55 protein-coding genes, 1 rRNA gene and 1 riboswitch (1 of these 57 only partly in view) are annotated in these 55704 nt (G+C 71.8%); of the genes, 19 read left to right on the top strand and 37 right to left on the bottom strand.

What is annotated here, in order from left to right; genetic code table 11:
• From ACZ6B8_RS21705 to ACZ6B8_RS21695, 3 genes are all read right to left on the bottom strand, one after another.
• Positions 1–396, bottom strand: the beginning of a protein-coding gene (locus tag ACZ6B8_RS21705) for an NHLP family bacteriocin export ABC transporter peptidase/permease/ATPase subunit (RefSeq protein ID WP_471608221.1). It extends 1890 nt beyond the left edge of the window; the window shows 396 of its 2286 coding nt (coding positions 1–396); its start codon is at positions 394–396; the stop codon falls past the left edge of the window.
• Positions 393–1199, bottom strand: a complete 807-nt coding sequence (locus ACZ6B8_RS21700; protein ID WP_471608220.1) for a hypothetical protein — start codon at positions 1197–1199, stop codon at positions 393–395. Before ACZ6B8_RS21700 ends, ACZ6B8_RS21705 begins: the two co-directional genes overlap by 4 nt.
• A gap of 94 nt (positions 1200–1293) precedes the next feature.
• Positions 1294–1521 (bottom strand): type A2 lantipeptide, encoded by a 228-nt coding sequence (locus tag ACZ6B8_RS21695; RefSeq protein ID WP_471082488.1) that lies wholly within the window; start codon positions 1519–1521, stop codon positions 1294–1296.
• Between the two features lie 478 nt (positions 1522–1999).
• Between ACZ6B8_RS21695 and ACZ6B8_RS21690 the strand changes: the two genes are divergently transcribed.
• Together ACZ6B8_RS21690 and lnt are read left to right on the top strand one after the other, a co-directional pair.
• Complete coding sequence (locus tag ACZ6B8_RS21690) at positions 2000–2515, top strand: nuclear transport factor 2 family protein (RefSeq protein WP_471082491.1); 516 nt, start codon at positions 2000–2002, stop codon at positions 2513–2515.
• 117 nt (positions 2516–2632) lie between these two features.
• A complete protein-coding gene (gene lnt, locus ACZ6B8_RS21685; RefSeq protein WP_471608219.1) occupies positions 2633–4438 on the top strand; it encodes an apolipoprotein N-acyltransferase in 1806 nt (601 codons plus the stop codon).
• On the opposite strand, the gene ACZ6B8_RS21680 is transcribed toward lnt, so the two are convergent.
• Positions 4356–5267, bottom strand: a complete 912-nt coding sequence (locus tag ACZ6B8_RS21680; RefSeq protein WP_471608592.1) for a Gfo/Idh/MocA family protein — start codon at positions 5265–5267, stop codon at positions 4356–4358. The two genes, lnt and ACZ6B8_RS21680, sit on opposite strands and share 83 nt — an antisense overlap.
• A gap of 453 nt (positions 5268–5720) precedes the next feature.
• Here ACZ6B8_RS21680 and ACZ6B8_RS21675 point away from each other — a divergent pair, with 453 nt between their 5' ends.
• From ACZ6B8_RS21675 to ACZ6B8_RS21665, 3 genes are all read left to right on the top strand, one after another.
• Positions 5721–6467: an FG-GAP repeat domain-containing protein gene (locus ACZ6B8_RS21675; protein WP_471608218.1), complete on the top strand. Its 747-nt coding sequence runs from the start codon at positions 5721–5723 to the stop codon at positions 6465–6467.
• A 334-nt stretch (positions 6468–6801) separates the two neighbouring features.
• Positions 6802–7407, top strand: a complete 606-nt coding sequence (locus tag ACZ6B8_RS21670) for a helix-turn-helix transcriptional regulator (RefSeq protein ID WP_471082702.1) — start codon at positions 6802–6804, stop codon at positions 7405–7407.
• Positions 7408–7439: 32 nt separating this feature from the next.
• Positions 7440–8288 carry an AAA family ATPase gene (locus tag ACZ6B8_RS21665; protein ID WP_471608217.1) on the top strand — a complete coding sequence of 283 codons (849 nt, stop codon included), beginning with the start codon at positions 7440–7442 and terminating at the stop codon, positions 8286–8288.
• Here ACZ6B8_RS21665 and ACZ6B8_RS21660 read toward each other — a convergent pair.
• From ACZ6B8_RS21660 to ACZ6B8_RS21650, 3 genes are all read right to left on the bottom strand, one after another.
• Entirely contained in the window at positions 8278–9669 is a 1392-nt protein-coding gene (locus ACZ6B8_RS21660) for a hydrolase (protein WP_471608216.1), read from the bottom strand. The two genes, ACZ6B8_RS21665 and ACZ6B8_RS21660, sit on opposite strands and share 11 nt — an antisense overlap.
• A gap of 96 nt (positions 9670–9765) precedes the next feature.
• Complete coding sequence (locus ACZ6B8_RS21655) at positions 9766–10323, bottom strand: GNAT family N-acetyltransferase (protein ID WP_471608215.1); 558 nt, start codon at positions 10321–10323, stop codon at positions 9766–9768.
• 75 nt (positions 10324–10398) lie between these two features.
• Positions 10399–11613: an FAD-dependent monooxygenase gene (locus ACZ6B8_RS21650; RefSeq protein ID WP_471608214.1), complete on the bottom strand. Its 1215-nt coding sequence runs from the start codon at positions 11611–11613 to the stop codon at positions 10399–10401.
• A 212-nt stretch (positions 11614–11825) separates the two neighbouring features.
• Between ACZ6B8_RS21650 and ACZ6B8_RS21645 the strand changes: the two genes are divergently transcribed.
• Positions 11826–12419, top strand: a complete 594-nt coding sequence (locus tag ACZ6B8_RS21645; protein ID WP_471608213.1) for a TetR/AcrR family transcriptional regulator — start codon at positions 11826–11828, stop codon at positions 12417–12419.
• Positions 12420–12481: 62 nt separating this feature from the next.
• Here ACZ6B8_RS21645 and ACZ6B8_RS21640 read toward each other — a convergent pair whose 3' ends face one another.
• Positions 12482–12883, bottom strand: a complete 402-nt coding sequence (locus tag ACZ6B8_RS21640; protein ID WP_471608212.1) for a RidA family protein — start codon at positions 12881–12883, stop codon at positions 12482–12484.
• Positions 12884–13138: 255 nt separating this feature from the next.
• On the opposite strand from ACZ6B8_RS21640, the gene ACZ6B8_RS21635 reads away from it, so the two are divergent.
• Entirely contained in the window at positions 13139–13615 is a 477-nt protein-coding gene (locus ACZ6B8_RS21635) for a hypothetical protein (RefSeq protein ID WP_471082519.1), read from the top strand.
• 58 nt (positions 13616–13673) lie between these two features.
• On the opposite strand, the gene ACZ6B8_RS21630 is transcribed toward ACZ6B8_RS21635, so the two are convergent.
• From ACZ6B8_RS21630 to ACZ6B8_RS21600, 7 genes are all read right to left on the bottom strand, one after another.
• Positions 13674–14162: a hypothetical protein gene (locus tag ACZ6B8_RS21630; RefSeq protein WP_471082522.1), complete on the bottom strand. Its 489-nt coding sequence runs from the start codon at positions 14160–14162 to the stop codon at positions 13674–13676.
• 220 nt (positions 14163–14382) lie between these two features.
• Positions 14383–15066 (bottom strand): uracil-DNA glycosylase, encoded by a 684-nt coding sequence (gene ung, locus ACZ6B8_RS21625; protein ID WP_471082525.1) that lies wholly within the window; start codon positions 15064–15066, stop codon positions 14383–14385.
• 114 nt (positions 15067–15180) lie between these two features.
• Entirely contained in the window at positions 15181–16788 is a 1608-nt protein-coding gene (locus ACZ6B8_RS21620; protein ID WP_471608211.1) for an ABC transporter substrate-binding protein, read from the bottom strand.
• Positions 16789–16925: 137 nt separating this feature from the next.
• Positions 16926–17681, bottom strand: a complete 756-nt coding sequence (locus tag ACZ6B8_RS21615; RefSeq protein WP_471608210.1) for an SDR family oxidoreductase — start codon at positions 17679–17681, stop codon at positions 16926–16928.
• Positions 17682–17706: 25 nt separating this feature from the next.
• Positions 17707–18468 (bottom strand): 3-oxoacyl-ACP reductase FabG, encoded by a 762-nt coding sequence (gene fabG / locus ACZ6B8_RS21610; protein WP_471608209.1) that lies wholly within the window; start codon positions 18466–18468, stop codon positions 17707–17709.
• A 148-nt stretch (positions 18469–18616) separates the two neighbouring features.
• Positions 18617–19015, bottom strand: coding sequence for a DUF3037 domain-containing protein (locus ACZ6B8_RS21605; protein WP_471082537.1), 399 nt, complete (start codon positions 19013–19015; stop codon positions 18617–18619).
• Positions 19012–19836, bottom strand: coding sequence for a HipA family kinase (locus ACZ6B8_RS21600; RefSeq protein WP_471608208.1), 825 nt, complete (start codon positions 19834–19836; stop codon positions 19012–19014). The genes ACZ6B8_RS21605 and ACZ6B8_RS21600 overlap by 4 nt, the downstream gene beginning before the upstream one ends.
• 64 nt (positions 19837–19900) lie before the next feature.
• Between ACZ6B8_RS21600 and ACZ6B8_RS21595 the strand changes: the two genes are divergently transcribed.
• Entirely contained in the window at positions 19901–22126 is a 2226-nt protein-coding gene (locus tag ACZ6B8_RS21595; protein WP_471608207.1) for a S9 family peptidase, read from the top strand.
• A 32-nt stretch (positions 22127–22158) separates the two neighbouring features.
• Complete coding sequence (locus tag ACZ6B8_RS21590; protein WP_471608206.1) at positions 22159–22614, top strand: Rieske (2Fe-2S) protein; 456 nt, start codon at positions 22159–22161, stop codon at positions 22612–22614.
• Here ACZ6B8_RS21590 and ACZ6B8_RS21585 read toward each other — a convergent pair.
• A complete protein-coding gene (locus tag ACZ6B8_RS21585) occupies positions 22611–23255 on the bottom strand; it encodes a cysteine hydrolase family protein (RefSeq protein WP_471082550.1) in 645 nt (214 codons plus the stop codon). The two genes, ACZ6B8_RS21590 and ACZ6B8_RS21585, sit on opposite strands and share 4 nt — an antisense overlap.
• Positions 23256–23377: 122 nt before the next feature.
• Between ACZ6B8_RS21585 and ACZ6B8_RS21580 the strand changes: the two genes are divergently transcribed.
• The gene (locus ACZ6B8_RS21580) at positions 23378–23863 is read left to right on the top strand and encodes a pyridoxamine 5'-phosphate oxidase family protein (protein WP_471082553.1); all 486 of its coding nucleotides are present in this window, start codon (positions 23378–23380) and stop codon (positions 23861–23863) included.
• A gap of 57 nt (positions 23864–23920) precedes the next feature.
• Here the strand turns inward: ACZ6B8_RS21580 and ACZ6B8_RS21575 are convergent, their stop codons facing one another.
• On the bottom strand, positions 23921–24823 hold the full coding sequence (locus tag ACZ6B8_RS21575; RefSeq protein WP_471082556.1) for a LysR family transcriptional regulator: 903 nt from the start codon (positions 24821–24823) through the stop codon (positions 23921–23923).
• A gap of 74 nt (positions 24824–24897) precedes the next feature.
• On the opposite strand from ACZ6B8_RS21575, the gene ACZ6B8_RS21570 reads away from it, so the two are divergent.
• A complete protein-coding gene (locus tag ACZ6B8_RS21570; RefSeq protein WP_471608205.1) occupies positions 24898–25935 on the top strand; it encodes a DMT family transporter in 1038 nt (345 codons plus the stop codon).
• Here the strand turns inward: ACZ6B8_RS21570 and ACZ6B8_RS21565 are convergent.
• Positions 25926–27257 carry an aminotransferase class I/II-fold pyridoxal phosphate-dependent enzyme gene (locus ACZ6B8_RS21565; protein ID WP_471608204.1) on the bottom strand — a complete coding sequence of 444 codons (1332 nt, stop codon included), beginning with the start codon at positions 27255–27257 and terminating at the stop codon, positions 25926–25928. The genes ACZ6B8_RS21570 and ACZ6B8_RS21565 overlap by 10 nt on opposite strands.
• Positions 27258–27365: 108 nt before the next feature.
• Here ACZ6B8_RS21565 and ACZ6B8_RS21560 point away from each other — a divergent pair, with 108 nt between their 5' ends.
• On the top strand, positions 27366–28082 hold the full coding sequence (locus ACZ6B8_RS21560) for a pyridoxamine 5'-phosphate oxidase family protein (protein WP_471608203.1): 717 nt from the start codon (positions 27366–27368) through the stop codon (positions 28080–28082).
• A gap of 79 nt (positions 28083–28161) precedes the next feature.
• On the opposite strand, the gene ACZ6B8_RS21555 is transcribed toward ACZ6B8_RS21560, so the two are convergent.
• The 3 genes from ACZ6B8_RS21555 to ACZ6B8_RS21545 form a co-directional block, all read right to left on the bottom strand.
• The gene (locus ACZ6B8_RS21555; RefSeq protein WP_471082567.1) at positions 28162–29127 is read right to left on the bottom strand and encodes a DMT family transporter; all 966 of its coding nucleotides are present in this window, start codon (positions 29125–29127) and stop codon (positions 28162–28164) included.
• 271 nt (positions 29128–29398) lie between these two features.
• Positions 29399–30409: an EamA family transporter gene (locus ACZ6B8_RS21550; RefSeq protein ID WP_471608202.1), complete on the bottom strand. Its 1011-nt coding sequence runs from the start codon at positions 30407–30409 to the stop codon at positions 29399–29401.
• Between the two features lie 303 nt (positions 30410–30712).
• Positions 30713–31303 (bottom strand): peptidase, encoded by a 591-nt coding sequence (locus ACZ6B8_RS21545; RefSeq protein ID WP_471608201.1) that lies wholly within the window; start codon positions 31301–31303, stop codon positions 30713–30715.
• 210 nt (positions 31304–31513) lie between these two features.
• Here ACZ6B8_RS21545 and ACZ6B8_RS21540 point away from each other — a divergent pair, with 210 nt between their 5' ends.
• A complete protein-coding gene (locus ACZ6B8_RS21540; RefSeq protein ID WP_471082576.1) occupies positions 31514–31702 on the top strand; it encodes a hypothetical protein in 189 nt (62 codons plus the stop codon).
• A 108-nt stretch (positions 31703–31810) separates the two neighbouring features.
• On the opposite strand, the gene ACZ6B8_RS21535 is transcribed toward ACZ6B8_RS21540, so the two are convergent.
• The gene (locus ACZ6B8_RS21535; RefSeq protein ID WP_471608200.1) at positions 31811–32665 is read right to left on the bottom strand and encodes a putative protein N(5)-glutamine methyltransferase; all 855 of its coding nucleotides are present in this window, start codon (positions 32663–32665) and stop codon (positions 31811–31813) included.
• A 342-nt stretch (positions 32666–33007) separates the two neighbouring features.
• Between ACZ6B8_RS21535 and ACZ6B8_RS21530 the strand changes: the two genes are divergently transcribed.
• Positions 33008–33436, top strand: coding sequence for a type II toxin-antitoxin system Rv0910 family toxin (locus tag ACZ6B8_RS21530; protein WP_471608199.1), 429 nt, complete (start codon positions 33008–33010; stop codon positions 33434–33436).
• A 114-nt stretch (positions 33437–33550) separates the two neighbouring features.
• On the opposite strand, the gene ACZ6B8_RS21525 is transcribed toward ACZ6B8_RS21530, so the two are convergent.
• The gene (locus tag ACZ6B8_RS21525; RefSeq protein ID WP_471608198.1) at positions 33551–34222 is read right to left on the bottom strand and encodes a PadR family transcriptional regulator; all 672 of its coding nucleotides are present in this window, start codon (positions 34220–34222) and stop codon (positions 33551–33553) included.
• A 302-nt stretch (positions 34223–34524) separates the two neighbouring features.
• On the opposite strand from ACZ6B8_RS21525, the gene ACZ6B8_RS21520 reads away from it, so the two are divergent.
• Positions 34525–35364 (top strand): PhzF family phenazine biosynthesis protein, encoded by an 840-nt coding sequence (locus tag ACZ6B8_RS21520; protein ID WP_471082588.1) that lies wholly within the window; start codon positions 34525–34527, stop codon positions 35362–35364.
• Between the two features lie 142 nt (positions 35365–35506).
• On the opposite strand, the gene ACZ6B8_RS21515 is transcribed toward ACZ6B8_RS21520, so the two are convergent.
• A complete protein-coding gene (locus ACZ6B8_RS21515) occupies positions 35507–36310 on the bottom strand; it encodes a CPBP family intramembrane glutamic endopeptidase (protein WP_471082591.1) in 804 nt (267 codons plus the stop codon).
• A gap of 167 nt (positions 36311–36477) precedes the next feature.
• On the opposite strand from ACZ6B8_RS21515, the gene ACZ6B8_RS21510 reads away from it, so the two are divergent.
• On the top strand, positions 36478–38253 hold the full coding sequence (locus ACZ6B8_RS21510; RefSeq protein ID WP_471608197.1) for a substrate-binding domain-containing protein: 1776 nt from the start codon (positions 36478–36480) through the stop codon (positions 38251–38253).
• 38 nt (positions 38254–38291) lie between these two features.
• Here the strand turns inward: ACZ6B8_RS21510 and ACZ6B8_RS21505 are convergent, their stop codons facing one another.
• Positions 38292–39815 (bottom strand): glutamate-cysteine ligase family protein, encoded by a 1524-nt coding sequence (locus ACZ6B8_RS21505; protein WP_471608196.1) that lies wholly within the window; start codon positions 39813–39815, stop codon positions 38292–38294.
• Positions 39816–40300: 485 nt separating this feature from the next.
• On the opposite strand from ACZ6B8_RS21505, the gene ACZ6B8_RS21500 reads away from it, so the two are divergent.
• Together ACZ6B8_RS21500 and ACZ6B8_RS21495 are read left to right on the top strand one after the other, a co-directional pair.
• On the top strand, positions 40301–40885 hold the full coding sequence (locus ACZ6B8_RS21500; RefSeq protein ID WP_471608195.1) for a hypothetical protein: 585 nt from the start codon (positions 40301–40303) through the stop codon (positions 40883–40885).
• A gap of 319 nt (positions 40886–41204) precedes the next feature.
• Complete coding sequence (locus ACZ6B8_RS21495; RefSeq protein WP_358580562.1) at positions 41205–41411, top strand: DUF5999 family protein; 207 nt, start codon at positions 41205–41207, stop codon at positions 41409–41411.
• Positions 41412–41543: 132 nt separating this feature from the next.
• Here the strand turns inward: ACZ6B8_RS21495 and gcvP are convergent, their stop codons facing one another.
• Positions 41544–44432: an aminomethyl-transferring glycine dehydrogenase gene (gene gcvP / locus ACZ6B8_RS21490; protein WP_471608194.1), complete on the bottom strand. Its 2889-nt coding sequence runs from the start codon at positions 44430–44432 to the stop codon at positions 41544–41546.
• A gap of 188 nt (positions 44433–44620) precedes the next feature.
• A riboswitch (glycine riboswitch) is annotated at positions 44621–44721 on the bottom strand.
• 144 nt (positions 44722–44865) lie between these two features.
• Here gcvP and ACZ6B8_RS21485 point away from each other — a divergent pair.
• The gene (locus ACZ6B8_RS21485; RefSeq protein WP_471082608.1) at positions 44866–45246 is read left to right on the top strand and encodes a PRC-barrel domain-containing protein; all 381 of its coding nucleotides are present in this window, start codon (positions 44866–44868) and stop codon (positions 45244–45246) included.
• Between the two features lie 55 nt (positions 45247–45301).
• On the opposite strand, the gene ACZ6B8_RS21480 is transcribed toward ACZ6B8_RS21485, so the two are convergent.
• From ACZ6B8_RS21480 to rrf, 11 genes are all read right to left on the bottom strand, one after another.
• Complete coding sequence (locus tag ACZ6B8_RS21480) at positions 45302–46855, bottom strand: DNA polymerase IV (RefSeq protein WP_471082611.1); 1554 nt, start codon at positions 46853–46855, stop codon at positions 45302–45304.
• A 58-nt stretch (positions 46856–46913) separates the two neighbouring features.
• Positions 46914–47528 (bottom strand): MerR family transcriptional regulator, encoded by a 615-nt coding sequence (locus ACZ6B8_RS21475; RefSeq protein ID WP_471082613.1) that lies wholly within the window; start codon positions 47526–47528, stop codon positions 46914–46916.
• A gap of 169 nt (positions 47529–47697) precedes the next feature.
• Positions 47698–48171, bottom strand: a complete 474-nt coding sequence (locus tag ACZ6B8_RS21470; protein WP_063795355.1) for a bifunctional nuclease family protein — start codon at positions 48169–48171, stop codon at positions 47698–47700.
• Positions 48172–48246: 75 nt separating this feature from the next.
• Positions 48247–48990 (bottom strand): transcriptional regulator FtsR, encoded by a 744-nt coding sequence (gene ftsR, locus ACZ6B8_RS21465; protein ID WP_471082616.1) that lies wholly within the window; start codon positions 48988–48990, stop codon positions 48247–48249.
• Positions 48991–49036: 46 nt separating this feature from the next.
• Positions 49037–49999, bottom strand: a complete 963-nt coding sequence (locus ACZ6B8_RS21460; protein WP_471082705.1) for an FHA domain-containing protein — start codon at positions 49997–49999, stop codon at positions 49037–49039.
• An 82-nt stretch (positions 50000–50081) separates the two neighbouring features.
• A complete protein-coding gene (locus ACZ6B8_RS21455) occupies positions 50082–50924 on the bottom strand; it encodes a DUF881 domain-containing protein (RefSeq protein WP_471608193.1) in 843 nt (280 codons plus the stop codon).
• A gap of 5 nt (positions 50925–50929) precedes the next feature.
• Positions 50930–51262 carry a small basic family protein gene (locus ACZ6B8_RS21450; RefSeq protein ID WP_003988855.1) on the bottom strand — a complete coding sequence of 111 codons (333 nt, stop codon included), beginning with the start codon at positions 51260–51262 and terminating at the stop codon, positions 50930–50932.
• Entirely contained in the window at positions 51259–52158 is a 900-nt protein-coding gene (locus ACZ6B8_RS21445; protein WP_471082622.1) for a DUF881 domain-containing protein, read from the bottom strand. The genes ACZ6B8_RS21450 and ACZ6B8_RS21445 overlap by 4 nt, the downstream gene beginning before the upstream one ends.
• A gap of 88 nt (positions 52159–52246) precedes the next feature.
• Positions 52247–54742: a sugar phosphate nucleotidyltransferase gene (locus ACZ6B8_RS21440; RefSeq protein WP_471082625.1), complete on the bottom strand. Its 2496-nt coding sequence runs from the start codon at positions 54740–54742 to the stop codon at positions 52247–52249.
• A gap of 112 nt (positions 54743–54854) precedes the next feature.
• Entirely contained in the window at positions 54855–55463 is a 609-nt protein-coding gene (locus tag ACZ6B8_RS21435) for a CDP-alcohol phosphatidyltransferase family protein (protein WP_471082628.1), read from the bottom strand.
• A gap of 154 nt (positions 55464–55617) precedes the next feature.
• Positions 55618–55704, bottom strand: a 5S ribosomal RNA gene (rrf, locus tag ACZ6B8_RS21430); the annotation flags it as partial.

The following is a 55704-nucleotide window of genomic DNA, read 5'->3' as shown; positions in this document are numbered from 1 at the left end:
CTCCCAGAAGAGGATCGCGGGCGCCTCGACCTCGGCGAGCACGGCGGGCTCCATCTGCATGCCCTTGGCCGTGAGGCCGTAACTGCGGGCCGCCTTCAGGACGTTGCTGGCCCGTGAGCCGTCGCGCGACACGCCACAGGCGATGCGCAGCTCCTCCAGCGGGACGTGGCGTCCGTGGTGGGCGAGGACCATGGCCAGGGCGGCGGCGCCGCACTCCACGGCCTCCATCTGCAAAACCGTGGGGGTACGGACGGTGCCGGGGCGCCTGCCCTTGGCGGCGGGGCGGGGCGCCGACCTGCGGCGGCCGCGCCGCGGCGGTTCGGGGCGGTGCCTGCGGCGGCCGCCGGGCGGCGGCAGTTGCTGCTGGTGGGCCGGGGAGGGGTGCGGTGCGCTCACGGGAGCAGCCAATCGATCGGGTGCTGCTCGGCGAGGTGGAGGGCGCCGGTGGCCGGCGTCATGGAGCCGGGCGTGAAGGGCGGTCCGCCGGCGGTGGACCAGGCGTAACCGGACTTGTTCGCCGCGGACCTCTCCAGTCGTACGAGCACGGCCACGGGTGGCCCGTCCTTGGTGAACTGCCCGGCCAGGTCCTTGTCGCCGAGGAAGCCGGTGATCTTCTGCCGGGTCTGCGCGGCCCGGCCGACGGCCTTCACGCGCCCGCGCAGGGTGCCGAACTCCTGGCTGGGCACGGACTGGACGGTGAGGTCGACCGGGGCGCCGACGGGGATGCCCGCCGCGCTGTCGGCGGGTACGTAGAGCATGGCGAGGAGCGGGTCGTCGGCGCCCGCGACGCGTTCCAGGGTCGCGACGTCGGCGCCGGTGGTGACCACGGTGCCGATCCTGGCGACGAGTGCGGTGACCCGGCCCGCGGCGAGGGCGCGCACGACCTTGTCGCCGCGCTCCGTACGGACCTTGAGGACGGGGGCGCCCGCGGACAGCCGCTTGCCCTCGTCGGCGAGGACCGCGGTCACCTGTCCGGTGACGGGGCTCTGCAGGACGTAACTGCCCTGTCCGTGGGTGAGGATGCCGGGTGCCCGGAGTGTCGAGGCGACCGATCCGGTCACGGCCCAGACGCCCGCGGCGGCCATGACCACGAGGGTGACGGCGAGGACGAGCAGGCCCTGGGGGCGGGCGTAGCGCACCGGCAGGTCGAGTTCCTCGGGCGACTGCAGCTTGGACAGGGCCTGTTGGCGGAACTGCACGGAACGCTTCCCTTACTGTGCCTGTGGCGTCCGTGAGCCCCGGAACCTGAGGTTCCGGGGCTCACGAATCATGGCGTCTCGGTGAGCGGGAGGCTCAGAGACCGGCGGTCAGGCCGGAGGCCAGGCCGGTGACGGCGCCGGTGTTGAGGCCGGTGACACCCTCGACCGTGTCGACGACGCCGCCGACGACGCCCGAGACGGGGGCGATGGAGTCGACGGTGCTGGTGACGTTGCTCGTGACGCCGGCGACGAGGCCACCGGAGACGTTGTCGAGGTCAGCGTCGGAAATCTCGAGGGTCTCGACCTGGGGGGTGTGGTTCATGGTGTGAGCTGCCCTTCTCATGAATGTTGCAAAGGTGTTTCCAACTCCGCGGAACGTGGGATGCGAATTCCGCGTCGGCCAGGATCAAAGCACGTTCGCAGCTCGTACATCCAATCGATGTCACGCCGCCCGGTCACGGTTGCGGTCTTGAATCACCGCTGCGTGCAGGGGATTTCACCGCGTGGCGGCAGCTCCTTCACAAGATTCACAGAAGGAAATCAAGGAAGCGGAGTGACTCCCTCCAACAAATCGGACACTCCGCCGTCAAAGAGCCGACCCGATGGTTCGTGCATCGAAATTCCGGGGTCTCGTGGGCGGAATTCCGTGACCGGGGTGCACATTCGATGTGCAGGTTCATTGAAGGCGTGCTCAATCGTGACCGAAGGGGACAGGGAGGGACACGCCGTATTCCCGTCGCGGCGGTTCCGGACCCTGCACGCCCCTTGGCTCGGCTCCGCCCGTGCCCAACACTGAGCCGATGACGCAGCGCGTGGAACTCGCCGCCGTGATGGACCGGTTGGCCATCGATGCCCTCATCACCGAGTACGCGGTGACCGTCGACGACGGCGACTGGGACGCCTACCGGCGGCTCTTCGCCCCCGGCGGCACCGCCGACTACCGCTCCGCGGGCGGCATCGAGGGAGGCGCCGAGGAGATATCCGCCTGGCTGGCGGAGACGATGCGGATGTTCCCCATGCGCCAGCACCTGATCACCAACCGCAGGCTGGAGTTCGGCACGCTGGAGCAGGACACCGGCGACACGGCACGGGTCCAGGCCGACTACGTGAACCCCATGCGGCTGGCCGAGCGGCCCGGTGCGGCTCCCGACTCGAAAGAGCCCTCCACGGCACCGGACTTCGTCTGCGGCGGCCGCTACGCCTTCACGCTCCTCCGTACGCACACGGGCTGGCGGCTGCGCCGGGTGGTCGTCTCGGAGAAGTGGCGCCAGTTGGCCGGTGAGCGGCGCCGCCGGGAACCGGCCTCCGGCGCGTGACTCCCCCTCATCCCGCTGCCGCTCCCACCCACTGTCCTAGATCGTCCGGGGCGCGCACACTGGAGGCACGGTCGGCCGTGCGGCACGACCGGTGTTCGGGGACCGAGGGAGCGCTGCATGGATCTGTACGGCGACGACCGCTGGGAGCGGCACAGGCGGCGCGCCGCGCGGGCGCTCGCGTCGGGCCGGCGGCGGGCCGTCGTCGCCGTGGCGGCCGGCGCGCTGCCCGCCCTGGCCTTCCCCGCACCCTCGTTGTGGTGGTTCGGATACGTGGCGCTGGTGCCCTGGATGCTGCTGGCCGCGTCGGCCCCGACCGGTCGGCTCGCCGCCCGCGACGGCTGGCTCGGCGGCCTCGGGTTCATGGTGGCCGTGCACCACTGGCTGCTGCCGAGCCTGCACGTGTTCACGGTCGTCATCGCCGCGCTGCTCGGCCTGTTGTGGGCGCCCTGGGGGTGGCTCGTACGACGGTTCCTGGGCGGTGCCCCGACGTCCGGGCGGCGTGCCGCCGCCGCGCTCGTGGTGCTGCCGTCGGCCTGGCTGATGGTCGAGTTGGTCAGGTCCTGGCAGGGGCTCGGCGGGCCGTGGGGTCTGCTCGGGTCCAGCCAGTGGCAGGTGACGCCCGCGCTGCGGCTCGCGTCGGTGGGCGGGGTGTGGCTGGTCAGCGCGGCGGTCGTGGTCGTGAACACCGGGGTCGCGCTGCTGGTCGTCGCCGTGCGCGCCTCGGCGTCCCGTACGGCGCTGCGGACGCCGACGTCACTCCTGACCGTGTCCGTCTCGCCGTGGCTCGCGGGGCCCGGGACCGCCCCGGTCCACCCACGCTCGGCCGTGCCGGGCCCACGTCCGGCCGCCCTGTCCGGGTCCGGCCCGGCCGGGGCCCGCGGCTTCTCGCCCCTGTCTCCCGGCGCCACCGCCGCCGTCCCCGCCGTCGCGGGCATCCTCGCCGTCGCGGCCGCCGCCACGGCCGCATGGGCGTGGGCGCCGCGCCCCGAGGCCGCCGGACGCACCCGGATCGCCGTCGTACAGCCGGGCGTCGTCGACGGCGTCAAGAGCCCCGAGCGGCGGCTGGCCCGTGAGGAGGAGCTGACCCGCACGCTGGCGGGCCGGGACCTCGACCTCGTCGTCTGGGGCGAGAGCAGCGTCGGCTTCGACCTGGCCGACCGGCCGGACGTGGCCCGCCGGATCGCCGCGCTCTCCCGGGAGGTCGGCGCGGACATCCTGGTGAACGTCGACGCGCGCCGCTCCGACCGGCCCGGCATATACAAGAGTTCCGTCCTGGTGGGACCGGACGGGCCGACCGGCGACCGCTACGACAAGATGCGACTCGTGCCCTTCGGCGAGTACATACCGGCGCGCTCCCTGCTCGGCTGGGCGACGTCGGTGGGCAAGGCGGCGGGCGAGGACCGCAGGCGCGGGGACCGGCGGGTGGTGATGGACGTCGGACGCGATCTGCGGATCGGACCACTGGTCTGCTTCGAGTCGGCGTTCCCCGACATGAGCCGCCGCCTCACCCGCGACGGCGCCCAGGTGCTCCTCGCGCAGTCGGCCACCTCGTCCTTCCAGCACAGCTGGGCGCCCCCGCAGCACGCCTCGCTCGCGGCCGTGCGAGCCGCCGAGTCGGGACGCCCGATGGTGCACGCCACGCTCACCGGGGTCTCCGCCGTCTACGGCCCGGACGGCTCCCGGGTCGGCTCCTGGCTCGGTACGTCGGCGAGCGCCGCGGCGGTGTACGACGTACCGCTGGCCACCGGCACCACGGCGTACGTCCGATGGGGCGACTGGCCGGTGCACGGCGCGCTCCTGGTGCTCGTGGCGCTGTGCGCGGCCGAGGGCGCACGGGCCCTCAGGCTCCGGCGGCCTGCTCCTGGGCTGCTCGGACCACCCGTTCGCACAGTTCATGGGTCGCCAGTGCGTCCCGGGCGCTGAGCACCTCGCCGGCGCGCACCGCGTCGAGGAAGGCGAGGACGACCTGCTCGATGCCGCGCTGGCGGGCCACCGGCACCCAGTCGCCGCGCCGCCGCACGCTGGGCTGGCCCTTGTGGTCGACGACGTCGGCGAGGTTGAACACCTGCCGCTTGGCATCTTGGCCGGAGACCTCGAGGATCTCCTCGGTCGAGCCGCTGAGCCGGTTCATCATGCCGACCGCGGTGAATCCGTCGCCGGCGAGCTGCAGCACGACGTGTTCCATGAGGCCCTCGACGACGCGGGCGCGCACGCCGACGTGGTCGACCGGCCCCGGCGCGAGGAAGCGCAGCGTGTCGACGACGTGGATGAAGTCGTCCAGGACCAGGGTGCGCGGGTCCTCGGGCAGGCCGACGCGGTTCTTCTGCAGGAGGATCAGCTCGCGCGGGTGCTCGACGCACTGGGCGACGCCGGGCGCGTGGCGCCGGTTGAAGCCGACGGCCAGGCTGACGCCGCGCTCTTCCGCGAGGTCCACGAGACGCTCGGAGTCGGCGAGTTCGTACGCGAGGGGCTTGTCGACGTAGGTCGGGACGCCCGCCTCCAGGAGCCGGGTGACGATCTCCGGGTGCACGGTGGTCGGCGCGTGCACGAAGGCGGCGTCGAGGCCCTGGGCGAGCAGCGCGTCCAGGTCGGTGTGGCAGCGGGAGTCCGGGATGTGGTGGGCGGCGGCGACCCGGGCGAGGGTGGCGGGTGTCCGCGTCTGCAGGTGCAGCTCGACCCCGGGCTGCGTGGTGAGCACGGGCAGGTAGGCCTTCCGCGCGATGTCGCCGAGTCCGATGCAGCCGACCTTCAGGGCCGGCTTTCCGCTGCTGTCCACCGGTTTGACCTCGTCATTCGTCGTGTGCGCGGGGCTATGGTCTTCTCACGCAACTCTCCCATGCGCGGCGCGGGCCGCGCCGCGGGGGCATGACGTGGGCCGTGGCCGCGCTGTGCGGGCGTCGAGCGTCGGCCCTGCGCGCACTTCCGTGGGCCTTCCGGCAACCCCCGAGACCCGTTGCGCTCGCGTTCCGCGTTCCAGTCCAGCGTTCCAGGCACCTGATGTTTCCCCTGGTCAGAGGCCGTTCCCGCGTTCCAGCGTCCCCAAGTCGCCGACTTTCCTGGCCGTCGGGACGGTTTGGCCCACAAGCTCGATCCGTGCCCATCGGGAACCTCTCCGCGCCCCACCGCGAGATCACCACCGCATGGGGCGAGCCGGCTGAGCCCGGCCTCGGGCACGGCTCAGCAGCAACGACATTGGAGTTCGCAGATGCTTCGCAAGCGCTCACGTCTGATCGCCGCACCGGTCGCGGCGGTCGCCCTGACCCTGACGGTCGCCGGCTACCAGGCCAGCGCGGCCGGATCGGCAGACTCGAACGGTGCCGGATCCGCCGCCGCGTCGGCCCGGGCGAGCGGCCCGTGTCTGACCGACGCCACGACGCTGCTCGGCGACCTCGACGGTGACGGCAACCCGGACAGGATCGCGAACCCGGGGCACACCGGCACCAGGATGACCGTCCAGTGGGGCACCGCGAGCGGCACCTTCGGCGCCAAGCAGTCCGTCGGCAAGCTGCTCGGCGCCAAGCGGGGCGAGGTCGCCACCGCCGCCGTCGCCGACTTCCGGCACAACGGCACCCTGGACATGGTCGTCGACATCGTCGAGCCGTCCGGTGTGGACGACCCCAACACCGCGCGCGTCGCCGACTACCGTCCCGGGCCGCTCAAGCGCGCGAACCTCGGCTCGGCCCACGCCCGCCACCTGGACATCGGCGACGCCGGCGAGGTCAAGGAGCTGCGGATCGCCGACTACGACGGCGACGCCTACCCCGACCTCGCGCTCCTCAGCAACGCCGGTGACGGCGTGTGGGAGCGCGGCGTGCGCCTGTCCGCGCAGGGCAGCGGCCCCGGGAGCTACGACCAGGACGCCCAGCAGAAGTACGGCGAGACGGGTACCCCGGCCGAGCCGCCGGCCATGCCCGCCGACGGCTGGAAGCACTTCTTCACGTCCTGCTCCTGACGTTCTGCTCCTCACGTCCTGCTCCTGACCGCGGGGCCGCGTGCACCGCACGGCCCCGTACACCGCGAGGCCCCGTGAACCGCGCGGCCGTCCGAACCGCAGGACCACCTGATCCGCCGGGCGCCGCCCACCCCCGTTTCGGGGCGGCGCCCGGCCCGGGCCACGGCGCGAAGCCGCACCGGCGGGCACCGCCGCCCGCCACGGGGCCCGCCGCCGTCACAGAAGTAAGGAAGATCCCTTGCCCAGCTCGTCCCCGGCCGTCCTGACCGCCCCCCTCTCCGCGACAGCCGCTCTCCCCGCCCCCGTCGCACCGCCCGTCCCGAGGACGAACCGGGTGCGGGTCTCCGTCAGCGCCCCCGATCCGATCAGCCGCGAGGGCGTCCTCAGCCAGCTTCGCCGACACCCCGAGGTCGAGTTGTGCGAGGACTCGGGTGCCGCCACGGTGGCCCTGATCATCGAGGACACGCTCGACGACGCCGCGCTGACCCGGCTGCGCCGCACCGTGCGCAGCGAGGGAGCCCGGGCCGTCCTCATCGCGGGTTCGGTCCGCGAGCACGAACTCCTGGACGTCATCGAGTGCGGGGTCGGAGCCATCGTCTGGCGCCGCGAAGCCACCGCCCAGCGTCTGGTGCACGCCGTGCTCACCGCCGCGAAGGGTGGCGGGGAACTGCCCGCCGACCTGCTGGGCCAGCTCATCGGCCAGGTGCGGCGGCTGCACCGGGGCGGCGACGAGCAGCCGGGCTTCTTCCTGAGCTTCACCAAGCGCGAGGTGGACGTCGTCCGCCTGGTGGCCGAGGGGTTCGACACCTCGGAGATCGCGACGAAGCTCTCGTACTCCGAACGCACCGTCAAGAACGTGATGCACGGCCTCACCACCCGCCTCCACCTGCGCAACCGGGCACACGTCGTGGCGTACGCGCTGCGCGAGGGCTACATCTGAGATGCCCCGTTCCTGACGACGGGCGCCGAACCATGAGCGTCTCCTTCCTCGACGAGGACCCCTGCGACCCCTTCCCCGCGGCCGGCCGGCCGCGGGGCGCCGGCGTTGCCGGGCAGAGCCCCTTCGCGCCCGGCCGGGGGCACGCCCGCCGGATCCTGCCCTCGGTGGACTGGCAGGACCTGGTCCTGCCCGCCGCGCCCCTCACCCGACTGCACGACCTCACCCTGCGGGCCCGCCTCGGCGCCCGCGGGGTCCTCGGGCTGTTCGCGGGCGGGCCCGGCACCGGCAAGACCCTGTCCGCCGAGGTGATCGCCGCCGACCTCGGCGTGGAGTTGTACGTGGTCCGTCCGGAGAACCGCCACGGGGAGAGCCTCCGAGGGGCGGGCCTCGAACGGATCCTCGCTGAGGCCGAGCGCACGGGCGCGGTGCTTTTCTTCCATGACGTCGGCCGCCACGCCGTCGACCTCCGCGCTGCGGACTCCCACGGCACCGGCGCCGCAGCAGGCTCCCTGCTCCTGCGGCGACTTGCGTCGTTCGGCGGGGTCGCCCTGCTGTCCACCACGAGCCGTGCCGCCTCGGGCGACGCCGCGGTCCGCCGCATCGGCCACATGGTCGACTTCCCCTTCCCGGAAGAACAGCACCGCCTCGCGCTGTGGCGGCACGGCCTCGCCCACGTACCGCACGGGGAGGACCTCGATCTCGCCTCGCTCGCCCGGGAGTTCGAGCTGGCCGGCGGCGCGATCCATCGGGCGGTGGCCATCGCCGCGGGCCGCGCGGCCGGCCGCAACGAGCCGGTCGGAGCGGACGATCTGCTGGCGGGTGCCCGCAGCGAGTACGACAGGGCCGGCCGCCGCCCGGAGCGGCGCGCGGTCAGACGGTGAGGCGCACCGCCTCCAGCGGCAGGTTCAGCTCCATGGGGGAACCGTGGTAGGTGAACTGGCCGGGGTCGGTGCACACCTCCCCCAGCCACTGCTTGTCCTGAACGTACGTGTCACCGCACACGGCACCGTCGAAGACCTTGTAGGTGAACCCCTCCAGGGCGGGGTCGGCCTCTTCGGTGCTGCCGAAGTACATGTCCTTGCCGTCGTCCGCGTTCGACCACGGGATCTCCTTGCGCCAGCCCTCCCCCACGAAGGCGCCGGTGCCGGTGACGCCCTGGGTGTTGGTCACCGCGATGTTGAGGGACTTGATGGGCGTGCCCTGACCGGCCGCGCCCGCCTCCTCCCCGTCGCAGACGGGGTCCTGCCAGCTGTCGCCGACGTAGGCGCGGTAGCAGATGTGGCGGCCCTCGCTGCCCTCGGAGAGCTCGCGCACGGCGTCGGCGGCGGTCTTCTCCTCGGGCTGCTGCTCCTCGCCGCCGCCTCCGCCGCCGTCGCCGTTCGCGTCGCCCCCGCCGCCCCCTTCGGGCTCCGCGGGCGGCGCTTCCGACTTCTCCGGGGCGGGCGGCGCCTTCTCCTTGGGCGGGGGCGGGCTGTCCGGCTTGAGCTTTCCGCCCTGTTCCAGCTTCTCCCGCGCCTGGGTCTGCATCCGCGGCTGGTTGGACATCCAGATCGTCACGAAAGCGATCGTCAGCGCGAGGAGCACGCCGACGACGGCGGTCAGCCACCCCGGCAGCACCCCGCGCTGGACGAACGTGCCGTCCACGGGGAGCGGTTCGCTGCCCGAGCGCCGCACGGCCACCGAGTAGGGGTGCTCCTGCCTGGAGCCGAACCAGGTGATCTGCCGGGGCCGCAGCGTCGCCTTCACGAACGCGGCCCGGCCCGGCTCGATCCGGACGTTGCCGGGCGTCAGGTCGTACGAGATCCGGTCGCCGGTGTCGCTGCCACTGAGCGACGCGGTGACCTGGGTGTTGCCGAGGTTGTCCACGGCCAGCTGCGGCCGCCCGCGGAACCACCCCTTCACCGTCGGCGGCACCAGCTCGGCGCGCACCTCGGTGAAGGGGGTGACGGTGAGGCTGCCCTCCGCCACGACGACGGCGCTGCGGTGTTCCGCCGGTGTGATCCGTACCGCGTACGGGTGGGGGCCCGCGACCGCGTCCGGTGTGCGCGGCGGCGCGAAGGTCACCTCCACCGTGCCGGTGGTCCCCGGATAGAGCCGCAGCAGGGGCGGCTCCACTCCGGCCCACGGGGCGAGATCCCCGACCGGTTCGAAGCGGTACTCGTCGACGATGTCACCGGTGTTGCGCACCCGCAGCTGCACGGTGGCGCTGCTGCCGGGGTCGACGGTCGAGGAGGCAGGTTCCAGGGAGGTCCAAAGGCTCACGCCTCGACCGTAGGAGGCCCCGCTCGGCCCGTCAGGAGGCCGTGGGGCAGACCCCGTTGCCCGGAGGGGCGGACCTGCTGCCCACAGGAGCAACGGCTACGCGTGGTTCGGTTGCCACTCCCGCCTGAGCAGCCCGAACACCCACGAGTCCGACACCTCGCCGTTCACGACGCAGTCCTCCCGCAACGTCCCTTCACGCACGAATCCGATCTTCTCCAGCACCCGGGCGGATGCCGCGTTGCGCGTATCGGTCTCGGCCTGGACCCGGTTCAGGTCCAGTGTGTCGAAGGCCCACCTCAGCAGGGCGTGCGCGGCCTCCGTCGCGTAGCCGTGACCCCACACCGTCTCGTCGAAGACGTAGCCCAGTGACGCGCTGCGGTACTCCGGGTCCCATTCGGTCAGACCGCACCAGCCGACGAACGCACCGTCACAGGCACGGTCGACGGCCACCCGCGCCCCGGAGCCTTCGTCCGCCATCTTCCGGGACATCGTGAGGAAACGCTCGGCACGGGCCCGGTCGGTCCATGGCGGGGAGTCCCAGTAGCGCATCACATGGGCGCTGCTGTGCAGCGCGTAGAGGTGGCTCGCGTCGGCGTCGGTGACGGGACGCAGTCGCAGGCGGTCCGTGTGCAGCACGGGGGTGGCCAGAGTCATGCGCGCCATCTTGTGTCCTCAGGGGGCGGCCGGACCACCGAATATCCGACTCTCCGGGGCGCGGGGACACCCCCCTCACACGCGGCCGCCATCTGAGGCGTCCGGCGCGTGCGAGGTGCAAGGGGCCTGCGGGGGACGCCAGTTCGTGATGGTGGAGAAGCTGCGCAGCACGGCGTCCGGGGCGATCCTCGCCGCCGTCGCGACGAAGGCGTTGCGTGCGGCGATCACCGGGGCCGCGGTGAGGTGCGTGACGCGGGCGGCACGCGCCGCCCGGCGGACGATGTCCGTGGTGCGCGGTACCCGTGCCGCGCTGTACGCCGCGAGCCCCGCGCCGAGGTCGGCGCCCGGGGCCGCGTGGTGGGCGAGGACGACGGCGTCCTCGATCGCCTGGTTGCCGCCCTGGCCGAGGCTCGGCGTCATGGCGTGCGCGGCGTCGCCGAGCAGGGCGACGCGGCCTCGGTGGTGCGCGGCGAGGGGCGTCGTGAGGTGACGGACGTCGTTGCGCAGGATGTCCTCGTCCCGCACGGCGGCGAGCAGCCGGGGGATCGGGTCGTGCCAGTCGCCGAACCGCCGCTCCAGTTCGGCCCTCTCGCTGTCGGGCGCCCTGCCGCCCGCGGGCAGCCGCGCGGTGCAGTACGCGTACACCCGGCCGTCCTTGAGCGGCTGGGTGCCCCACACGCCGCCGCGGCCCCACGTCTCGTGCGGCGCGAAGGGCTCGGCGGGGGCCGGCACGACGAACCGCCACGCGGTGAAGCCCGCGTACACGGGGCGCGGGTGGGCGGGGAAGAGGGCCGCGCGCACCGCGGAGTCGATGCCGTCGGCGCCCACCACGAGATCCGCCTCGATGTCGCCGTCATCGGTGCCGACCACGGCGCGCCGGGTGGCGGTGCCGGGGTCCGCGAGGCGGGCCCGGACGCCGGTGCGCAGCGCCTTCTCCGGCAGCGCGGAGACCAGCAGGTCGACGAGGGTGGCCCGGTGCAGCATCACCAGCGTGCCGCCGTGCGCCGCCTCGGCGCGGTCGGCGCGCGTGTGGACCAGCCAGCGGCCGTTCTGGGCCCGCATGCCGCCGTCGCCCTGCCAGGCGGCCAGGGCGCGCACCCGGTCGCCGAGGCCGAGGACGTCGAGGGCGCGCTGGCCGTTGGGCGCGAGCCCGATGCCGGAGCCCACCGGCTCCAGGGAGGCGGCGCGTTCGAGGACGGTGACGGACCATCCGGACGCGTGCAGGCCGATGGCCGCGGCGAGCCCGCCGATGCCGCCGCCGATGACGACCGCGTGGGGCTGCTGGTTCATGGCTCCTCCTCCAGGACGCCGCACACGGCCTCCGCGTGCGTTCCGCTCGCACCGGGTGCGTTCCGCTCGCGCCGGAGGCGCACGCAGCATCCGGCGTCGCCCGGCACCCTCAACGCGCTGCGCGAGCAGAGCACCGGGCCGGCCAACTACATCTGTAGTGAGCGATGAAACAACCGTACTACATCCGTAGTGAAGGAGGTAGGGTTCCTGCCATGTCCGCACGCAGCACGGGAGCCCCCCGCACCGAACTCATCGCCGACGCCGCCCTCGCCCTGCTCGCGGAGCGCGGCATGCGCGGCCTCACCCACCGCGCCGTCGACGAGGCGGCGGGGCTGCCGCAGGGCTCCACGTCCAACCACGCGCGCACCCGGCTCGCCCTCCTGGAGGCGGCGGTACGGCGTCTGGCCGAACGCGAGGCGGAGGTGCTGAACCCCGCCGAGATGCCGGCCCCGGCGGCCGGCCGCGACCAACTGGCCGCCGGCCTGGCCCTCGCCCTGCACCGCTATCTGACCGGCGACCACCGCCGCCTTCTCGTGGCGCGCTACGAACTGGCACTGGAGGCGACCCGCAGGCCGGAGTTGCGCGCCTACTACGACGCGGCGGGCGCCCAGTTCAGGCAGCCTCTGGAGGCCCTGCTGCGGGCAGCGGGCTCAGCCACCCCCGAGCTGCACACGCTCTCACTGGTCGCGTGGTGCGACGGCTTGATGTTCTCGTGCGTGGCCGGGTCGTACCACTCCACGGTGCCGACGCGGGAGGAGCTCCAGCGGGGCGTGGGCGAGCTGCTCCGGGGCATGCTGGACGCCTGAGCCCCACCGCGCTGGGCCCGTACAAGGCGGTGGTCGCTGTGGCACCTGCGAGGAGGAGAACCTCAAGCGGGCAGTTTCGTGTCGATGACGAAGCTGATTTCGATGACCTGGCCGGGCAGGGTCAGTTCAGTGACGCCCAAGACCGTGCTGGCCGGGCGGTGGTCGCCGAAGTACCCCAGGTTGCCCTCCGCCGCCGCCGCGGCATTCTGCCGCAGGTTCACGACGTACAGGGTCTGCGAGACGATCTGGTTCCGGGTGGCGCCGTAGTGGTCCAGGACCTTGTCCATGTTGGCGTAGGTCTGTTCGAGCTGGGCGGCGAAGTCGCCCGCGTGGAGGAACTCGCCTGCCTCATCGAACGAGAGCTGTCCGGAGACGTGGATCAGCTCGCCGGACTTGATCGCCTGTGAGTATCCGAAGTCGCTCTCGGCCGGCACGTCGTAGGTGAAGCCATCAAAGGCGGCCATGGTGCTCACCCTCCCGGTTCGCTCTCTTGTAGTTACTCGGGAACTTTAGGAGAGTGAAGGCTGACCTGGAAGAACGCACTTCTCGGTAACTGAGGAACCTGATGGTGACCAAGTCACTCCTCAAGGGCCTGCCCGAGGAGGCCGACCTGCGGCGCGCCGGCCCGGGTCCACTCCGTCCTCCCCGCCCTCACCCGTGCGGGGCAACCTCACGTTCTTCGTACGCCAACGCAGGCCGGACACAGCAGAGTTGCGCGGGTGCATCGATCGACCACCACCGCGCTCCTCGTCTCCGTCGCCGTCACGGCCACCGTCTCGGCCGCCGTCTCCGGGTGTGTGAGCGTCGAGCGCCCGACGGGATCGGGGGCCACCGCCTCACCGCCCGCGCCCCGCGCCGACGGACGCAGCCGCCCGCGTGTGGTGCAGGCCCCGGCCCGCGAGGCCCTGGAGCGTATGGACCCGCCCCGGAGCCCCGCCCACCGCACCGCCACCCCCGAGGCCGCACCGGCGGCCCAGGCCCCCACCTCCGACCACCACCCGCCACCCCCGGCGCCGGTACCCGCCCCGGTGCGCAAGCCCCCGGCGCCCCGGCCGGACGCGGGCGCCACCCGCCCCGCACCGAGTACGGCCCCCGCCGTATCGGGCGCCGACGTGTGCGCGCTCGGCGAGGCATACGGGAACTGGCACCCCGACAGCCCGCAGGCCGTCATCTGCCGGAAGGCATACGGGCATTGAGCCGAGCGGCCATCGGCGGGGCGCCCCTCCCCGCACCCGGCCGCCCCCGCTCCCGCCCCTACTCCTCCTCGCTGCCCTCCCCCACCTCACCCTCCAGGCGCGCGATGGCCTGCTTGACGCCCTGTCCGTACCCGTCGTCCTCCAGCGCGCCCACGGCGCCCCGCGCCCGGCGCAGGTGGCTGCGGGCCGCCGCCGGGCGGCCGAGCTTCACGTAGTCGGCGGCGAGGTTGAGGTGCAGGGAGGGGTAGAACCCGCGCACCGCGAGGGACCCGTGGTGCTCGGTGAGCCGCGCGTCGGTGAGCTCGTCGGCCGCCGACAACGCCCGCAGGTCCCACGCCAGTTCGTCGGAGGGGTCGACCTGGGTGTCCGCCATGTAGTGCGCGAGCGTGCAGCGGTGCAGCGGGTCGCCGTCCTCGCCGATCTCCCCCCACAGGCCGAGGAAGCGGTCCTGCGCCTCCTCGCGGTCGCCGCCGTGGTGCAGCATGACCGCCTGCCCGATGCGGGTCATCATCGCGTCTTCCGCCGTGTGCTCCTGCTGCTCCGTCACCGGGTCCTCCGTGGTCGTACGGCCGTCGCCCCCATCCCTCACGACGCTAGCCGCCCCGCCCGGCAATCACGGTCAGGCTCGTTCGGCGGCCGGGGCGCTCACGCGCGGCGCTGGGCCAGGGCGGTGACGGTCGCGGCCGGCTCGGCGCGGCATCCGGGCGGCCCTGGCACCTCCGCGCCGAGGGTGAGACGGAGGATCTCGCGCACGCCGCCCGGACGGATCAGCCGAGGTCCGGGATCCGCCAGTCGATCGGCTCGTGCCCCTGCGCGGCGACGGCGTCGTTGATCTGCGTGAAGGGGCGCGAGCCGAAGAACCTCTTGGCGGAGAGCGGCGAGGGGTGCGCGCCCTTCACCACGATGTGCCGCTCCTCGTCGATGAGCGGGAGCTTCTTCTGCGCGTAGTTCCCCCACAGCACGAAGACGGCCGGGTCGGGGCGGTCGGCCACCGACCGGATCACCGCGTCGGTGAACTTCTCCCAGCCCTTGCCCTTGTGGGAGTTGGCCTCGCCCTCGCGGACCGTGAGCACCGCGTTCAGCAGGAGGACGCCCTGCTCGGCCCATGGCATCAGATAGCCGTTGTCCGGCACGGGGTGGCCCAGCTCCTCCCTCATCTCCTTGTAGATGTTCCGCAGCGAGGGCGGCGTCTTCACGCCGGGGCGCACGGAGAAGCAGAGGCCGTGCCCCTGGCCCGCGCCGTGGTACGGGTCCTGGCCGAGGACCAGGACCTTCACGCGGTCGTACGGCGTCGCGTCGAGGGCGGCGAAGACCTCCTCGCGCGGAGGGTAGACAGGGCCCTTCGCCCGCTCCTCCTCGACGAAGTCGGTGAGCTCCTTGAAGTAGGGCTTCTGCAGCTCTTCGCCGAGGACTCCGCGCCAGGACGCGGGCAGCATGGCGATGTCGGTCACGTCAACAACCTCCGGGGTGCGATCACTTCTCATCCCAGAACCTACCGGCGCCCACTGACAACCGACCCCTGTCACCCGGCCCCGCCCCGTGCCACCCCGCCACGAGCCGTCCCGCTACCAGCTGGTCTTGCGCTGCAGCTCCCACATCATCATGATCGCCGAGGGGTCGAGGGCGCGCTCGCCGCCCGCGATCTCCTCGCTGGAGAGGATGTACTGCTTGCCCTGCCAGAGCGGCAGCAGCCTGACGTCGTCGACGAGGACCTCCTGCGCCCGCTCGAACTGGTCGACCACCGCGCTCCGGTCGGCCTCCCTGCGCTCGCGCGGCAGCACCTCGTCGGTGATCTCCTTGGACGGATAGGGCGTGTTGAGGACGTTCTTCGGGCCCACGAACGGCGTGATGAAGTTGTCCGCGTCGGGGAAGTCGGGGAACCAGCCGCGGCCGAAGACCGGGTACTCGCCCTTGCTGTATCCCTCCTGGAACTGCGTCCAGGGGCGGCTCTTGAGCGTGATCTCGAACAGGCCCGAGCTCTCCAGCTGCCGCTTGATCTCGGCGAACTCCGGCTCGGTCGCCGAGCCGTAGCGGTCGGTGGTGTACCAGAGGGTGAGCGGCACCGGCTGATGGATGCCGGCGTCGTTCAGGATCTTCTTCGCCTTGGCGGCGCTGGGGTTGCCGTACTTGTCGAAGAACCCGGTGGCGTGCCCCGTGAGCCCGCGCGGGACCATCGAGTACAGCGGTTCGACGGTGTCCTTGTAGATCTTGTGGGCGATGGCGCCGCGGTCCAGGACCTGCGCGAAGGCCCGCCGGACGGGCAGCTTCCGCGCCCAGGGGTCCTTGGTGTTGAACACCAGGTAGCGGATCTCCGTGCCCGAGCCCTCGACGAGCTCGATGTCCTGTTCGCGGCTGCCCCGGCCCTGCATGTCGACGATGTCCTCGGAGGCGAGGCCGCGGAAGGTCACGTCGATCTGCTTGTTCTTCAGGGCGTCGATCATGGCCGACGACTTCTGGAAGTAGCGGATGGTGACGGCGTCGTTCTTGATGTCCGCCGCGCCCTCGTAGTGGTCGTTCCTGACCAGCTCGGCCTTGTCGTTCGCGGAGTACGACTGGAGGGTGTACGGGCCGGAACCGGTGATCTCGTCGCCCTCGCGGAGCTTGTCCGCGGGGTACTCGCCCGGGTCGACGATCGACATGGCCGGCGTCGCGAGCACGAACGGGAACGTCGCGTCCGCCTTCTTGAGGCGGAAGACGACGGTCCGGTCGCCCTTGGTCTCGACCTTGTCGAGCGAGCCGAGCAGGCCGGTCGGTCCGCCCTTGGCCGCGATGGTCCGCATCCGGTCGAAGGAGTACTTCACGGCCGCCGCGTCCAGCTTGTCCCCGTCGGAGAAGGTCAGGCCCTCGCGCAGCTCGCAGACGAAGACCGTGCTGGTGGCGTCCTTGAACTCGCAGGACTCCGCCGCGTCCGGCTCGGGCTCGGTGGCCCCCGAGGGGAAGCTCAGAAGGGTCTGGAAGACGTTCCTGTACAGCTCCCAGGAGCTGTCCCAGGCCTTGGCCGGGTCCAGGGTGCTGGGCGCGCTCATCGTGCCGACGGTGATCTGTTCCTCGTCGTCCGATCCTCCGGAGGACAGCACACCGCAACCGGCCAGCAGGGATATGGACGCGATCGCCGCCACCGGTCGCAGACCTCTGGTCCGCCTGGCTGCGGGAACTTCACTGAACACGCGCACGCTCCTCGATCGGCCATGCCATGGAATCGGGAGACAATATCGCAGTGCCCCGCCGGCCCAACTGTGGACGCCGACAGGGCACTTGATGTGGCTGTACGTCACCGAAAGCGGCGTACTGGCCGGGTGTGGGGCCTTCGTCAGCCGACGCCCGCATTGAGGAAGATGCCGCCATCGACCACGAGTGTCTGGCCCGTGATCCAGTCGGACTGGACGGAGGTGAGGAACGCCGCGGCGCCCCCGATGTCCTCCGGCACACCGAGCCGGCCGAGCGGGTAGGCGGCGGCCGCCTCCTCCTCGCGGCCCTCGTAGAGCGCCTGGGCGAACTTGGTCTTGACCACCGCGGGCGCGATGGCGTTCACGCGCACCTTCGGCGCGAACTCGTGCGCCAGCTGGAGGGTGAGGTTGACCATGGCGGCCTTGCTCATGCCGTACGCGCCGATGAACGGCGAGGGGGCGACGCCGGCGACGGAGGCGATGTTGACGATCGCGCCGCCGTTCTCGCTCTGCCAGGCCCTCCAGGTCTGCTGGGCGAAGCCGAGCGCCGAGATGACGTTGGTCTCGTACACCTTGCGGGCCACGTTCAGGTCGAGGTCGGCCATCGGGCCGAAGACCGGGTTGGTGCCCGCGTTGTTGACCAGGAAGTCGACCCGGCCGAACGCCTCCATCGTGCGCTCTACGGCGACGGCCTGGTGGGCCTCGTCGTGCGCCTTGCCCGCGACCCCGATGACCCGCTCGGCGCCGAGCTTCTCGACGGCCTCCTTGAGCGCGTCCTCGTTGCGCCCGGTGATGCAGACCCGGTCGCCGCGGGCGACCAGCGCCTCGGCGACGCCGTATCCGATGCCGCGGCTCGCACCCGTGATGAGCGCGACCTTCCCACTGTCCTGCACAGCCATGATCTTCGCCTTCCAGCCTTCCGGATCAGTTGAGCGGGCCGCCGGCGACGTACATGACCTGCCCGGAGACGAAGCCCGCCGCGTCGCCCGTGAAGAAGGCGATGGCGTTGGCGATGTCCTCGGGGCGGCCGACGCGCTGCACGGGGATCTGGGTCGCGGCCGCGGCCTGGAAGTCCTCGAAGCCCATGCCGACGCGCTCCGCGGTGGCCTTCGTCATCTCGGTGACGATGAAGCCGGGGGCGACGGAGTTGGCGGTGACGCCGAACTTGCCGAGTTCCTTGGCGAGGGTCTTGGTGAAGCCCTGCAGACCGGCCTTGGCGGCGGCGTAGTTGACCTGGCCGCGGTTGCCGAGCGCGGAGGACGAGGAGAGGTTCACGATGCGGCCGAACTGGGCGTCCACCATGTGCTTCTGGCACGCCTTGGACATCAGGAAGGCGCCGCGCAGGTGCACGTTCATGACCGTGTCCCAGTCGCTCGCGCTCATCTTGAAGAGGAGGTTGTCGCGAAGCACACCGGCGTTGTTGACGAGGATGGTGGGCGCGCCGAGCTCCTCGGCGATACGGGCGACGGCCGCTTCGACCTGGGCCTCGTCGGACACGTCGCAGCCGACGGCGATCGCCTTGCCGCCGGCCGCGGTGATCTGCGCGACGGTGTCCTTGCAGGCGGCCTCGTCGAGGTCGATGACGGCCACGGCACGGCCCTCGGCGGCGATCCGTACGGCGGTCGCTGCGCCGATGCCTCGCGCCGCGCCGGTCACGACAGCGACGCGCTGCTCTGTGGTGGACATGCTGGTTCTCCTCGCCCTTGGATACGGCTCTTGGGGTGCGGCCCACGGTACGCCCCGATGGTGAGCGACCGCTTAGTACCTTCAGCTGGACGAGACGCTAGAAGCCCTGGCACCGGGTGTCAACGGCCCACCGGACAGGTGTGACGCTTTACCTCACGAGCAGGTCGAGGAGACGGTCGACCTCCGCACCGGGATCCGCCGTCAGGCCGGTGTGCACGGGGCCGGGCTGCACCACCGTGGAGCGCGGCGCGATCAGCCAGCGGAAGCGCCGCCCGGCGTCGTCCCCGGCCGCCTGTCCCGCGGCCTCGCCGCCCGCGCAGATCCGCTCGACGGCGCCGAGCGCGGCCCGGATCCCGGCCACGTCGGCCGCCGGGTCGAGGGCGCGCAGTCTGGCCTCGTCGAGGTGGGTGCGGGCGGCCACGAAGGAGTGGGCGCGGCAGTAGACCACGACCCCCGCGTTGATCTGTTCGCCGCGCTCCACGCGGGGCACGACACGCACCAGCGCGTACTCGAAGACGTCCCGTGCGGGCGTGGTCTGCTCGGTCACTTGGCGCCGTCCTTCGGCTCGGTCTTCCGCTCGGTCCGTGTCCCGGCTCCGGGCCCGCTCTTCGGCAGGGTGATCCGCTCGTGGACGGTCCCGGCGCGCGGCAGCAGGGCCGCCACGTAGGCGCGGCGCACGTCGTCCGGCGTGTCGAAGCCGGGCTCGTCGGTCAGCCACGGCGTGGGCACCTCGGCCACGACCTCGGTGAGCAGTTCCTCGGTGACGAGCGGGGCGAGCTCGGCCGCGGCGGCCTCGATGTCGGGCCCGTAGGGGGCCAGAACGTGGTCCGACGCGTCGTACGGCCGGGCGGCGGCGGTTTCGGCGGTGCGCCAGTTGTGGTGCCAGATCATGCTCGCCCCGTGGTCGATGAGCCACAGGTCGCCGTGCAGGCGCAGCAGGTTGGGGTTGCGCCAGGAGCGGTCCACGTTGTTGATCAGGGCGTCGAACCAGACGATCCGGCCGGCTTCGGCCGGGCCGACGTCGAAGGCGAGCGGATCGAAGCCGAGCGCACCCGACAGGAAGTCCATCCCGAGGTTGAGGCCGCCGCTCGCCTTGAGGAGTTCCTGCACGCGTTCGTCGGGCTCCCCGAGCCCGAGGACCGGGTCGAGCCGGATCCCCACGAGCCGCGGCACCCGCAGACCGAGCCTGCGGGCGAGTTCGCCGCAGACGACCTCCGCGACGAGCGTCTTGCGTCCCTGTCCCGCGCCGGTGAACTTGATGACGTACGTCCCGTACGTGCCGTGGTCGTCGGCCTCGATGACCCCGGGCAGCGAGCCGCCCTCCCGCAGGGGCGTGATGTAGCGGACCGCGGTGACTTCGCTGAGCATCGCCCCAGATTACTGCGGGTTCCGCCCTGTTCGATCACGTGTGGGGCTGCCTACAGTGCCCGCCATGGACGCTTCCGATCTTCCTCGCCAGTTCGCGCGCACGCGCCGCTTCTCGTTGGGCGTGCCGCGCGGCTTCACGGTCTCCCGGGACGGCGCCCGCGTACTGTTCCTGCGGTCGACCGCGGGGGACGACCCGGTGGCCCGGCTGTGGTTGTACGAGGACGGGGCCGAACGCCTGCTGGCCGACCCGCTGGCGCTGGGCGCGACGGGGCCGGTGCCCGAGGCGGAGCGCGTTCGCAGGGAGCGGGCGCGGGAGGTGTCACAAGGAGTCGCGTCCTTCGCGACCGACCCGCACGCGCGCGTGGTGGCGTTCGCGCTGGGCGGCGCGCTGTGGGTGGTGGACACCGGCGGCGGGGCGCCGCGCCGGATCCGCACGGCGGGCCCGGTGGTCGACCCGCGTCCTTCGCCGGACGGGTCGCTGGTCGCGTACGTCTGTGCGGGCGCCCTGCGGGTGGTCGGCGTGGACGGCACGGGGGACCGGGCGCTCGCGGAGCCCGAGAGCGGGGAGGTCACATACGGGCTCGCCGACCATGTGGCCGCCGAGTCGATGGGCAGGTCGCGCGGCTTCTGGTGGTCTCCCGAGAGCGACGCGCTGCTGGTGGCGCGGGTGGACGTGACGCCGGTCCAGGTCTGGTGGCTGTCGGATCCGGCCCGGCCGCAGTCGCCGCCGCGGGCGGTCCGCTATCCGGCGGCGGGCACCACCAACGCCGAGACGTCGCTGCACATCGTGCGTACGGCGGGCACCGGCGCCGGCGCCCGGGTCCGGGTCGACCTTCCGCAGCGCGCGGCGGGGCACGGCGCCGAGGCGCCGCCGGACAACGCCTGGACGGACGGCGCCTTCGACTACGTCCCGACCGCCGAATGGGACGGCCACGGGCCGCTGATCACGGTGCAGACCCGCGACCAGCGCACGATCCACGTCCTAGCGGTCGACCCGGAGACAGGCGGGACCCGGCGGTGCGGGCACCGGCACGACCCCGCCTGGCTGGAGTTGCTGCCCGGCACGCCCGTACGCCTGGGAAGCGGTGGTCTGGTGCTGCCGCGGAACGTGGCGGGCGGCACGCGCGGGCTGCGGGCCGGCGAGACGGAGACGCCCGGCGGTCTGCAGATACGTGAGGTGCTCGCCGTCACGGACGAACGCCTGTGGTTCACCGCGTCGACCGAGCCCACCGAGGTCCATGTCTGGTCGCTCGACCTGAGGCCCGGGGCATCGGCGACCAGGACCCCGCGACGGATCAGTGAGGGGCCCGGCGTGCACACGGCGGCCGTCGGGGGCGGCACCGTGGTCCTGGACAGCAGGACTCCCGAGGGGCAGACGGTGACCGTGCTGCGCGAGGGCGAGCCCGTCGGACGGATCGCCGTGCACGCCGAGGAACCGGTCGTGGTCCCGCGCCCCCGCCACCTCACCCTCGGCGAGCGGGAGTTGCGCAGCGCCCTGTACCTGCCGTCCTGGTACGAGCCGGGTGCCGGGTCGCTGCCCGTGCTGCTCTCCCCCTACGGAGGCCCGGGGTTGCAGATCGTGGTGCACGCGCGCGCGTGGTGGACGGTCGTGGCCCAGTGGTTCGCCGAGCAGGGGTACGCGGTGCTCGTCACGGACGGGCGCGGTACGCCGGGGCGAGGTGCCGACTGGGAGACGTCCGTGCACGGCGACCAGTTGACGCCCGTGCTCGACGACCAGGTGGCCGCGCTGCACGCCGCCGCGGAGCTGTACCCCGACCTGGACCTGACGCGGGTGGGCATCCGCGGGTGGTCGTTCGGCGGGTATCTGGCGGCAGGCGCGGTGCTGCACCGGCCCGACGTCTTCCACGCGGCGGTGGCGGGCGCGGCCCCCTCGGACCTGCGGCTCTACGACACGCACTGGAAGGAGCGCTACCTCGGCCATCCCGACGTGCGGGCGGACGCGTACGAGAGGTGCTCGCTGGTCGCGCACGCGCACCGGCTGAGCAGGCCGCTGATGCTGGTGCACGGCCTGTCCGACGACAACGTCCTCCCCGTCCACATGCTGCGCCTCTCCTCGGCGCTGCTGGCCGCCGGACGCCCGCACACCGTGCTGCCGCTGTCCGGCGCGGGCCACCTGGTGAGCGGCGAGGACCAGGCGGCGAACCTGCTCCGCCTCGAACGGCATTTCCTGGACGCGCAGCTGGCGCCGACCAGGCCTTCGGCCGACGCTCCGGCTCCCGGCCGTCCGTCCATCCCCACTCCTGCGGACGCAAAAACGTTGAGCGGCTGAACATCGCGGCCCGCGGCCGCGTACCCATGGCCATGACGACTTCCGAAGAGACGGCCTGCGGGCCCTGTCGCCGTACCGTCGTGGCCACGCTCGGCGCCGCGGGGTTCGCCGCCGCCCTCACGGCCTGTGGAGCAGGCGACGACAAGGACTCGTCCGAACCCGCGGGCGCGCGGGAACCGGACGGCGACGGGGCCGCCGAAGGGTCCGTGCTCGCCGCGGCGTCGGACATTCCGGTGGGTGGCGGCAAGATCTTCAAGGACGCGGGCGTGGTGGTCACCCAGCCCACCAAGGGCACGTTCAAGGCGTTCTCGAACCGGTGCACCCACAAGGGCTGCCCGGTGTCGAGCGTCTCGGAGGGCACCGTCAACTGCCCCTGCCACGGCAGCAAGTTCGACGTGGCGGACGGCAGCGTGCAGGGCGGACCCGCGCCGAAGCCGCTGCCCGCCGCGCGGATCACCGTGGCGGGGGGCTCCATCAAGCTGGCCTAACCGGTCCGGCCCGGGCGCTTCCAGGCGCCCAGCACCTCCTCGGTGGTGATGACGGTGGCGACGAGCGCGAGGGTGTGGCGGATCATCACGGGCGTGTAGTCGGCGGGGACACCGGCGATGGCGTCGGACGGCACGACGGCGGTGTAGCCGAGGTTCACGGCGTCGAACACGGCGTTCGGGATCGCCACGTTGGCGGACACCCCGGTGACCAGCAGGGTGCGGCAGCCGAGGTTGCGCAGCAGCGGGTCGACATCGGTGCCCGCGACGGGTGAGAGGCCGTGCAGACGGCGTACGACGAAGTCCTCGTCGGCCACTTCGATCGGCGGGGCGATCCGGACGGCCGCGGTGCCCGAGAGCTGCTGCACGGGCAGCCGTCCGGCGGCGCGGAAGAGGCGGGCGTTGTGGTTGGCGCCCCGCCCGTCGGGCCGCCGTTCGGCGACCGCGTGCAGGACCTGGACGCCGCTCCGGTGGGCCGCGGCCACCAGGCGTGCGACGTTGCCGAGCGCACCCGACGACCGTGCCTCCGCGGCGAGTTCGGGCAGGGCGCTCTCGGTGCCGACGACGCCCTGTTGGCACTCGACGGTCAGCAGGGCCGTGGTGGCGGGGTCGAGGAGTTCCCTGAGCTGTTCGTAGGACGGCATGGCTCCTCCTGGTCGCGGAATCCGCGCGAGGCTAACGGCCATTGCGTCACGAAGGAAGAGCCCCCATTCTTTTCTGACGCACAGTCAGCACACCTGGTGACACTGGCACTTGGGAGGAACACATGGCCGTCACGCAGCGCCGGGGCCGAAGGATCATGATGACACCGGAGGAACTCGACGCGTTCCTGACCTCGGAACGCACCTGCCGGGTGGCGACCGTGTCCGCGGACGGCGCCCCGCACGTCAGCACCCTGTGGTTCGCGTGGGACGGCACCTCGATGTGGCTGTACTCCGTCACCCGCAGCAAGCGCTGGTCCGACCTGCGCAAGGATCCGCGGATCGCGGTGGTGGTCGACACCGGCGAGGAGTACGGGGAACTGCGCGGAGTGGAGCTCTCGGGCACGGTGGACTTCGTCGGCGAGGCACCGCGTACGGGCCGGCCGTGCCCCGAACTCGACGCCCCGGAGCGGCTGTTCGCCCAGAAGGTCTTCGGCCTGACCGAGATGCCGCACGACGGCCGGCACGCGTGGGTCCGGCTGACACCGGACGCCGTCGCGTCGTGGGACTTCCGGAAACTGGCCGCCATCGGGCGCGGAGGAACGACCTGAGGCGCACTCCAGCGCAGCCGCCCTTCCCGGCCCCCTCCCCCGCCGATCCTCCGCCGGCTACCGCAACCCGGCCCCCGCCCCTCTGAGCGCCTCCGCCGCCGCCCTGATCGACGGGCGGCGGTCCGCGTCCGCGCGCCACACCACGTACACATGCCGCCGCACCCGGTGCCGCACCGGGACCGTGCGGACGCCCGCCGGCATCGGGTCGCGGCCCAGCTGTGGTGCCACGCACACGCCCAATCCGGCCGCCACCAGGGCGAGTTGCGTGTGGTGCTCCTCCGCGCGGTGTGCGACACGCGGTTCGATGCCCTTGCCGCGCAGCGTGAACATCAGCCACTCGTGGCAGAACTCGCCCTCGGCCCAGGTGATCCAGTCGTCGTCCGCGAACTCCTCCAGGTCCACCTCCGCGCGGTCGGCGAGCGGGTGCGCGGCGGGCATCGCCACGTCCGCGGGGTCGTCGAGGAGGGGCTCCTTGACGAGTCCGTCCGGGATCGGCATTGGTTTGTTGTACCAGTCGAGGACGATCGCCATGTCGATGTCGCCGCGCACCACGGCGGCGACGCCCGGGGTCGGCTCCATCTCGTGGCAGCTCACCCGCAGCCCGGGGTGCTCGGCGCGCAGCGCGGACAGCGTGGCGGGCATCAGGCCGCGCATGGCCGTGGGGAACGCGGAGATCCGCAGCTCGCCGACCGCCTTGCCGCGCTGCTCCTCGAGGTCCGCCTGGGCCAGCTCGACCTGCGAGAGGATCCGTGCCGCGTGCTCGGCGAGCAGCCGCCCGGCGTCGGTGAGCCGCACTCCCCTGCCGTTCTTCGCGAGGAGTTGCTGCCCCACCTCGCGCTCCAGCTTCGTCATCTGCTGGGAGACCGCGGACGTCGTGACGTGCAGGCCCGCGGCCGCGCCGCCGACGGAACCGTGCCGGGCGAGGGCGTCGAGCGTACGCAGCCGCTCCAGATTCAACATGTAAGCGATGCTACGCGATACCGCGCACGGAATCTCGCTTGTGCTACGAGATCGCCGGGGTCCATCGTGACCGCATGAGCACCGCGCCCTCGCCGTCCCGATCGCCCCATGCCGCAGCCGCCGACGCCTCCTCGACGCCCGCGCCCCCGGCCTCCCGCACCCCCGAGCCCCCTCCTGCCCCCTCCGCCTCCTCCGCCCTCGACTGGCGCATCCGCTTCGGCGCCCTCTCCTTGATCTGGGGCTTCAGCTTCCTGCTGATCAAGGTGGGCACCGAGGGGTACGCACCCTTCCAGCTCACCCTGGGGAGGCTGGCGTTCGGCACCGTCGTGATCGTCGCCGTGCTCGCGGTGAAGCGGCAGCGCCTGCCGCGCGACGTGCGGACCTGGCTGCACCTGACGGTGGCGGCCCTCCTGCTCAATGCCCTGCCGTTCTCGCTGTTCGCGTACGCGGAGCTCAGCATCCCGTCGACGCTCGCCGGGATCTGCAACGCGACGTCGCCGCTGTGGGGCATGGCGCTCTCCCTCGTCGCGCTCTCCGAGGACCGGCCGTCCCGGCGCCGCGTCGCGGGCCTCGGCATCGGATTCCTCGGGGTGCTCACGGTGCTCGGCGCCTGGCAGGGCTTCAGCGGCCTTGACCTGCGGGGTACGGCGCTCGCCCTGCTCGCCTCGCTCAGCTACCCGGTCGGCTGGATCTACGTGCGCCGCACGCTGGCCGGCTCCGGACACTCCAGCCTGACGCTGGCCGGTGCCCAGCTCCTCGTCGCGACCGTCGAACTGGCCGTGGTGACCCCGCTGTTCACGAGTTTCCCGACGCACCTCCCCGTGGTGCCGCTGCTGGCGATCGCGGCGCTGGGCGCCCTCGGCACCGGCGTCGCCTTCCTCCTGCAGTACGCGCTGGTCGCCGAGGTCGGCCCGACCACCGCCCAGATGGTCACGTACTTCGTCCCGGTCATCGCGACCGCGGCGGGCGTCGCCGTGCTCGGCGAGTCGCTGAGCTGGTCCACGCCGGTGGGCGCGGTCATCGTCCTGGCGGGCGCGGCGCTCACTCAGTCCAGGCCGCGGGCACGCGCCGAGGCGGCACCGACCGCCCCCGCGGCACCCCGTCAGTCGTAGCGGCGCGCCGGAGCGGGACCGGTGGCGGAGGCGACGGCGTCCGCCACCGCGATGATGTCGTCGTCGCCGAGCGCCGCCACGGTGATCCGCACCCCGGGCGGCGTATCGAGCCGGAATCGCGCCCCCGGAGCCACGGCCCAGCCGGCGTGCAGAAGCCGCGCGACCGCCCCCGTCTCGTCGGGCACGGGCACCCATACGTTCATGCCACTGCGTCCGTACGCGACCACGCCCCGCTCGGCGAGCGCGGCGATCAACGCGTCCCTGCGCCGCGCGTAGGACGCCGCCACCACGCGGGCGTCGACCGCGCCCTCGGCCCAGAGCCGCGCCACGGCACGCTGCTGCAGCCGGCTCACCCAGCCGGGGCCGAGCCGCTGGCGCCCCTGCACCCGGTCCACGGTGACGGGGTCGCCGGTCAGGACGGCGAGCCGCAGGTCGGGGCCGTACGCCTTGGCGGTCGAGCGGGTGAGGGCCCAGCTGCGGGTCGACCCGGCCAGCGGGTGCAACGGCAGGTCGACGATGCCGTGGCCGTGGTCGTCCTCGATGAGCAGCACGTCCGCGTGCGCGCCGAACACCTCGCGCAGGGCCCGCGCGCGCGGCGCGGTGACGGCGGCACCCGTGGGGTTCTGCGCGCGGTCCGTCACGATGGCCGCCCGCGCGCCGGAGGCCAGCGCCCGCTCCAGGTCGGCGGGCAGCGGCCCCTCGTCGTCCACGCCCACCGGGACCGGACGCAGCCCCAGTGCGGGGACCAGGTCGAGCAGGCTGCCCCAGCCCGGATCCTCCAGGGCCACCGCGTCGCCGGGCCTGAGGTGGGCGGCAAGCACCCGCTCGATGGCGTCGAGCGAGCCGGAGGTGACGGCGAGGGGCGCGCGGGGCACCCCGTCGGCGTCGAAGGCGGCTCGCGCGTGGCGTTCGAGCTCCGGGTCCACCGCGGCCTCTCCGTAGAGGACGGGGTGCCGGTCGGCCTGGGCCGCGGCGGCCGTGAAGGCGGCGGTGAGCGGGGGCAGGAGCTCCGGGTCCGGATTGCCCTGGGAGACGTTGCGCACCCCGGGTGGCGCGTCCACCCTGATCAGCTCGCGCGTGGTGGTGGCGGGCTTCGGGCGCACACGGCTGCCGCGCCGCCCGGCGGTCTCGATGACGCCCCGCTCACGCAGGGTGCGGTAGGCGGCCGCCACGGTATTGGGATTCACGCCGAGCCGGGCCGCCAACTCCCGTATGGGCGGCAGCAGTTGGCCCGGTTCGAGACCGCCTTCACCCACGGCCCGCTCGACGCTGGCCGCAATCTCGGCTGCGCGCCGACCTTCGATCCGATACTCTCCTAGCACAAAGCAGATTATGCACTAATGCAATAGCTCCCGCAACCGGCAGCAGTACCGCCGCGCGGGAGCGACGGCTTCAGCAGCAGCACGACGTACCAGTACAGGGAGAGCACCATGCAGACGTCGACGCCGAGCAGCACCGCCCCCGGGCCGGAGGACAGCGCCGCTTACCCGCCCACCGACCGCACCGTCCCCACCCGCTCGCGGGAGCGCGCCGCGTACGACCACGCGTCGGTGCACGCGATACTCGACGAGGCCTACGTCTGCCACCTCGGGTTCGTGCGTGACGGCGCCCCTGTCGTGCTGCCGACGCTCTACGCACGGGTGGGCGACCATCTCTACGTGCACGGCTCGACGGGATCCCGGCCCCTGCGGATGGCGGGCTCCGCCTCCGCCGTGGAGCAGGAGGACCCGGGCCTCCAGGTGTGTCTGACGGTCACCCACGTCGACGGCCTGGTGCTCGCCCGCTCCGCCTTCCACCACTCCATCAACTACCGCTCCGTCGTGGTCCACGGCACCGCCCACCAGGTCACGGACCCGGAGGAGAAGCGGGCCGCCCTCGACGCCCTGGTCGACCACGTCGTGCCGGGCCGCTCGGCCGACTCGCGCCCGGCCGACGCCAAGGAACTCGCGGCCACCGCCGTCCTGCGCCTCGACCTCGCCGAGGTCTCCGCGAAGACGCGCGCCGGCGGCCCGAACGACGAGCCGGAGGACATGGACCTCCCGCACTGGGCCGGCGTGGTCCCCCTCCGCAAGGGTTACGACGCCCTGATCCCGTCGGAGGACCTCGCGCCGGACATCGACGTACCGGCCTACCTGACCGGGCGGTGACACCGGCCGGCTCCCGGAGGAACCGCGCCCTCGCGCCGTCACACCGTCGCGAGCGGGCGCGGTCCCGCCTCCCCCTCCTCTACGCGGGCGCGATCCCCCGCCGCTGGGCCACCGCGTCCCGCGTCTCCGCGACCGCGAGGCCCGTCACCGCGGCCAGCATCAGCGCGGTGCCGGCCACGGTCGCCGCCGTCAGCGCCTCACCGAGCAGGGCGACCGCGATGACCGCCGCTCCCACGGGTTCGAGGAGCATGATCACGGAGACGGTCGCGGAGCGCACGACGGCGGCCCCGGCGAAGTACAGCGCGTAGGCGACCGCCGTGGGCACGGCGGCGATGTACAGCAAGTAGCCGCCCACCCGCAGGGGTTCGGCGGTGTGCGGCAGCAGCCCCTCGACCGCGGCGAGCGGCAGCAGGCAGAGCGAGACGACGGCGAACACCCAGACCGTGGTGTCGGACGAGTCGGCCCCGCCGGCTCGCCCCCACCGCCGCGTGAGCAGCGTCATCGCGGCGTACGCGGCGGCGGAGAGAAGCCCCCAGACCACGCCCACCGGCCGCACGGTCGCGCCCGCCCCGCCGTCGCCGCCCCCGAGCACCAGCACGACGAGGCCGGCGAGGGCGCCCACGACGGCGAAGGCACCGCCGCCCCCGAGCCGCTCCCCCAGCGTCAGCCGCGCGCCGAGTGCGATGAGGACGGGACCCGATCCCATCGTGACGACGGTGCCGACCGCGAGGCCGGTCGCCTCGACGGACGCGAAGTAGGCGGTCTGGAACACCGCGAGGGCCACGCCGGTCACGAGGACCTGGCGCACCCGACCCGCCGCCGCGCCCGGCTTCGCCCGCCCGGGCCGGCCTCGTCGCCCGGCCGCGCGGGCCGCGAGCAGCAGCACGAACCCGCCCGCGCACCGCCAGAAGGAGAGGCTCACCGGCCCCATGTCGCTGGCCCCGAAGACCAGCGCGGCCGCGGCACCCGCGGTGCCCCAGGCGGTTCCGGCGACGATCAGGTAGAGCAGCCCCCGCCCGACGGACGGACCGGGCGTGACGGGCACGCCGGGTGAGGCGGATGGGACGGAAGAGATGGAAGGGACGGCTGAGACAGCTGTATCGGCAGCTGTAGCGGCAGGCGAGCCGACGGGCATGCCGGACGTGCTCGGCAGATGTGACACGTGAGTTCTCCGCAGCAGAGAGGGATGACTGGCTCCGTCTGCGGGCAGCACCGTTCCGCCCCGGCCGGCACAGGCCCGGGCGAGATCCGTGAGCGCCCCGCGCTAAGCGGCGGGGGGCGGAAGAACGAGTGCGCGCGAATGCATGTCCGGCACCCTAGGCCGGGCCCCCGCTGCGCGACAACTCCGTTTCGGACTCCGGGACCACGCCCGGCACGACCGGTTCGGACGGCGCCGAGGACTGGGCGATGAACGCGCCCACGAGCACGATCGCGCCGCCGACGACCTGTGGCGCGGAGAGGTGCTCGCCGAGGACGACCCAGGCGAGCGCCGTCGCGATGACCGCTTCCAGACAGGCGACGACACCGGCCACCTGGGGCGAGAGCCTGCGGACGGACAGCACACCGGTGACGTACGCGACGACCGTCGCGATCAGCACGATCCAGGCGATCAGCGCCCAGGCGGGAACGGACGAGCCGTCCAGGTCCGCGTCGCCCGCGAGCACCGACCAGTCCATGCCCCACGGCCGGGCGACGACGGTCAGCACGGCGGTGCCGACGAGCAGCCCGTACGCGATGACGCCGAGCGGATCCGGGGCGTCCGCACCCGCGTCGCTGCCCTGGTCGGAGAGGACGAAGTAGCCGACCTGGCAACAGGCGGCACCGAGCGCGAGCAGCAGCCCGACGGCGTCGAAGCTCAGCCCCGACCACACCTCGACGACACAGGCGAGCCCACCGACCGCGAGCACCACACCGAGCGCGGCGGACCGGGTGACGGGGCGGCGCTGCACGAAGCGCACCCAGCCGAGGACGAGCGCGGGGGCGAGGTATTCGATCAGCAGCGCGACGCCGACGGGGATACGGGAGAGGGCCGCGAAGTAGCAGGCCTGGACGCCCGCGACGGCGAGGAGGCCGAACCCGACGAGGAGCGCGGGCCTGCTCCGCACCAACCCGCGGTGGCGCCAGGCCACGGGCAGCATGACCAGGGCGGCGCCCGCCACCCGCAGCCACACCACGTGGAGCGGGTCGAGCCCCGCCTCGATCAGCGGTTTCGCCGCGACACCGGAGCCGCCGAAGGCCACCGCCGACACCAGGGCCAGCACGAGGCCGACGCCCCTGCCGCCCTCGCCCCGGCCACCGCTCCGGTCACCCGCATCGCCCTGGACCATGCGGCCGTCCCGGCTGCCGTGGCCACCCCGATCGCCGTGGCCCCCGAGGCTCGTCCGGCTCTGCTGTATCCCGTCAGACGCTTGCACCGGCACATCATGGCAGGCGGCGTCATGACCGTCACCCCGCCAGACCCCTGTCTCACGGTGCGGACGCCACAGAGCCCCGCACCGGATATCGGCACACAGGAATGGGGCCCCCACCTCTGGTCTTCCCCTGCCTCACCGCAGTGCCCCGGCACGCAAGAAAGGCCCCTCACCAGGGCCGCCCCGCATCCATGCCGGTGCCGCGTACCGCGGCCGCGCTCAGCGGCCGGTGTCCCACCCCTCGGGCTCCGCCCGCCCGCCGGCGAACCCATGGCCGCCGGACGCGTACTGCCGGCAGCCCGCCTCGATGCGGCGCAGCAGCACGTCGACGTCGACCCGGGCCCGGCCGAGGACCTCGACGGCGCGGCAGTCGGGGTCGGCGACGAGGCCGGCGAGCAGGTCCATGCCGAGCGCCCGCGACTCGCCGCGCAGTTCGGCCCGTTCCAGGGCCACGTCCATCGCCGTACCGGCCGCGGGCGACCAGCCAGCCTCCGCTACGGAGGACACCACCGGCACCGCGCCGGAGTCCTCCACGGTCCCCTGCCACCGCAGGCCGTAGCCGATACTGCGCTGCACGAGGTAGCCGAGGACCCGCACCGCCTGCGCGCCGCTCTCGAAGACGGCGCGCACCTCGGGGTCGGTCTCCATCAGGGAGTGCAGCAGGTGCGCGGTGTCGATCTGCCGGTCCCCGTCCCGCAACGCGCGCCGGCGCGCGCCGGCCAGGACGGACGCCAGCTCCGCGCTGAGTCTGGAGTCGGGTTCTGCTCGGGTCGGGCCGGGTTCGGCGCCGGGCGGGGTACGGCTTTGCACTCTTCCACCTCATCAACCCCTGGCGGCATATGCATCGGCGGCGGGAAGCATCTTGGCGTCCGACACAGGTTGGGGAAGCCCGCGTTGGTTGTCCTCCTTACGGATGAGATCCGACCTGTTGCCTCCTCCGGGGCGCGCGCCCTTCTGCCGCGCGCCGCCCCGCTCCACATCGGTCCGCAACCACGGCCCGGCGCCACACGTCTCACTGGCATGGGGCACAGGTGCTGGATGGTCGCCCTGCCGGCGGTCGACGGCAGGAGTTACGTCTACCGGGTGTACGCACCCGACGACGCGCTGCCCGCCGACCTGTTCTGGGAGGCCTGGCACTGCCACGACGAGAGTCCGTACCCCCGGGCGTCGGACCTTTTCGACGCGGCGGTGATACGACGGGTCGGCTGAGGCGTGCCGAGGGCGTGCCGAGGGCGTGCCGGATGAGGCGTGCCAGGTCAGCGTGTCGGCCTGTCCGCCGTGCAGCCCTCGGACCTCCAAGCCTGAGGCCCAAGAACCTCAGGCGCTCCGCGTCCCGATGACCACGGTGGCGTACAGCTCCTCGTCTTCGACGACGCGAGCCGCGAGACCGGCCCGTTCGACGGCGTCGACGGCGGCGGGCACCTGCTGCTCGCTCGTCTCGAAGAGCAGGTGGCCGCCGGGAGCGAGCCACTCGGGCGCCTCCCGGGTCACCCGGCGCAGCACGTCGAGCCCGTCCGCCCCGCCGTCGAGCGCCACCCGCGCCTCGTGGACACGGGCCTCGGCGGGCAGCAGTCCGACCTCTCCGGTCGGCACGTAGGGGACGTTGGCGAGCAGGATGCCGACGCGGCCGCGGAGGGCGTCGGGCAGCGGGGCGTAGAGGTCGCCCTCGTGGACCTCGCCCCCGGCAGCGGCGACATTGCGGCGGGCGCAGCGGACCGCCGCCGGGTCGATGTCCGCCGCGTGCAGCTCGACCGGGCCGAGGCAGGCGGCGAGCGCGGCGCCGAGCGCACCCGATCCGCAGCACAGGTCGACGACGACGGGTTCGCGCCCGGCGAGCGCGACGGCCCGGCCGACGAGGAACTCGGTGCGGCGGCGCGGCACGAAGACCCCCGGGTCCACGGCGATCCGCAGTCCGCGGAACTCCGCCCATCCCAGGACGTGTTCGAGCGGGAGGCCGCCCGCGCGGCGCTCGACCATGGCGGCAAGCTCGGCCTGTGTACGGGCGGCGGAGAGAAGCAACTCGGCCTCGTCCTCGGCGAAGACGCAGCCCGCGGCGCGCAGCGTGCCGACGACGGAGGAACGGTCCGCCGGGGAGAAGCGGTCTGCCGATGAGGAGGAGTTGGGGGAGCTGGGGGAGGCGGGGTGCGCCGAAGAGAAAGCTGGAACCGACATGCGAAGAAAAACCTTTCGGGATCCCGACGGGGCTCCCTCGGTCACCTATGCCGGGTGAACCACGCGGTCGCGAAGGGGGAGCACCCGACCTGTCACTGCGGTAATGGGTCTCACCTCCAAAGCGCGCCGCCTGCGTCCCTCACAGGGCATCAGCACACTACCCCATGACCCACAGGCCGCCCGAGGCCCTGCGCCACCGCTCCGGACTGCTCCCATCGGTCGCCGGCCCACGCCCCGGCAAACCTGACGGTTCATCAGTATTGAATGTTCCGGACCCGGCGGCTACGTTCCGCGACACCGTAGCTGCGGCCGTCGCAGCGCCCGACGGGAAGGGGTGGCCGCATGGCCGAAGTCAGCGCGGAGGCACGCATCGAGGCGCCCGCCGAAAAGGTCTGGGCCCAGCTCACCGACTTCTCCTCGTACGGCGAGTGGAACTCCACGCACACCAGCTTTCCGCAGGGCGGTCCCACCACCCTGGAGACGGGCGGCACCTTCGTGGAGAACATGAAGCTGATGGGCTTCCCCGCCGAAGTCAACTGGACCATCGAGGAGCTGGAGACCGCCCGCACCCTGGCCATCGCGGGCAAGGGCCCGATGGGCGTCAACGTCTCCACCCGCTACTCCCTCGCGCCCGAGGGATCCGGCACGGTGGTCCGCATCGAGGGCGAGTTCACCGGCGCCGCCGTCTCCCTGATGGCGGGCAAACTGAAGGACTCGGCGACCGCCGCGCTCAACGAGTCACTGCGCAAGCTGGACGCCTTGGTGACGTGACACCTCCACCCCCACGTCCATCCCGCCTGTACCTCCACCGGCAGAACGAACGAGGCGCCCCGCACCATGCGTGCGGGGCGCCTCGTCGCGGCGGGGCCTTCGGCCCCGACCACGTCAGTCCTCATCGGCGAGGATCAGGTACAGCTTCTTGCGTGCGTCGTTGATGACGGAGACCGCCTTTTCGCGCTGCTCCTTGCTGCCGGTCTTCCAGACCTGGCCGAACGCCTCCATCAGACCGAAGCCGGCCTGCCGGATCTCGTTCAGCGTCTCCCAGTCGACGCCGCGCCCGGCCTCTTCCCAGGGCGCCTCCGGACCTTCGGCGGCCGCCTCGCGACCGGCGTCGGTGAGGGAGAACAGCTTCTTGCCGCCCTCGCTGGCGCTGCTGATCAGGCCCTCGTCCTCCAGGAGCTGGAGAGTGGGGTAGACCGAGCCGGGGCTGGGCTTCCACGCCCCGCCGCTGCGCTCGGCGATCTCCTGGATCATTTCGTAGCCGTGCATGGGCCGGTCCTTCAGAAGGGCCAGGATCGACGCGCGTACGTCACCGCGCCGAGCCCTCCCACGAGGGCCGCCCCGCCCGCCGCGCCCGCCCCAGGGGCCGCCGGGGCCACCGGGGCCTCCGGGCCCGCCGAAGCCGGGGCCGAAGGGGCCGAACGCACCGCGTCGCCCCTCGAAGCCGCCGAAGCCGCCGAATCCTTCGCGGCCGAATCCTTCACGGCCCTCGGGGCCGCCGCGGCGGCCATGTCCATGGCCGCGTCCGTGCTCGTGTTCAAAACCGTGGGAACGCATAGCGATCACTCCTTGGTGTGGTCGATCGGACGATCCGATCTTTGATCAGTCGCGAACCTGTCGCGATGCCTCAACGATATATCGGTATAGCTCGCCTGGCAACCCTCTGCCTGACCTGCGGGAACGAGGGGCGCGGCGGCGAGACCCCGACTTCCACCCCCCTCCTGGCACCCCTCGCCCCCGCTCCCGACCCCCTCCACCCCACTCCCCCACCACCAGGTGCCAATCGCCCCCGAAGATCAGTCCAGTGACACACAATTGGCCTTACCCTTCGCCCCGCGCGGCCCTCTACCGTCGACTCCATGCCGACTTCGACCCCGACTCCGACGTCCCACCGCATCCGCGTCGTCGACGCCTTCACGGACCGCCCCTTCGCCGGCAACCCGGCCGGGGTCCTGCTCCTCGACGCCTTTCCCGACGACACCTGGCTGCAGCAGGTGGCCAAGGAGGTCAACCACGCGGAGACCGCCTTCGCCCACCGGCTGCCCGAGGGCGCCGACGCCGACTGGGCGCTGCGCTGGTTCACACCCGCCACCGAGGTCGACCTCTGCGGCCATGCCACTTTGGCCACGGCCCACGTCCTGCACACCACGGGCACCGCGTCCGGCACGGTCCGCTTCGCCACCCGCAGCGGTGTCCTCACGGCGACCGCGCACGAGGACGGCTCCCTCACCCTGGACTTTCCGACCGCCCCGCTCACCGAGGCCGCCGTCCCCGACGGCATCGCGGAGGCCCTGGGCGCCGTACCGCTCACCGCGTACGACACGGGCCGGCAGGTCGGGGACCTGCTGGTCGAGCTCGCCGACGAGAAGACGGTCCGGTCGCTCGCCCCGGACCACAAGGCCCTCGTCCACCACTCCGAGCGCGGCATCATCGCCACGGCCAGGGCCGAGAACCCCTCCGGTGACTACGACTTCGTCTCGCGCTGCTTCTTCCCGCGCGTCGGCATCGACGAGGATCCGGTGACGGGCAGCGCGCACACCGCCCTCGCCCCCTTCTGGTCCGAGCGCATCGGCCGCGCCGGACTGACCGGGCTGCAGGCCTCACCCCGCACCGGCCTGGTCCGCACGGAGCTGCGCGGCGACCGCACCCTGCTGACCGGCCACGCGGTCACGGTCATCGAGGGCGAACTCTTCGCCTGACCCGCATCCACCGGGGACCCGTCCGGGAAGCGCAGAGACGACGGTGGGGACGTACGAGTTGCTCGTGCGTCCCCACCGTCAAGTCCCGTCGGTACGCTCACATACCGTCGATCCGTTCGCGCGCCCGCGCGCACCCTTGGCCTCACGAAGGCGTCGGCAGCCAGTCCACCTTCCCCGCGAGCAGCGCGTACCCGACGAACGCCCCGACGTCCAGCAGCGTGTGCGCGACCACCAGCGGCCCGACCCGCCCCCACCTGCGGTAGAGCAGCACGAACACCACGCCCATCGCGACGTTCCCGAAGAACCCGCCGATGCCCTGATACAGGTGGTACGAGCCCCGCAGCACCGAACTGCCCACCAGCGCGGCCATCGGCGTCCATCCCAACTGCGCGAGCCTGCGCAGCAGATAGCCGACGACGATCACTTCCTCCAGGACCGCGTTCTGCACCGCGGACAGCACGAGGACGGGGTACTTCCACCACACGTCCGGCAAGTCCTCGGGCACCACGGTGAGGTTGAAGCCGAGGCCGCGGGCCGCCAGGTAGAAGGCGATGCCGGTGCTGCCGATCACCGCGGCGACCGCGGCGCCGCGCCCCAGGTCGGGCCACGGCCGCGTCCGGTCGAACCCGATCGTCCGCAGCCCCGCCCGCTCCCGCAGCAGGAAGTGCGCGACCAGCGCCACCGGCACCAACGCCGTCGCGATTCCGAACAATTGCCATGCGAGATCCAGCCAAGGACGCCCCGGCGCCGCCGAGCTGTTCAGCGTGGCGGCCTGGTCCTTGAGACCACCCGGCTTGGTGACCGAGCCGACAAAGCTGATCAGCGCGGACACTCCGCTCGCCCCGAGCGAGAGGGCCAGGACGAGCAACGTCTCATCCCGGAGCGTGCGCCGCGAGGGCCCGTCCGCTGGAAAAGAACCGGCCATCGGCCCCGGCTCCGCTTGCACTTACGCCTCCAGTTGAGTAATCCCGCCTCATCCCCATCCTCGTCCCGCTAGGGTCTCGAAAGAAGTTACGAAGATCGTGCGCGACAGGCCGAGGGGGACGGACGCCGGTTCCGGGCGTACAGCCCCCTCTTTCCTTGCTTCATCGATCAAGGAGGGGCACCACCGCCATGGGACGTCACAGCTTGCCCGATGAGCACGGGACGGCCGCGCCCGACCCCCGGCCGCGTGCGCGCGGCCGCACGGTCGCCCTGGCCGCGGCGCTCGTCCTCGTCATCGCGGGCGGCACGGCTGCGGCGGTCGGCAGCGGACTGCTCTCCCTCGGCGGCTCCTGCGCGGACGACGCGGTGGACCTCGACGTCGTCGCCGCCCCCGCCATCGCCCCGGCCCTGCGCAAGGCCGCCGACAACGCCCGCGAGGAGGAGCTCACCTCCGACGGTCACTGCATCGACGTGAAGGTGAGCGCCCGCGACTCCTACGACGTCGCCACCGAACTCCGCGCCGGCAAGGGCGAACCGGAGTACGACGTGTGGGTGCCGGACTCCGGCCTGTGGGTGCGGCGCGTGGGCCTCGGCGCGAAGCAGCACAAGATATCCCCCGCGGGCAACATCGCCTCGTCACCCGTCGGCATCGGCATGATCCCCTCCGCCGCGGAGTCCCTCGGCTGGCCCGAGAAGACGTACGACTGGCCGAAGTTGACGGCAACCGCCATGAAGAGCGACCGGCTCCGCCTGGGCGCCGCCGATCCCGCGCGCAGCGCGACCGGCCTGCTCGCCCTCGCCAAACTGGGCGCGTCCGCGAAGAAACAGGGCGGCGAGGAGGGCGGCACCCAGGCCGCAGCACTGGCGAAGTCGCTGTCCGCCCGCACCACCGACAGCGACGGCCGGCTCCTGGAGACCCTGGCCCGCGACGACTCCGGCACCGAACGGGGCAACCCGCGCCGCAACCAGGCCCTGATCGTCTCCGAACAGGCCGCCTTCGCGCACAACGAGGCCGCCGGCCAGGAGAACGACCTCGATCTCTTCTACCCCAAGGACGGCTCACCCCGGCTCGACTACCCGTACACGCTCGTCGAGGACGACCGGATGTCCACCGACACGAGCCGTGCGGCGCTGCGCTTCATGACGATGTTCAGCGACGAGGAGGGCCGGAGGATCCTGGCCGAGCACGGCTTCCGGACCGACCTCGAGCGGCCCACCGACCGGCTGATCACCGCCGCCGGGGGCCGCACCCCGCAGCCCTACGCCGCGGAGTCCCCGGACCCGCCCTCCGACAAACAGCTCCAGGAAACCCTGGGCATGTGGACGATCACCGTGCAGAGCGCCCGGCTCAACACGGTCGTCGACGCCTCGGAATCCATGCGCCAGGTGGTGCCGGGCCGGGGCCAGTCCCGCATGGAGGTCACCAAGTCCTCACTGCTGCGGGCCCTCGCCGGCTTCACGGACGAGGACGAGATCGGCCTGTGGGAGTTCGCCACCGGTCTCGACGGCACGCGTGACTACCGCGAGCTGGAGCCGACCGAGCGCCTCGGCGGCCACCAGGGCGGCGCCACCCACCGGGACCGTCTGACCGAGGCATTCAGCGGCCTGCACCCCGTGCCCGGCGGGGCGACCGGGCTGTACGACACCACGCTCGCCGCCTACAAGGAGGCCCGGTCGACGTACGCACGCGGCAAGTTCAACGCCCTGGTGATCCTGACCGACGGCGCCAACCAGGACCCGGACAGCATCTCCCGCAGCGCCCTCATCTCGCGGCTGGAGGGTCTCGCCGACGCGCGGCGGCCGGTGCCGATCATCGCCATCGCCGTCGGCCCTGAGGCGGACAAGGACGAGGTCCAGCAGATCGCCGAGGCGACCGGCGGCTCCGGCCACCAGGTCGACGACCCGGCGCAGATCCACGCGGTCATCCTCAAGGCGATCATGGAGGCGGGCAGCAACCAGGGCTGACCGCCGGGCCGCGTGGCATCGGCCGCCGACCCGTGGCGTCACCCGCCGAGCGGCACCGCCGGCTGCCGGAGCCCCACGGGCCACGTGTGCACCGGCTCCCCCGTGTGCATCAGCTCCCCGTACCGCTGTGTGGTCGCGGCCAGCGCGGCCTCCCTCGCCATCCCGGCCTCCAGCGCCCGGTGGTAGGTCGTCGCCTGCCAGGACGCCCCGTTGACCCGCAGCCGGCACCGCTCCTCGATCACCCCGAGGTAGAGATCCCGGTCTGCTGCCTCCACGCCCCACGCGTCCAGACCCGCCGCCGCGAGCGGCAGCAGCTCGTCGCGTACGAGGTCGACGGCCGCCACCTCCGCCGTGCCGCCGAGCCTGCCGCGCCGCGGCCACTGCAGCGTGGCGTCGATGCCGTGGCGGCACGCGACGTCGAAGTTGCGGGCGGCGGCCTCGAAGGGCAGCCGGGTCCAGACGGGCCGCGCTTCCTCGGCGAGCGCCCGCACCAGGCCGTAGTAGAAGGCGGCGTTGGCGATGACGTCGGTGATGGTGGGGCCCGCGGGCAGCACCCGGTTCTCCACCCGCAGATGCGGGACGCCGTCGGCGATGCCGTACACCGGGCGGTTCCAGCGGTAGACGGTGCCGTTGTGCAGCACCAGCTCGCCGAGCTGTGGTACGCCGCCCGCGTCCAGGACCTCCCGCGGAATCTCCTCGTCCATCAGCGGCAGCAGCGCCGGGAAGTACTTCAGGTTCTCCTCGAAGAGCTCCAGAGGTCCGGTGATCCACCGCTCCCCGAACCAGGTGCGCGGCCGCACCCCCTGCGCCTGCAGCTCGGGCGTCCGGGTGTCGGTGGACTGCAGGAACAGCGGCGGCCGCGACTCGCGCCACAGCTCACGGCCGAACAGGAACGGCGCGTTGGCCCCGACGGCGACCTGCGCGGCGGCGATGGCCTGCGCCGCGTTCCACACGTCGGCGAAGCGGCCGGGCGTGACCTGCAGGTGCAGCTGCACCGACGTGCACGCCGCCTCCGGCGCGATCGACGCCGAGGTGCAGGTCAGCCGCTCCACGCCCTCGATGTCCAGGACGAAGCGCTCCCCGCGCGCCGCGACGATCTGCTCGTTCAGCAGGGCGTAGCGGTCGACGTCGGACAGGTTCGCGGAGACCAGATCGGCGCGGTTCAGCGTCGGCAGAATACCGATCATGACAATTCCGGCGTCGACCTCGTTGGCCTTTCTGTGGGCGTAGTTGAGGCCGGTACGGAGCTCTTCGGCGAGCCGGTCGAGCACTCGGCCGCCGAGCCGGTGCGGGGCAATGTTCACTTCCAGATTGAACATTCCGAGTTCCGTCTGGAAATCCCGGCTCGCGATGCGCTCCAGCACCTGCGCATTCAACATCCTCGGCAACCCGTCGGGCCCGACGAGATTCAGCTCGATCTCCATGCCCATCAGATTCTTGGGCCGGTCGAAGCGCTCCTCCGCCAGCAATCGCTCCAGCCCGGCAAGGCACTCGCGGAGCTTGCCTCGGTAGTGGTGCCGATCGGCCAGGTCGAACGTGCCTGCCGCGACCTTCTCCCCCATCGAAGCGTCCCTCCTGGAGCGGGCGGCCGTGGATCGGGCCGCTGTGTACGGGGGATGATGCCCAGGCAATGTGATCGATAACGCCCCGCGCGCCGCCGCCGGACGCTACGCTCGACACACCTTGCTGTCCGGCACATTCACCAGGCATGCGGCACAGTGAAGATTCCGTTCCGAAGCACCTGGTCAAAAGTACCGGCAGGAATCGGCCGACCGCGTACCGGCGGAAATCCGAGGTCACGGCGACGGGGCCCCTGCGAAATCAGGATAAACGTCTCACAAGGACGGCGCATTTGCACCTTGCCCGTAATATCCGGTGCGTCTAGGTGAAACACCGTCCGAACACACTTCGTATAAACTGCGCAAGCTAGGCAGAGAGTTGGCGCTCGCGGTTTCCAGCCCCCGCCCCTCTGACCCAGAGCCTGACAGCGCCGTCACGCACCCGCCCCCGCTCCACCGTGCCTGTCGAATGAGAGAGGCGACCCACCATGCCGCTGCATGTCCCCCCGGCTCCCGCGCCCGCCCTGCGCAGCGTCCTCGCGGCACTCGGTTCCCCCACGGCCGTACGCGAGGCCCGCACCCCGTCCCTGCGTGCCGCGCAGGGACCGACGAGTCCCGAACTCCCGCTGCCGGTCCACGTGTTGGACCGCATCACTCCCGAGGGGACGTCACCCACCCGGCTCTCCGGCTGGCGCTTCCTGATCCGCTGCGGCGAGCGCGCCGTCGCCGCGGCCGACACGATGCTCACACCGGACGGCTGGGCGTTCTCCCACTTCTTCGAGGGGCCCTACATCACCTCCACGGAGCGGTCGCTGCGGCACGCCGAAGCCATGCAGGTGCCCTATCAGCCCCGCCTGCTGTCGGTGCCGGAGCTCTATATGCTCACGCTCTGGCTGCACCGCGACTGCACGGACGACGGCGCCGAGGGGGCGCTGGCCGCCACCGACCTGCTCGTACCCCTGGCTCCCGCACCGCCCGGCATCGCGGCCCACCGTCCGCACCGCGTCGCCGAGCTGCTGCCGATGCTCAACCACCGCCTGGCCCCGGCACCCCTGCTGAGCTCGCCCGCCTGAGGTCGCCGGGCCGAGGTCGCCCGTACGTCCGCACGGTGCCCCGCCGCCCCGGCCGCGGGGCACCGTGCTGCCCACCCAGGTGGACTAGCCCACTCGGGTCACCCCGAACCACCCGAAGAGACACTGGAGTTGAGCTGAACCGTCCGCGCGGGTGATACGTCCTTAAGCAGTAGGAGCCGCTGCGGCGAAATCCCTGCGGATTGACGCGCGGAGGGCAACACTGGGACCGGACCGACTACAACGGGGGGCGGTTATGAACACCGCATCGAGCCACAGGACCGACGTCACAGCCATCTCATCGCAGCGAAAGAACCCTTCCATGTGCCAGCACCAACCACCGTGCCCGACAGCCGACTCCGCCGACCGGGAAGCCGCGCTCCTCATGGCGAGCCACCCGGAACAGGGCTGGAGCCTGCTGTGCAACGGCGTCCTGCTCTTCGAGGACACCGGTGAGCTGCTGCCGGACGGACAGATCATCGCCCCGCACCGACCGCTGGGCACCGACCGGATCATGACGGCGGCCTGACCACCGCCGGCAGATGGCACCACGGCAGGACCGCACCGCCGCACCACCGCACCGCCCGAAAGACGAGGGGCCGGCCCGGAGAAGAACTCCGAACCGGCCCCGCCGCATGCCCGCGTCACCCGGGCGCGGTGATCAGTCCTCGTACGCATCCAGCGGCGGGCAGGAGCAGACCAGGTTCCGGTCGCCGTACGCCTGGTCGATGCGGCGCACCGGCGGCCAGTACTTGTCCGGGGCGACGACGCCGGCCGGGAAGACGGCCTCCTCGCGGCTGTAGCCGTGCTCCCACGCACCGCTCAGCGCGGCGGCGGTGTGCGGGGCGTTCCGCAGCGGGTTGTCCTCGGCGCTCCACTCACCGGTGCCGACCTTCTCGATCTCCCGGCGGATGGCGATCATCGCGTCGCAGAACCGGTCGATCTCGCCCAGGTCCTCGCTCTCCGTCGGCTCGATCATCAGGGTTCCGGCGACCGGGAAGGACATGGTCGGCGCGTGGAAGCCGTAGTCGATGAGCCGCTTGGCGATGTCGTCGACACTGACGCCGGTCGCCTTGCTGAGCGGGCGCAGGTCGACGATGCACTCGTGCGCGACGAGACCGGCGGGGCCGGTGTAGAGCACCGGGTAGTGAGGCTCGAGGCGCTTGGCGATGTAGTTGGCGGAGAGCACCGCGACCTGGGTTGCGGTCTTCAGGCCCTCGCCGCCCATCAGGCGCACGTACGACCAGGAGATCGGCAGGATCCCGGCCGAGCCCCACGGCGCCGCGGAGATCGGGCCGACGCCGGTCTCGGGGCCGGCCGCGGGCTGCAGCGGGTGGTTCGGCAGGTACGGCGCGAGGTGCTCGCGCACGCCGACCGGGCCGACGCCGGGGCCGCCGCCGCCGTGCGGGATGCAGAAGGTCTTGTGCAGGTTCAGGTGCGAGACGTCGCCGCCGAAGTGACCCGGCTTGGCGAGGCCCACCAGGGCGTTCAGGTTGGCCCCGTCCACGTACACCTGGCCGCCGGCCTCGTGGACCTCGGCGCAGATGTCGGCGACGTGCTCCTCGAAGACGCCGTGCGTCGAGGGGTAGGTGATCATCAGCACCGACAGCTCGTCGCGGTGCTTCTCGATCTTGGCGCGCAGGTCCTCGACGTCGATCTCGCCGTCGTCGGCGGTCTTCACCACGACGACCTTCATGCCGGCCATGACGGCGCTCGCGGCGTTGGTGCCGTGCGCGGAGGAGGGGATGAGGCAGACGGTGCGCTGGTCGTCGCCGTTGGCCCGGTGGTACCCGCGGACGGCGAGGAGACCGGCCAGCTCCCCCTGCGAGCCGGCGTTGGGCTGCAGGGAGACCTTGTCGTACCCGGTGACCTCGGCGAGGCGCTCCTCCAGCTCGCGGATGAGCGTGAGGTAGCCCTGCGCCTGCTGGGCGGGAGCGAAGGGGTGCAGCTGGCCGAACTCGGGCCAGGTGACCGGCTCCATCTCGGTGGTCGCGTTGAGCTTCATGGTGCAGGAGCCCAGCGGGATCATGCCGCGGTCGAGCGCGTAGTCGCGGTCGGCGAGCCTGCGCAGGTAGCGCAGCATCGCGGTCTCGGAGCGGTTCTGGTGGAAGACGGGGTGGGTGAGGTAGTCGTCCGTGCGCAGCAGGCCCTCGGGCAGCGTGTCCGCGACCGTGGCGTCGAGCGCCTCGATGTCGGCCTCGACCCCGAAAGCGCCCCAGACGGCGGCGAGTTGGGCCCGCGTGGTGGTCTCGTCACAGGCGAGGGAGACGTGGTCGGCGTCGACCGGGCGGATGTTCACGCCGCCCTCGCGGGCGGCCGCGACGAGCTCCTCCGCGCGGCCCTCGGCGCGCACGGTCAGGGTGTCGAAGTAGGAGCCGTGCACGACCTCGACGCCGCCGGCCGTGAGCCCGGCCGCGAGCAGCGTCGCGTACCGGTGGGTGCGCCGGGCGATGGACTTCAGACCCTCGGGGCCGTGGTAGACGGCGTACATTCCGGCCATGACCGCGAGCAGCACCTGAGCGGTACAGATGTTGCTGGTGGCCTTCTCGCGGCGGATGTGCTGCTCACGGGTCTGCAGCGCGAGCCGGTAGGCCTTGTTGCCGTCGGCGTCGACGGAGACGCCGACGAGCCGCCCGGGAAGGCTGCGCGCGAACTTCTCGCGCACCGCCATGTAACCGGCGTGCGGGCCGCCGAAGCCCATCGGCACACCGAAGCGCTGCGTCGTGCCGACGGCGATGTCGGCGCCCAGCTCGCCGGGCGAGGTGAGCAGCGTCAGCGCGAGCAGGTCCGCGGCGACGGTGACGACGGCGCCGATCTCGTGCGCCTGGTCGATGAGCGGCTTGATGTCCCGTACGACGCCGGAGGCGCCCGGGTACTGCACGAGAACGCCGACGACGCCGCGCTCGGCGACCTCGGCGGGGATGCCGTCGCTCAGGTCGGCGACCACGATCTCGACGCCGGTGGGCTCGGCGCGGGTCCGGATGACGGCGATGGTCTGCGGCAGCGCGTCGGCGTCGACGACGAAGACGCCGTTCTTGACCTTGCCCATGCGCCGGGACAGGGCCATGGCCTCGGCGGCCGCGGTGCCCTCGTCGAGGAGCGAGGCCCCGGAGGTGGGCAGGCCGGTCAGCTCGGCGACCATCGTCTGGAAGTTGAGCAGCGCCTCCAGGCGGCCCTGCGAGATCTCCGGCTGGTACGGCGTGTACGCGGTGTACCAGGCGGGGTTCTCCATCACGTTCCGCAGGATGACCGGCGGCGTGAAGGTGCCGTAGTACCCGAGTCCGATCATGGAGTCGAGGACCTGGTTGCGGTCGGCCAGGGAGCGCAGCTCGGCCAGTACCTCGGCCTCGGTGCGCGCGCCGGGCAGGTTCAGCGCCTCGGCGTTCTTGATCACATCCGGCACCGCGGCGGCCGTCAGCTCGTCGAGCGAGCCGTACCCGACCTGGGCGAGCATCTTGGCCCGCGCTTCCGCATCGGGCCCGATGTGCCGCTGCTCGAAGGGGATGCCCTGCTCGAGCGCGGAGAGCGGGATGCGATTGGTGGCAGTCATTGCGGAGGCCTCCTGGTCTGCACGACCTGCGAGGGGTACCACGGCGCGGGTACCCGGACGGCCTCCCCCTCTGTCATCTCAACCTGAGAGCTTCACAGTCCCGTCGTGTCGACAGATCTGCTTTCACCGTCGGTGAGGAGGGGTTTCGAACGTGCCCGCCCGACGCCCGCCCTGCTTTCCAGAGTGACCTCGTCCGTGCGGTACTGGATGCCTGAGAGATTCCGGGGAGGATTTGCTCCTTCGGCGCCTCCGGGAACCGTGTTCCGGAGAGCTCTCCCGCACGGGGTCAGCAGCCGAACGTCAGCCTACCAGCGAGGCTCACGGCCGATCCCTCGAGTGGCCGCCCGCCCCGAAGTGCTCTTTCGTAGTGACTACGAACGAATAAGGATGAGTTACGCCCGGTTTCGACAACCCGCGACCATCTGGAGGGCCCGTGCAGACCGACATCGATCCGCGCAATCTGATCGGCCGCAAGGCGTTCGACCGGAACGGGACGAAGATCGGCACGATCGACGAGGTCTACCTCGACGACGCCACCGGAGCCCCGGAGTGGGCCGCCATACGCACCGGCCTGTTCAGCCGCGACGCGTTCGTGCCGCTGGAACCGAGCGAGCTGGGCGAGGACGGCACCGTACGGATCCCCTTCGACCGCGACCTGATCAAGGACGCCCCGGACTTCGGGGTGGGCCGCCACCTCTCCCCCGAGCAGGAACTCCAGCTCTACCACCACTACGGCCTGGACACGACACCACCGCGGACGCCTCCTCCACCCGACCAGAGCTTCGGCCGCATCGCGGGCACGGAACCCCCCTGACCCCGTCCGGCACCCGCCCTGCCCCTGTCCCCCGTGCCCCGTCCCGCGGCGGGCCTCAGCCCTCGCCCTGGTCCCCCACCTCCGCACGAGCGACACCGGAGGCGCTCTCGAGCCCGGCCCCAGACGGCTCCGCCCCAGTCACGCCCGGCAGCGGCACCGCTTCGACCAGCGGCAGCGGCTCGGCGGGCACCAGATCCGGATCGTCCGTCCGGAAGGTCTTCACCCGCCCCGGAGCCGAGTACGGCGTCTCGAAACGCACCGTGACCCGCCCGAGCCCGCTCCCCTGCACCCACCCGTGGCCGTACTCGCTGTGCCGTACATCGATCCCGGCCGCCCACCGCCGCTCGCCGAGCGTGACCGCCTCCTCGGGCAGGACATCGCCGGCCTTCTGCTCACCGGCCGTGCCGTCACCGCCTCCGCCGCCCTCGCCCCCAGGAGCGCCCTCCACGCCCCCCTGCGCCGCGCCGGCCGCCTCGGCCGACCCGACCGCGACGACCTCCGCCTCGGCCGCCAGAGCAGCCGCCTCGGCGGCCTGAGCCTGCGCCTGCGCGAAGAGGTCCTCCTGCGTGTAGTCGGCGAGGCCGGAGACGCCGACACCGAGCAGCCGCACACCCCCTGTGGTGTCCACGGACTCCAGCAGCCGCGCGGCGGCCTCCCGCACCACCCCCGGGTCGTCCGTGGGCCCGCGCAACGTCTCGGAGCGCGTCAGCGTCGAGAAGTCGAACCGCCGCACCTTGAGCACGATGGTCCGCCCCGAGTGCCCCGCCGCCCGCAGCCGCTCCACACACCGGTCGGCGAGCCGCGCGACCTCGCCCCGGATCCGCACCCGGTCGTGGATGTCCACGTCGTACGTGTCCTCGACGCTGACCGACTTGCTCTCCCGCTCGGCCACCACGGGCCGCTCGTCGAGCGCCAGCGCCATCGCGTACAGCGAGCCCCCGTGCGCCTTGCCCAGGAGCCGTACGAGCTCGTCCTCGCCGGCCTCCGCGAGCTCCTCGACCGTGATGATCCCGGCCCGCCGCAGATGGTCCCCGGTGGCCGGTCCCACGCCGGGCAGCGTGCGCACCGACATCGGCCCGAGCATGGCCCGCTCCGTCCCCGGCGCTATCAGCCGGAGCCCGTCCGGCTTGGCCTCCTCGGAGGCGATCTTGGCCAGCATCTTGGAGACGGCGAGCCCCACGGAGCCGGTCAGTCCGGTCACTTCCCTGATGTCCGCCCGCAGCTGCTCTCCGACGGCCCGGGCCGACTCCGCGTCGTCGGCGACACCACCCGCCTCCAGGTCGACGAAGGCCTCGTCCAGGCTGAGCGGCTCCACGAGCGGCGACAGCTTCCGCAACAGCCCCATCACCTGCTCGCTGACCTCGCGGTACAGCCCGAAGCGCGGCACGAGGTAGGCGGCGTTCGGCGCCAGCCGCCGGGCCTGCCCCATGGGCATCGCGGAGTGCACACCAAAACGACGCGCCTCGTAGGAGGCGGTCGCGACCACGCCTCGCGGCCCCAGACCGCCCACCACCACGGCTTTTCCGCGCAGACTCGGTTTCGCGGCCTGTTCCGCGGACGCGTAGAAGGCATCCATGTCCAGATGCAGAATCGTCGGCGCGCTTCTCACGTCTCTGATGCTGCCCTATGCCACTGACAACGCGACCGCGGACCGCTCCGGAGCCCGCCTAGACAGCCTTGTTGCGCCGTCTGGCCAGCTCGTCGGCCGGGTTGTGTCCGATGAGCGTCTCACCGGTGTCGACGCGCTCCCCGTGCAGCTGGGACAGCGCCGCCTCGACGTCGCGCCACACGACCCCCACGGCGATCCCGAAGACGCCCTGGCCGCCCTGGAGCAGTTCGTGGACCTCACCGGGCGACGTGCACTCGTAGACCGTCGCGCCGTCGCTCATCAGCGTCATCCGCTCCAGATCCTGGAACCCGCGCTCCCGCAGGTGCTGGACCGTCGTCCGGATGTTCTGCAGGGACACACCGGTGTCGAGGAACCGCTTCACGATCTTCAGGACGACCACGTCGCGGAAGCTGTAGAGCCGCTGGGTCCCCGAACCGCCCGCGGCCCGCACGCTCGGTTCGACCAGGCCCGTACGGGCCCAGTAGTCGAGCTGTCGATAGGTGATGCCCGCTGCCGCGCACGCGGTGGGCCCCCGGTAGCCGACCCGCTCGTGCCCGGACGCCGCGTCCCCGCTCCCCTGGACCGCCATGGGGCGACTCGGAGAGTGATCGGTCACGCCGCCGTGGAGCGGGTACGGCCCGCCCACCGCCGTACCGTCGCCGCTGCTTCTCACGCCGACCTCCCTCCTTGACCTGCCTCATCGACGGTAGGCAGTCGCCAGGGGCTCGTCAACGATCGCCACACTCGGCACGCCGAGTGATAATCACCCTGAGAGTGGTTTCCCGTGCCTCGTCGCGGGGAAAGGCTAGCCGAATGGTCCGACGCGGGCCGTCTTAAGCGGCTCACTGGCTGTTGGTGCCGAAGTCCTCGGGCGAGATCTGGTCGAGGAACTCGCGGAACTTCTCCACCTCGTCCTCCTGCTCGTCCGGAATCGCGATGCCGGCGTCGTCCAGCACACCGTCGCTGCCGAAGATCGGCGTGCCGGTGCGCAGCGCGAGCGCTATGGCGTCGGACGGCCGCGCGCTCACCTCGACACCGCTGGCGAAGACCAGCTCCGCGTAGAAGACCCCTTCCCGCAGGTCCGTGATGCGCACTTCGGAGAGCTCCTGGCCCACCGCTTCCAGCACGTCCTTGAACAGGTCGTGGGTCAGCGGCCGTGCGGGTGCCATGCCCTGCTGTGCGAAGGCGATGGCGGTCGCCTCACCTGGTCCGATCCAGATGGGAAGGTACCGGTCGCCTCCCACTTCACGCAGGAGCACGATCGGCTGGTTGGAGGGCATTTCGACCCGGACACCTACGACGTCGAGCTCGTTCACACAGCAACCCTAGGACGTGGCTGGCAGGTTTGGGTAGTCGGGCACCCGCCGAGTACCGGCCGGACGCACGCGTGGTCAGGGCAGTCTGATCCCGAGCGCCGTCTGCACGAGCGCCGAATGCAGCCTGCCGGTGAGCCCCGCCAGCTCTTTGGTACGGGCCTCGGCATGGGCTCTGGTCTGCGGATTTCGATGCCGCCGCAGCGGTGCGACCACTTGGTCGACGAGCCCGGCCTCGCGCTCGGCCGCGGCCTTCATGGCCCGCAGATGCCGCGGCTCGATACCGAACCGGCCGAGTTCCACGACGAGCGTGGCGACCGTGACGGCCTCCGCGTCGTACCCGCCGTCCGGCAGCGGGGCGACCAGGCCGTACGCCTCCCACTCGGTGAGCTGGACCTCGTCGATCTCGGCGGCGGCCAGCAGCTCGTCACGGCCCACCCGGGCCGCCGTGGGCCCCTCGGCGTCGTCCGGGCCCTGGGCGTCGCCACCGTCCCGCTGACGCCCCAGGGACGGCATGGGAGGCCGCTCGCCCCGCTCCAGCGCGTCGAGGTGCTCCCGGATGACCTTGAGCGGCAGATAGTGGTCACGCTGCATCCGCAGGACGTGCCCGAGCCGCTCGACGTCCGCCGGGGCGAACTTCCGGTACCCGGACGGCGTCCGCTGCGGCTCGATGAGCCCCTCGGACTCCAGGAACCGGATCTTGGAGATGGTGACCTCGGGAAACTCGTCCCGCAGTTGGTTCAACACGGTACCGATGCTCATCAGCCGACGGTCCGCGGCGGCGGTGCCGATGTCGGCACCGCCCCTCGGTGTTTGAAGCATGGACCTTCCCTGGGGGTGTGCCCCCCAGACCGTGTCTGGGGGTGGTTCAGATGGCCCGCTGGCTCGCGTAGAAGACCAGGCGGTACTTGCCGATCTGCACCTCGTCGCCGTTCGAGAGCGCGACGGAGTCGATGCGCTCACGGTTGACGTACGTGCCGTTGAGGCTGCCCACGTCGGCGACGGTGAACGAACCGTCCTGGAGGCGACGGAACTCCACGTGGCGACGCGACACCGTCACGTCGTCGAGGAAGATGTCGCTCTGCGGGTGACGCCCCGCCGTGGTCAGCTCGCCGTCGAGCAGGAAACGGCTGCCCGAGTTGGGTCCGCGGCGCACCACGAGCAGCGCGGAACCGAGCGGCAGAGCGTCGACGGCCGCCTGCGCCTCCGGGGAGAGCGCGGGAGTCGGGGTCTGCCCCGTCGTCTCGGCGTCGTAGGCCTCAAGGCCCGAGATGGAGATCGTCGAGGTCGTCTCGGACGGGCGCTCCGGCGAGGCTCCGGCGCGCAGCGGCGCACCGCAGTTGGAGCAGAACCGGCTCGCCTCGGCGTTGCGGTTCCCGCACCTCGTACACACCAGGGCCATGGACGGGTCCTCCTGCCGTGGCTGCCCCGCAGGGGCATTCGATGCGTACGGGCCGGGGGCGAACCCTCCACCCGTACCTGAGGTTGAAGGTTCCCCGAAACCTATGCGGCCGGGACCGGCAGGGTCAACAGACGACGCGCCCTGTGCGCCCGAAATGTCACCACCTGGCCCAGCGACCTGATCACGGAACATCGGGCGCTCCGCGCCCTGCTCCTCACCATCTCCGTGGCGCGGGGCGCGATGACGGGCAGTGGCCGGATTGCCGCTGTCCTCTCGCGCGCTCTTGCCGAACAACTTCGCAAACAACTTCACGGGCGATTCCCCTTGACCGAAACAGACCCGCCCGTGGGGCAGGACGAACCCTGATTGCACACACCGGCATTCATCGGTGAGCCAGACATCCTCACAACGTCTGTGGCCACCAAACAGTTTCCACCACGCACCACGCTTACGGTGCGCCGACCCCCCGCAACCTCATGCCCTCGCCTCGCGGCCCCCATGCGTCCGCCCCTCACTGGGAGGACGACCGAGCGTAGTCAGGCCGCTTCGCAGGTCGCAAGGCGTTCACGACGATCTTCTCCGAGCGTTCCACGGTCACCGTGGCCTGCTCCTTCTCCAGAGTCTGCACCACACCTCCCGGGATGTTCAGCGCAGGTTCGAGATCCTGCGGCTTGCCGATCACCTTGAAGAGGTACGGCTCGCTCACCTTGTGACCATCCACCCGTACGCCACCGCCGGTGGCGTCGGACAGATAGGTGTTGGCCACGACCCGTACGTCATTGATCTGGATCGCCTCGGCGCCGGCGGCGCGCAGCTCCTGAATGGCGTCGAGCAGCATGTCCGCCTTGACCGCCCCCCTCTTGTCCTCGATGGTCAGCGTGATGCCGGGCCCCTGGGCCGCCACCGTGCCGGCCAGGATGCCGAGTTGCCGTTCCCGCTCGACCGTCTGCTTGCGCGCCTCTTCGGCCTGGTCCGAGCTGTTCTCCAACCCGGTCCGCTGGTCCTCGAGGCGTCGCTTCTCTTCTTCCAGACGCTGAGTTCGGTCATCCAGTTCATCGAGGATGCGTACGAGATCTTCTTGTCGTGCGCCGCGCAGCGCGCTGCTGTCGCTGTTGGACCGCACCTGAATGGCCAGTCCGAGGCCCAGCACGAACAACAGCAGGGCGACGATGAGTTGGGGCCGGGTCACCCGCGGCGGCCACAGGCCCTGCCGCAGCCGCTGACGGCCGGTGAGCTGCGGCTTCGCCGCGGGCCCCGCGGACGCGGCGGGCGCGGCCGGTGGCCCGGGCACGCTCGGGATCTCCGCCGGGAGCTCCCTGCGCGGGTTGAGGTCGGGCCTGTCGTCGGAACTCATCGGCGTCACGCCCTGAAGACATGCCGGCGGATCGCGGCGGCGTTGGAGAAGATGCGGATGCCGAGGACGACCACGACACCGGTGGACAGCTGCGCCCCGACGCCGAGCTTGTCCCCGAGGAACACGATCAGCGCGGCCACCACCACGTTCGACAGGAACGACACGACGAACACCTTGTCGTCGAAGATGCCGTCGAGCATGGCCCGCAACCCGCCGAACACGGCGTCGAGGGCCGCGACCACGGCGATCGGGAGATACGGCTCGACCACCGCCGGAACCTCGGGCCGAACCAACAATCCGGCCACGACTCCCACGACGAGGCCCAGTACGGCGATCACGATGTGCCCTTTCCTGCCTTCGGCTCTGCTGTACGTACGGTGACGCTCGGCGCTGCCGGGAGCCTGAGCTCGTCCGACACGGAGATGCTGGTCCTGATGCCGAAATTCTCCTGCAGAGCGTGCAGGTACTGACCGTCGCGGCTGTTCTGGAACCGGGTGCTCAAGCGCTTCGCGTCCCCCACCGCGAGCACCGTATACGGCGGCACCAGCGGTCTGTTGTCGACCAGTATCGCGTCACCCGCGGCCCTGATCGCCGAAAGGGCGGTGAGACGCTGGTCGTTGATGGAGATGGCCTCGGCGCCGGACTCCCACAGGCCGTTGACGACGCGCTGCATGTCGCGGTCGCGTACCCGGCCGGTGTCGGAGAAACTCGCGCTCTCGCGCGGTCCGCCGCCACCCGGATCGGCCTGCTTCTTGTCGTCCACGACGAGCTTCACACCGGGCCCGTGGACTTCCGTGGCACCCGAAAGGAGACCCACCAACTCGCCCTGGCTCCCACCGTGCTTCTTCAGCGCGGCCTCCTGCCGCTCCCCGACGTCGTCGCGGAGCTTGTCCACGTCGTCCTCGAGCTGGTCGGCGCCCTCGGTGGCCGATTCGACGCGGTCGATGAGCTCCTCGCGCTCCTTGGCCACCACCGGGGCCTCTATACGCGCCTGCGCAGCTCCCACGGTGACCACCAGCGCGGCCAGCACCAGACCGGCCGCGAGGCCGAGTTTGGCCCGCAGCGGGCGAGGAACACCACTGTCCCCTCGGGCCTTCTTGCGGGCCGCCGCCTCCGCGTATCCCTCGTCGAGACTGTGGTCCATGACGGTGGTGAGCAGCGACATGGAGGCGTCCGGGCGCCGAGGGCGCGAGGGGGTGCTCCGAACGGGGGGCTGCTGCGGCATGCCGCACATCGTCGCACGTCGCGACGGCTACCTCCGAATGGCCCCACCGGCGAGCCGGGCGGCACCTGTTGTGGGCGCCGCCCGGCTCCGCGACGGGTCAGCGACCCGCGCTGTCCACCACCGTGGACCACTCGTCCAACAGCGCCTGCGCGGACGCGTCGTCGGGCCCCTCGGCCCACAGATGGGTGACGGCCTCCGCGGGGTCCGGCAGCACCAAGACCCAGCGCCCGTCGGCCTCCACGACCCGCACACCGTCGGTGGTGTCCACGGACCGGTCACCGGCGGCCTCCACGACGCGCCGCATCACAAGACCCTTCACGGCCCACGGAGTCGCCAGGTCACGCTTCAGCACGTGCGCCCGCGGGATCCGCGCGTCGATCTGGCTCAGGGTGAGCTGAGTCCGCGCCACGAGCCCGACGAGCCGCACAAAAGCGGCGGTCGCGTCGAAGACACCACTGAACTCGGGGACGATGAACCCGCCCCGCCCGTCCCCGCCGAAGATCGTCGAGTCCTCGCGACCGACCCTGGTCAGGTCGTCCGGCGACGTGGTCGTCCAGTCCACCTGGGTGCCGTGGTACGCCGCGACCTGCTCGGCGATGCGCGTCGTCGTCACCGGCAGCGCCACCCGCCCGCTGCGCCGCTCCGCCGCGACCAGGTCGAGCATGACCAGCAGCGCCCGGTCGTCCTCGACGATCCGCCCCTTCTCGTCCACGAGCGAAAGACGCTCGCCGACCGGGTCGAACCGCACACCGAAGGCGGCCCTGGCCGACGCCACGATCTCCCCCAGCCGCACCAGCCCGGCCCTGCGGGTGTCCGCGGTCTCGGTGGGCCGCGACTCGTCGAGCCCCGGGTTGATGGTCAGCGCGTCCACCCCGAGCTTCCCGAGAAGGCTCGGCAGTACGAGGCCGGCGCTTCCGTTGGACGCGTCGACGACGACCTTGAGACCCGACTCCGCGACGCCGGTGGTGTCGACGTTGCGCAGCAGAGAGCCCGTGTACGAGTCGAAGACGCTGGACGGGAAGTGCAGGTCGCCGATCTCGCCCGGGAAGGCCCGCCGGTATTCCTGACGCGCGTACACCCGGTCCAGCTTCCGCTGGCTGCCCTGCGACAGGTCGGCGCCCTGCCCGTCGAAGAACATGATGTCGACGGAGTCGGGCACTCCGGGCGTCGTCCGGATCATGATCCCGCCGGCGCTGCCTCGCGCGGTCTGCTGCCGCGCGACCGGCAGCGGCACGTTCTCCAGGTCCCGTACGTCGATGGCGCTGGCCTGCAGCGCCGAGATCACCGCCCGCTTCAGGGCCCGCGCACCACGGGAGTGGTCACGCGCGGTGGTGACGGTGGAACCCTTCTTCAGGGTCGTCGCGTACGCGCCCGCCAGGCGCACGGCGAGCTCGGGCGTGATCTCCACGTTCAGGATTCCGGACACGCCGCGCGCCCCGAAGAGGTGCGCCTGGCCTCGGGATTCCCAGATGACGGAGGTGTTGACGAACGCGCCGGCCTCGACCGTCTTGAACGGATAGACCCTGACGTTCCCCTGGACGATCGATTCTTCACCGACCAGGCACTCGTCACCGATGACCGCGCCGTCCTCGATGCGGGCGGCGCGCATGATGTCGGTGTTCTTGCCTACGACGCAGCCCCGCAGATTGCTGTGCTGCCCGATGTAGACGTTGTCGTGCACGACCGCCTTGTGCAGGAACGCGCCCTCCTTGACGACGACGTTCGAGCCGATGACGGTGTGCTCACGGATCTCGGCGTTCGCCTCGACCTTGGCGTAGTCACCGACGTACAGCGGCCCGCGCAGCACAGCGTCGGGGTGTACTTCCGCCCCTTCGGCGACCCACACGCCGGGCGAGATCTCGAAGCCGTCGAGCTCGACGTCGACCTTGCCCTCCAGCACGTCGGCCTGCGCCTTGACGTAGCTCTCGTGCGTGCCGACGTCCTCCCAGTAGCCCTCGGCGATATAGCCGTAGACGGGCTTGCCTTCCTTCATGAGCTGCGGGAAGACGTCACCGGACCAGTCGACGGGAACGTCGGCATCGACGTAGTCGAACACCTCGGGCTCCATCACATAGATGCCCGTGTTCACCGTGTCGGAGAAGACCTGCCCCCAGGTCGGCTTCTCGAGGAAGCGCTCGACCTTTCCTTCTTCGTCGACGATGGTGATGCCGAATTCCAGCGGATTCGGGACGCGCGTCAGACAGACGGTGACGAGCGCACCCTTTTCCTTGTGGAAGGCGATCAGCTCGGAGAGGTCGAAGTCGGTGAGAGCGTCACCGGAGATCACGAGGAACGCGTCGTCCTTCAGCGCTTCCTCGGCGTTCTTCACGCTGCCGGCGGTGCCGAGCGGTTTCTCCTCGTTGGCATAGGTGAGCTCCATCCCGAGCTCTTCGCCGTCGCCGAAGTAGTTCTTGACGAGCGATGCCAAGAACTGCACTGTCACTACGGTCTCGGTGAGCCCATGCCTCTTCAGCAGACGCAGCACATGCTCCATGATCGGCCGGTTGGCCACAGGAAGGAGCGGCTTGGGCATGCTCGAGGTCATGGGGCGAAGGCGCGTGCCCTCACCACCGGCCATCACGACGGCCTTCATGTCGGAAACGTCCTCCTCAATAGAGACGACCTAGCCGACCCAGCTCACCAGGGATGGCCCGCGTACGGCAGATGCGGGCCGTGGAGCTTCTGCAGCCGCCGAATCGGCGAGCTCAATCGGCCGGTCTGTCCACCTTGACAAGTCGGCGGACCTGAACCACATACAGGATCCCTGCCCACCAATACAGGGTTGTACCCCATCCGGCGAACGCCCATCCGAAAATAGCAGCGAGAGTGGCGAGCCAGCCGCTTCCGTCGCTGAGGAGCAGTAGTGGAAAGGCGTACATCAGGTTGAAGGTCGCGGCCTTGCCCAGAAAGTTCACCTGCGGCGGCGGATAGCCGTGCCGGCGAAGGATCCCGACCATCACCAGCAGGACCAGCTCACGCAGCAGAAGTGCCGCGGTCAGCCAGAGCGGAAGAATCTCCCGCCACGTCAGTCCGAGCAGCGTGGAGAGGATATAGAGCCGGTCGGCCGCCGGATCGAGGAGTCGTCCGAGGTTGCTGATCTGGTTCCAGCGCCGGGCGAGCTTGCCGTCCAGGTAGTCGCTGACTCCACTGAGCGCCAGGACAAGCAGCGCCCATCCGTCACTGTTGGGCCCCCCGAACTCCGGCCTGAGGATCAACCACAGGAAGAGGGGCACGCCGGCGAGGCGCGCCATGCTGAGGATGTTCGGGATGGTGAGGACACGGTCCGTCTGGACGCGTGTCTCCTGGACCTCCACCCGGGGGCCTCCTGTGAGGAAAGAGCCAATGATGCCCCCTGACCTTACCCTCAGTGGCCGGACGCCGGTGCGGAGGGGTGCCGGCACCACACCCGCAAAACAAAAAAAGCCGTGGTCCCTGGAATTAAATCCAGGGACCACGGCTATAAAAGGAGTTCGGCGGCGTCCTACTCTCCCACAGGGTCCCCCCTGCAGTACCATCGGCGCTATGAGGCTTAGCTTCCGGGTTCGGAATGTAACC

It is taken from the genome of Streptomyces sp. NPDC041122 (assembly GCF_055592445.1).
This window is presented reverse-complemented; position numbering and strand designations above follow the sequence as displayed.

Coding starts and splice junctions, on each gene's coding strand:
- ACZ6B8_RS21695 (WP_471082488.1), bottom strand. CDS start 1,521: ATGAACCACACCCCCCAGGTCGAGACCCTCGAGATTTCCGACGCTGAC.
- ACZ6B8_RS21690 (WP_471082491.1), top strand. CDS start 2,000: ATGACGCAGCGCGTGGAACTCGCCGCCGTGATGGACCGGTTGGCCATC.
- lnt (WP_471608219.1), top strand. CDS start 2,633: ATGGATCTGTACGGCGACGACCGCTGGGAGCGGCACAGGCGGCGCGCC.
- ACZ6B8_RS21675 (WP_471608218.1), top strand. CDS start 5,721: ATGCTTCGCAAGCGCTCACGTCTGATCGCCGCACCGGTCGCGGCGGTC.
- ACZ6B8_RS21665 (WP_471608217.1), top strand. CDS start 7,440: ATGAGCGTCTCCTTCCTCGACGAGGACCCCTGCGACCCCTTCCCCGCG.
- ACZ6B8_RS21655 (WP_471608215.1), bottom strand. CDS start 10,323: ATGACTCTGGCCACCCCCGTGCTGCACACGGACCGCCTGCGACTGCGT.
- ACZ6B8_RS21650 (WP_471608214.1), bottom strand. CDS start 11,613: ATGAACCAGCAGCCCCACGCGGTCGTCATCGGCGGCGGCATCGGCGGG.
- ACZ6B8_RS21645 (WP_471608213.1), top strand. CDS start 11,826: ATGTCCGCACGCAGCACGGGAGCCCCCCGCACCGAACTCATCGCCGAC.
- ACZ6B8_RS21640 (WP_471608212.1), bottom strand. CDS start 12,883: ATGGCCGCCTTTGATGGCTTCACCTACGACGTGCCGGCCGAGAGCGAC.
- ACZ6B8_RS21615 (WP_471608210.1), bottom strand. CDS start 17,681: ATGGCTGTGCAGGACAGTGGGAAGGTCGCGCTCATCACGGGTGCGAGC.
- fabG (WP_471608209.1), bottom strand. CDS start 18,468: ATGTCCACCACAGAGCAGCGCGTCGCTGTCGTGACCGGCGCGGCGCGA.
- ACZ6B8_RS21600 (WP_471608208.1), bottom strand. CDS start 19,836: ATGCTCAGCGAAGTCACCGCGGTCCGCTACATCACGCCCCTGCGGGAG.
- ACZ6B8_RS21595 (WP_471608207.1), top strand. CDS start 19,901: ATGGACGCTTCCGATCTTCCTCGCCAGTTCGCGCGCACGCGCCGCTTC.
- ACZ6B8_RS21590 (WP_471608206.1), top strand. CDS start 22,159: ATGACGACTTCCGAAGAGACGGCCTGCGGGCCCTGTCGCCGTACCGTC.
- ACZ6B8_RS21585 (WP_471082550.1), bottom strand. CDS start 23,255: ATGCCGTCCTACGAACAGCTCAGGGAACTCCTCGACCCCGCCACCACG.
- ACZ6B8_RS21580 (WP_471082553.1), top strand. CDS start 23,378: ATGGCCGTCACGCAGCGCCGGGGCCGAAGGATCATGATGACACCGGAG.
- ACZ6B8_RS21575 (WP_471082556.1), bottom strand. CDS start 24,823: ATGTTGAATCTGGAGCGGCTGCGTACGCTCGACGCCCTCGCCCGGCAC.
- ACZ6B8_RS21570 (WP_471608205.1), top strand. CDS start 24,898: ATGAGCACCGCGCCCTCGCCGTCCCGATCGCCCCATGCCGCAGCCGCC.
- ACZ6B8_RS21560 (WP_471608203.1), top strand. CDS start 27,366: ATGCAGACGTCGACGCCGAGCAGCACCGCCCCCGGGCCGGAGGACAGC.
- ACZ6B8_RS21550 (WP_471608202.1), bottom strand. CDS start 30,409: ATGGTCCAGGGCGATGCGGGTGACCGGAGCGGTGGCCGGGGCGAGGGC.
- ACZ6B8_RS21540 (WP_471082576.1), top strand. CDS start 31,514: ATGGGGCACAGGTGCTGGATGGTCGCCCTGCCGGCGGTCGACGGCAGG.
- ACZ6B8_RS21535 (WP_471608200.1), bottom strand. CDS start 32,665: ATGTCGGTTCCAGCTTTCTCTTCGGCGCACCCCGCCTCCCCCAGCTCC.
- ACZ6B8_RS21530 (WP_471608199.1), top strand. CDS start 33,008: ATGGCCGAAGTCAGCGCGGAGGCACGCATCGAGGCGCCCGCCGAAAAG.
- ACZ6B8_RS21525 (WP_471608198.1), bottom strand. CDS start 34,222: ATGCGTTCCCACGGTTTTGAACACGAGCACGGACGCGGCCATGGACAT.
- ACZ6B8_RS21520 (WP_471082588.1), top strand. CDS start 34,525: ATGCCGACTTCGACCCCGACTCCGACGTCCCACCGCATCCGCGTCGTC.
- ACZ6B8_RS21510 (WP_471608197.1), top strand. CDS start 36,478: ATGGGACGTCACAGCTTGCCCGATGAGCACGGGACGGCCGCGCCCGAC.
- ACZ6B8_RS21505 (WP_471608196.1), bottom strand. CDS start 39,815: ATGGGGGAGAAGGTCGCGGCAGGCACGTTCGACCTGGCCGATCGGCAC.
- ACZ6B8_RS21500 (WP_471608195.1), top strand. CDS start 40,301: ATGCCGCTGCATGTCCCCCCGGCTCCCGCGCCCGCCCTGCGCAGCGTC.
- ACZ6B8_RS21495 (WP_358580562.1), top strand. CDS start 41,205: ATGTGCCAGCACCAACCACCGTGCCCGACAGCCGACTCCGCCGACCGG.
- gcvP (WP_471608194.1), bottom strand. CDS start 44,432: ATGACTGCCACCAATCGCATCCCGCTCTCCGCGCTCGAGCAGGGCATC.
- ftsR (WP_471082616.1), bottom strand. CDS start 48,990: ATGCTTCAAACACCGAGGGGCGGTGCCGACATCGGCACCGCCGCCGCG.
- ACZ6B8_RS21455 (WP_471608193.1), bottom strand. CDS start 50,924: ATGAGTTCCGACGACAGGCCCGACCTCAACCCGCGCAGGGAGCTCCCG.
- ACZ6B8_RS21445 (WP_471082622.1), bottom strand. CDS start 52,158: ATGTGCGGCATGCCGCAGCAGCCCCCCGTTCGGAGCACCCCCTCGCGC.
- ACZ6B8_RS21440 (WP_471082625.1), bottom strand. CDS start 54,742: ATGAAGGCCGTCGTGATGGCCGGTGGTGAGGGCACGCGCCTTCGCCCC.